Origin of the sequence: Plasticicumulans acidivorans (assembly GCF_003182095.1) — a bacterium.
In the GTDB taxonomy this organism is placed as follows: Bacteria; Pseudomonadota; Gammaproteobacteria; order Competibacterales; family Competibacteraceae; genus Plasticicumulans; species Plasticicumulans acidivorans.
Genome location: NZ_QGTJ01000003.1, coordinates 115,344 through 171,634 on the forward strand (window position 1 = coordinate 115,344; position 56,291 = coordinate 171,634).

Genomic DNA, 56,291 nt, shown 5'->3' on the forward strand with positions numbered 1-56,291 from the left:
CGGCCGGCGCATCGACGGCGAGCGCCAGCAGGCCCGGCACCGGCGGCGTCGCCGCCAGCGGCACGCACAGCAGCTGCGGCTGCGCCAGCAGGCTGGCGAACTGCTCATCGAGCAGCGCATGCGTGGTGGCGCTGTCGATGACTTCGCCGCGCCGCGCCGCCGCGCTGAGCGCCGCGGCGCTTGCCAGCGGCACCGGCAACCCGGCGCAGTCCTCGGTGCGAAACGGCGGCCACGCCGCCACGCTCGCCAGCGTCTGTTCATCGCAGCGCAGCAGCAGCGCCGCCGCCGGCACGTCGAACAGGCGGCAGGCCGCCTGCACCAGTGCCGCCTGCAGCGCCGGCAGCTCCGCGGCCTCGGCCAGTTCCAGCCGGGCCTGGTCGAACAACGCCAGGCGACCGAGCTCGGCGCCGATGCGGGCGCTGAGCGCGGCATCGGCCTCCTCGCCGCGGCCGGCGGGGCGCAGCGTCTGCGCCAGCGCTGCGGCCTCGCGGATCGCCTGCCCCTGTACCTGCTGCAGCAGCTCACGCGCCAGCCCGAACAGCTGCTGGCCGGCGCCGGCGGCTTCATCGGCCGGGCCGCCGTCGGCGAGCAGATTGGCCAGGCGCAGAATGCCGCTCAGCGGCTGCGCGCCGACCAGCTCGGCGGGTGCGCGATAACGCTGCAGCGGCGCGGCGGCGGCCAGGGTCGGAAAACGCCATTCCTGCAGCAGGCGGGCGACGAGTTCGTGATGGGCGATGCCGAAGGCCGCCCGCTCGGCGGCGAGCAGGCCATCGAGGTCCTGGGTGTCCTGCTGCCACTGCGGATAAGCCGGGTCCTGCAGGGTCATCAGCAATCGGCCGAGATCCTGCAGCAGCGCGACGACGTAGGCTTCTTCCGTCTCCGGTTGGCCGATCAGCCGCGCCAGCTGGCGGGCGGCAAACGCCGCGCGCAGGCTGCGCAGCCAGCAGGCGCGCAGGAAGGCCGCCGCCGGCGCATCGGGGCGGCTTTCGAACACCGATTGCACGCTGGCGGTGACGGCGATGGCGCGGATCGCCCGCAAGCCGAGGTGGACGACGGTCTGCTCGACGCCGCGGTACTGGCGCGGCGGGCCGAAGCAGGAGGCGTTGGCGGCCGCCACCACGCGGGCGCTCAGGCCGATGTCGGCGTCGATCAGCGCCGCGACCTGGCGCGGCGAGACATGCTCATCATTGAAGGCGCACAGCAGGCGCAGCAGCACGGGCGGCAGCGAAGGCAGGCGGGAAAGATCGAAACGCTCGGGCAGCATCCAGGGCGCTCTCGGCTTTTGGGGGGAATGCCGGTTCCTGTTCTTGTTGTCGCGCTTAGGCGGGCTGCTCCCTTGCCTACACCGAATCTACCATGCCGTGCACGATCTTGTGATTGTCATCACAGTCGTTGACACTGCCCGCGGCGCCGCTTCAGTGCCAGCGCTGTGGCCATTCGACCAATACACGCCCGGCGTTACGCAGCTGTTTCCATAACAGCTCGCGCTGTTCCCCCTGCCGGGCCGTATCCAGGCAGCGCAGCGTGCGCACGCGATCGGCCGCCGACTGGCGTTCGAGGATCGCCGCCCACAGCGCGTCGTCGACGTTGTAGCGCCGCCCCTCGGCCAGACACACCGGGATCACCTCGGCCGGCGCCAGCGCCAGATCCTCGGCCACGGCGGCAACGGCCTCGGCGATGTTGCGCGCCTTCGGCCGCGTCGTCTCGCGCAGGTCATACGGCGGCGCCCATTCCTCGCGCGGACGCAGGCGGTCGATGTGCGCCAGCACCAGCAGAATCGGCGGCGGATGGCGCTCGGGGTGCGCGGCGAACTCGGCGCGCAGCGCATCGAGCGCCTGGCGCTCGGCGGCGCGATCGGCGCGGTGCGCGGCGCAGACCCAGAGGATCAGATCGGCCGTGCGCGCCGCGGCAAGCCGCTCGGCGGGCGGAAAATCGTCGAGCCCCGGCGTGTCGCTGAGCAGCGCGGCGGTAAAGCCCTCGCGCTCCAGGCGGTAAGCCCGCAGTGCGCCGGTCGCCGGCAGCGCGTCGACCGCGGCCTGCAGGCCGCCGCACAGCGCGTTGACCAGGCTCGATTTGCCGGCGTTGGTCTGGCCGATGATGAGGATGCGCAGCGGCTCGGCCGGCGCCGGCTCGGCGGCCAGATCCTCGGCGCTCTGCTCACTCAGCTGCGCCAGCGGATCGTCGTCGCCGAAGCGCAGCCGGCCGCTGTAGACCTCGATCGCGTAGCGGCCGGTGCGGCGCACGTATTCGCGCAGCAGCCAGCGCTGCAGATCCTGCTGCACGGCGCCGAGCGCCTGCCCCTGCAGATGCTCGCTGGCCTCGCGCAGCAGCGCCTGCGCCGGATTGAACACCAGGCGGCCGGCGCGCCAGAGCTGAAAAACGCCCTGCAGGCGCTCGCGCCAGCGGTTGGCCGTCAGCAGATCGCCGATCGTCACCCGCTCACTGAACGGCACCTGCTCGCGCACTTCACGGCCGAGGTCGCGGGCGGCCAGTTCGATGATGCGCAGCAGGTGCGGCACGCTGATCTCCCACAGCGGATGCTCGGCCTCGGCGTGGTAGTGGCGGGCAACGCCGTCGATGGTCTGGCGGCCGAGCTGCAGCAGGCGCTCGCTGTCGCCGAGCGGCCAGTCGGCCGGATCGAGGCCGTCGGCCAGCGCCTCGACCTGCGTCCAGGCAGCCTGCTCGCTCGGCGGCCAGTGCGGCTGCGGACCGCTGGCGTTGAGCTTGAGGCGGGCACGGGCGCGCCGGTCGAGCCAGCGGTCGAGCACGAAACCCGCCGCCGCGCAGCCGGCCATGCCACCGAGCCAGGGCAGCATCTGCTGGTTCTGCCACAGCCACAGCAGGCCGAGCGCCGGCAGCAGCGCCAGCGGCAGCAGGCCGCAGCCAAGCGCCAGCAGGCGCAGCGCATCGAAGCGGTCGAGCAGGCGTTTCATCGCGGCGTCTCCGTATCGAGCGGGGCAGCAAGCGGCTTCGGCGCGCTGCTGAAGGCTTCACCGTAGGCCCGGCGCACCGCCTCGGCATCGACCTGACCGCCTCCGCGCAGCGCGGCGAAGTACGCGCAGGCGGCGCGGCCGAGGGCATAGGTGGTCGCGCCGCTGGTACTCGCGCCCCACACCGCGCCGACGCTCTGGCCGATGCCCGGCACCAGCTTGGCCAGCTCGCGCCCGGCGTAGCGCGCCAGATAACCAGCGCTGATGCCGAGCCCGAGCGCGGCGAGGAATTCGCCGCCGAGGCGGGCATCGAGCTCGAAGCCGTACAGCGCGGCCAGCGTGTGCAGCAGCTTGGCCTGCACCGCCGGCACGCCGAAAGCACCGGCCGCCGGCAGCGCGCCGAGTGCGGTCGCCGCCAGGGCGTAGCCGCGGATGTGCGTCTCGGCCGTGCGGCTGAACAGATCCTGCACCGCGGCATCGGCGCCGAGCAGCGCGCGCAGGCCGAGCGGCAGCGCGCTTTCGATGGCGTTCCACAGCGCATCGAGGCCGTAGTCGGTCGGCGGATAGCCGTCCTCGGCCAGCGTCAGGTCGATCGGCACACAGCGTGGCGGCTCGCCCGGCAGATCACGCAGGGCGATGCGCTGCGCCGCCAGCGCCCGGCGCAACTCGACCGGTACGCTGTCGGGCAGCAGCGGCTCGGCATACGGATACGGCATGCCGTGCGCCATGCCCGGCGCGTAGCCCTCGTGCAGACAGGTCTGCGCCACCACCAGCGCCCATTCCGGGTGACGCGCGCGCACCGCGCGCAGCGCCTCGAACGCAGCGCCCTGCGGCGGATCGAGCGCACGCATCACCGCCAGCAGCAGGTGTGCCTGGCCCTCGCAGAAGGCGATGTCCTCGGCCGGATCGTAGGCCACCTCGCCGAGGCCGCGGGTATCGAGAAACCGCACCAGTGGCATGCCCGCCGGATAGTCGTAGAGCCGGGCGCTGCGCGTGCACGGGCGAAAGCCGTTGCCGATGTCGGCGTCGGCGCTGCCGGTGAGCGCGCGCACGATCGAGGTCTTGCCCGACTGCGCCTTGCCGAACAGCCAGATCACCGGCACCGGCTGCTGTGTGCGGGCCTGGCGCAGCAGGGCATCGAGTTCGGCCGGATCGACGCGCGGCTTGAGCAGCGCCTCGCGCAGCGCGCTCCAGCCGTCGGTCAGCGATGTAAGGTAGGCGTTCCAGTCAGGCATGGCGGGCTCCCTGTGCCGCGGGCATGGTGATGTTTTGCGATATGGTGGCAGCGAAACGATATCCGAGAGGATCGTTTCATCTGCCTTCACCGCTGCGGGCTTCCCCCCGGGCTACGCGTCGGTGCCTTGACAACCCGACTCCGTGCCGCGGTTTGCCGCTGACGCCTCCCGACAGCCGCCCCGCGACCGGGCACCGCCGTGCTCCGTCCGGCACACGGCGGTCGCACCGCTCCGCTACGCCGGACGCTGCTGGCAGACAGGGGATCGAGATGGAAACCATACAGATCGCGAACACCGGCCTGACCACCTCCCGCATCGCACTCGGCACCTGGGCGATCGGCGGCTGGATGTGGGGCGGTAGCGACGAACGCGAAGCGATCGCCACATTGCAGAATGCCATCGAGGAAGGCATTACGCTGATCGATACCGCGCCGGTCTACGGCTTCGGACGCGCCGAGGAAATCGTCGGCAAGGCCCTGAGCGGCGGCCGCCGTGCCAAGGTGCTGATCGCCACCAAGGCCGGTCTGGAATGGAGCAACGACGGCAAGGTCGTGCGCAATGCCTCGGCCCGACGCCTGCGCCGCGAACTGGAAGACTCACTGCAGCGGCTGCGCACCGACCGCATCGACCTCTACCAGATCCACTGGCCCGACCCGCAGACGCCGATCGAGGAAACCGCCGCGGTGATGGCCGAATTCCTGCGCGAAGGCCACATCCGCGCCATCGGCGTCAGCAACTTCAATCCCGAGCAGATGGCCGCCTTCGCCGCCGTCGCCCCGCTGCACACCGTGCAGCCGCCGTACAACCTGTTCGAACGCGGCATCGAGGCCGACGTGCTGCCCTACGCCCGCAGCCACGGCCTGACCGTGCTTGCCTATGGCGCGCTGTGCCGCGGCCTGCTCAGCGGCGCGGTGACGCGCTCGCGGCGCTTCAGCGGCGACGACCTGCGCCAGTTCGACCCGAAGTTCAACGAACCGCGCCGCAGCCAGTACCTCGCCGTGGTCGACGAGCTGGAACGGCTGGCGCAGCAGCGCTTCGGCAAGAACGTGCTGGCGCTGGCGCTGCGCTGGCTGCTCGATCAGGGACCGGTGATCGCGCTGTGGGGCGCGCGGCGGCCCGGCCAGCTGGCTCCGCTCGCCGATGCGCTGGGCTGGCGGCTCGATGCCGAAACCATGACCGAAATCGACCAGATCATCGCCCGCCACGTCACCGACCCGATCGGTGCGGAATTCATGGCCCCGCCGGCGCGCGAGCTGGCAAACTCCTGACCCGCCCCGGCGCCGCAGCTCCATGGCGGCGCCGCTTCCTGCAGCTTCCGAGGTCATCGCCCCGATGAGCACATCCCCCGCACTGCTCGCCTACGAGGTCTACGCCCAGACCGGCGAGCAGGGCTGCTTCGTCTTTGCCGCCTCGCACGAGGCGGCCATCACCCAGGGTGCCGCCGAACTCGACATCGCCGTCGACACCATCGAGTGCGCCCTGCGCATGCCCGAATTCGACCGCTACGCCCCCGGCCCCGTCCCCCTCGCCGCACTGCTCGAACAGGGCTGCGAATTCGTCTGCCCGACCTGCGGCCAGACCATCAGCAGCGGCGCCCGCGACAAGAAAGGCCAGCCGCTGCAGCCGGTGATCAGCGGCGACGAGGTGTACTGCTGCGCCGCACACGCGCCCGCGGCGCAGGCTTGAGCACACCGGCGTCGACGCCGGTTTTCAGGCAGCGCACGGCCAGCGCATGTCTGACGATCACGGCGTCAGGCGCGCGGCCTGCGCGGCGATGTGACCAGCCAGGCTGCTGACAAACGTCCGCAGACTGCTCATCGCCGACAACTCGGCGAAATCGCCGGTATCCACCGCGCGGCGCGGCGTGGCGATCAGCGCCGCCGTGGTGTAGAGCTGCTCCTGCACCAGACGCTGACACAGCAGCTCATAGCGTTCGAGGTACGACGCGCCCTTGAATGCCGCGGCCACCGGAAAGTGCGGCGATGTATCCCGCACCGCGCTGCGCGACGCCGGCGCATCCTCGACCAGCATCAGCCAGCCGACGAAGGGACGCGGCTGCTGACCGAAGGCCCCTTCCCGGTAGGCCGTCCACAGGTCATGCGCCGTGCCGATGGCTTCCTCGGCGCGGTTGTTGAAGTTGTTTCCGAACGATGGACCCACCTGACTTTTCAGCTCGATGGCAGCAATCAGCTGGCCCTGGTGGATCACCAGCAGATCCCACAACTTCGTCGGGCGGAAGTAACCGGGCAGGCTCAGCATCGCCCGCTGCTGGTGAATCTTGGCATCGGCCAGCCCATTGGCCCTGATGATGTCGAGCATCAGAGCCAGAAAACCGTCCATGTTTTTACCCGCGGTCACGCCGGCGCGCTCACCCTGATCGGCTTTACCCGACTCGATCTGCTTTTGCCTCGCCGCGTCGCGATGGCCCCAGAACGTCTGCACGGCGGCGCGGGCTTTGCGTTCGTAGTCGACGAGATCGAGTGGCATTCATGCTCCATTGCCGCCGAGGGCGGCGCGTTCTTCGCGGTTCAGGCCATAGAGCTCGAATACCGCCCGGTTGCAGGCGGGCACGTCTCGTTCGATGGCCGCCGCGACCAGGGCGCTGCGCAGCGGTGCAGGCACATCGACCCAGCACGGAATACGGATGCGGCGCAGGTACTGCGCCTGGAAACGCAAAAATCCACCACGCATTTTCGTTGAATACGTTGCCACGAACAGGCGCGCGACCGCGGACAGCAGCACCGCCTGCAATGCCCGCAGATCCCAGTCGCTGGACGTGACGTAGTAAAGATTGTGGTGGGGATACAGCGCACCGCCTTCAAAGACGACATGCGCCTCACCCTTGATGTCCGGGATCAGCAACTTCGGCCGCGCGGCCAGTGCCGGCGTGATGCGGTCGATCGTGCGATACCAGCTGGCCGGAGCCTTGCGCGCGCAGTGGCGCCCGGCGATCACTTGCCGCCGCGCCTCCAGGTAGCGGCGCAGGCGCGGATAGGCGTCGAGATCGACCAGCCCGCCCGCTTCGGCAAACGGATTGATGACGCCCTGACCGCGCCACCTCACCTCACCGGACAGAATGTCCCGCGTCGTCACCAGCGGCAGCTTGCGCCCGGCTTCGACATCGAGCGTCTCGAAGTCGCCGATGAAGGCCTCGTCCGCCCCGGTAGCGACACCGATCCCGACCTTGCAGCCCGCGGCCTCCAGCACGGGCAGGCGCGCTTCCAGCCGGCGCATCAGCCTCATCTGTACGGAGGACTCCAGCAGCCACGGCTCCGCGCCCTGAGTGACACGTTCGAGCACGCCCACCGGGCTGCCGGTCTTCGGCAGCGCCGGTGCGCGCAGCAGGCCAGCCAGTGTGCTCAGCGCTGTCCGTTCGATGGCCGGACGCTGCGCGATGCGGGTTTCCCCCGCGGCTTCGCGGCTGATGATGGTAATCGCCGGGTAAGCCACCACAGCCGCATGAAAAGCCGGCGTATCCACCATGTCGACATAGATCTTCAGGTGAAAACGCTCGGCCACGAGCCGGCGCAGAGGTCCGCCATAGCGGTTCTTCATCCAGCGATCGGCACAGATGAAGCCCAGACTCCCACCCTCCGACAGCAGTGACAGCGAACGCTCGATGAAGGGCACATAAAGATCGGCCCGGTCGTACATCGTCTGGTAGCGGCGGCGGTACTCGGCCAGCAGCGGCGCCGGAATCAGTTCCTGACGGACATAGGGCGGATTACCGACGACGAAGTCGAAGGTGCCCTGCAGCGGCGTCAGCAGGAAATCCCCCTGCGCCAGCCAGCGCCGGGCCAGGAGCGTAGCGACGGGCGCCGTCATGCCCTCGTGCATGAGCCGCGCGACGACGGCGGCATGAGTGCCGAGAAACGTGTCGTGGTGCAGCTCGACCGCCCGGATCGCATCACCCAGTGCATCGAGGGTATCGGCCGCGGAAGCATCCGGCCTCGCGGCCCGCCAGGCGCGCAGCAGCCGGTCGATGCTCGGCAGCAGGAAATCCCCGCCACCGCAGGACGGCTCCAGAAGCCGCTGTTCATGCAGTGCCCGATCCGCCGTGTAGCCGGCCAGATCGAGGATGAAATCCACCACTTCGGGGCGCGTGAAAACAGCCCCGCGGGCTTCCAGCCCGCCGCCGGTCGCCAGCCCTTCGGTGGCCGCCTTGAGCGGGCATGCCGCGGCAGCAGCGGGCTCATGGGCAACGCCCGGTAGCAATGCCATACGTGTCTCACTGAATCGCGGTGGATACGCCGTGATACGCCCGCGGCGCGGGTCATGCGCATCCGCAGTTTACGGCCAACGGGGGGTGGATCAGGATCTTGGCGGCGCAGCGGTTTTACCGCGGGCGCCGCGGCGCAGGCATCCGTCAGCCGCACGACCCGGTGCGAGGATATTGGCAACCCAGTCGCAGGTCGAGCCTGAGCCTGAGCACAGCGCCGCCGACACATAAGCCTGAACCGGCTGACGGCGCACCGTACAGCCTGGCCGTGGGCCTGGCAGCAGTGCGGGCTTTGCTGATATGGCGGCAAGCGCGAGAGCCATGAGCCGGTGGTCTTCATCACCGGCATGTCGACCACCTGCAGGCAGCGACGCCAGCGCGCGGCGATCGAGGATCACCGCCGCGGGCACTGCCGGTGCTGCGCACCGTCTTCGCCCGCCGCGGCTGAGCGGCCCGGCGGGCGCAGCCGGCGTCAGCCGCCGGCCCGGGCCTGCCGCACGCTCAGCAGCGCCACAAACAGCGCGCCGGCCAGGCCGGCGGACACCATCAGCCCGGGCGCGCCGAGCCGGGCGACCAGCGTTCCGGTCACGATCGGCCCGAGCACGCTGCCCAGCGTGTAGGCCATGGCGATCGCCGCCATCGCCGTCGACACCTGCCGCTCCTCGACGCGCGCGCCGGCTTCGATCACCGCCAGCGTGTTCATGCCGCCGATGGCGCCGCCCCACAGGAACACCAGGCCACTCATCAGCCACGGCAACGGCTGGCTGAGCGGGATCAGCCAGGCACCGAGGCAGAGGATCGTGCCGCACAGCAGCTGGCTGCTCGTGTAGGAGCTTTTGTCGGCCAGCCAGCCGATCGGCAGCTGCAGCACGGTGCCGCCGACGCCGAACACCGACACCAGCACGGTCGCCGCTGCCAGCAGATACCCGGCCGACAGGCTGTAACTGGCGAGGAAGGAAATCGACGAGGTTTCCGCGAAGCCCGCGACGAAGGCGCCGCACAGGGCGATCGGAATCACGCCGAACAACTGGCTGCGATGCTTCTCGACGGGGGTCAGCGGGCGGGCGTCGTATTTGCCCAGCGTCAGCGTGATGCCGGCGGACAGGCAGACCAGCGCTGCGCAGGCGTAATACGGCAGGGCGCTGTCGACGCCGGACACCAGCAGCAGCAGGGGGCCGACCGCGATGCCCAGCCCCATCAGTGTTTCGTGCACGCCGATGGCGCGCCCGCGGCTGCTCCGGGGCGCGACGGCAACGATCCAGGTATCACAGGCGATCCAGCGCAGGATCAGGCCGGCGCCGAGCAGGAAGTTGAACGCGAACAGGCTGCGCAGGTCGCGGCTCTGACTCATGCCGAACAGGGCGGCGATGCTCAGCGCGGCCCCCAGCAGGTTGGCGCTGAGCAGCCCGCTGCGGGCCAGCAGGCGCGGCACCAGCGTGTGCAGCAGCAGGATGGCGATCCACGAGGCGCTGACGACGCCGCCGATCGCCGTCGAGGCCACGCCCTGACGTTCCAATGACAGCGACAGCAGCGGAGTCACGGTGCCGATCTGCACGATCTGCGACAGCCCCGAGAGTGTGTTGATACGGGCCAGCACCGACCAGCGCTGCCGGTCGGAATGAGCCAAAGCCAAACGATCCATGTCTTGCCTTCCATTGGCTGGCGCGCGCATCCCTGTCGCGCGAATGACCGGGGGCAACCTCACGCCGCGCGGCCGGTCACCTCGTGCACGAAATCAGCGATCAGGCCCAGAACCTGCTCCGGCTGCTCGCGCACCGGGTTGTGCGCGCAGTTCTCCAGCAGGCGGGCGTCGACCGGGCCGCCGGTCTGCGCGGCGATGGCCTCGACCTGGCGCGGCGTGCCGTACTCGTCGTCGATGCCCTGCATCACCAGCAGCGGCACGTGGATCGCCGGCAGGTAGTGTTCGAGGTTCCAGTCGGCGAAATCGGCACGCAGCCAGGTGTCGTTCCAGCCGAAGAAGGCGCAGTCGACGTTGTCACCGTGGTATTTGGCCAAGCGCTCGCGCAGACCGCGCTGCTCCCAGGCAACCCGCGCGGCGCGGATGCCGGCAAGGGTGACGTCCTCGACGAAGACATGGGCGGCCATCGTCACCGCACCGCGCACGCGCGGGTCGTAGACGCCACCGGCATGAATCAGCGCGATCGAACCGCCGTCGCTGTGGCCGATCAGCACCGCCGTCTCGATGCCGACGGCGTCGAGCACCTGCGGCAGCACGCCGAGCGCCTCGCGGTGCACGTAGTCTTTCGGCCGCGGCAGCGTCACCGGGCTGGAACCGCCGTAGCCGGCGCGGGTGTAGGCGAACACGCCGCAGCCGGTGGCCGCGACCAGGCGCTCGGGGAAATCGCGCCACTGCGCCAGGCAGCCGAGCCCTTCGTGCAGCAGCACCAGCGTTGGCGCCTGCGTCGGCCCCGGTCCGCTCCAGCCGTATTCGAGACGCGCCTCATCGATCTGCAGATAGCCCTGCTGCTCCATCCTCTCCTCCGCTGGCCGCCTGCTGGCGGCACTGCTGTACGTTGCCCGCATCGTAGCGTGACAGTGCCCGCCGTCCGCTAGCCGAGCGCGACAGATCGGGTATACGTGAGGAGATGGCTTTATCCGCGGGCGAAACGCGCGGCAGCGGCAACCTGCTCCGCGCCGGGGCGCACCCCGGTATAGAGCACGAACTGTTCGAGCGCCTGCAGCACGATGACTTCGGCGCCGCTGATCACCGGCTTGCCGAGCGCGCGCGCCAGGCGCAGCAGCGGCGTGTGCTCGGGCAGCGCGACGACGTCGAACACGCTGTGCGCGACAGCAACCGCCGAGGGCGGAAAGGCCAGCGCCTCGGCCTCGGCAGCACCACTCATGCCGATCGGCGTGGTGTTGATCAGCAGCGCCCCGTCCACCTCGCCGAGCTGCGGCTGCCAGGCACAGCCGCAGCGCGCGGCGAGCGCTCGACCGCTCGCTGCATTGCGGGCGACGATGGTGCCGTCAGCAAAGCCGGCATCGCGCAGCGCGCTGGCGACAGCTTTGGCCATGCCGCCGCTGCCGAGCAGCACGAACGGCGTCGACGGCGGCACGCGCTGTTCGAGCAGCTCGCGCACGGCGCGGTAATCGGTGTTGTAGCCCCGCAGCAAGCCATCGTCGTTGACGATGGTGTTGACGGCGTCGATCGCCGCGGCCGAAGCATCGAGCGCGTCGAGCAGCGGTATGCAGGCTTCCTTGAACGGCATTGAGATCGCGCAGCCGCGAATGCCAAGCGCGCGGATGCCGCCGATCGCCGCCGGCAGATCGGTGGTGGTGAACGCCTTGTAGACGTAATCGAGACCGAGCGCAGCGTACAGGTGGTTGTGAAAGCGCGTGCCGAAGTTGCCCGGCCGAGCTGACAGCGACATGCACAGCCGGGTGTCCCGACTGATGGTATTCATCGTTCAGCCTCCTGTGGCACGGCGCCGGTTACTGCGGTTTCGAGCACCGCGGTCGAGCCGCGCACGATGCAGCGCCCGCTCAGCACCACCCGCCGCAGCGGCCGCTGCGGCTCCTGCAGCCGTTCGAACAGCAGACCCATCGCGCTGCGGCCGATGTCGTCGACCGGCTGCTCGATGACGGTGATGCCGGGCTCGACCAGCTCGGTCCAGTTGTCGTTATCGAAGCCGGCCAGCGCCAGATCAGCCGGCATGCACAGCCCGGCGGCGCGCGCCGCCTTGAGCACGCCGACCAGCAGCAGGCTGTTGCTGACCACCAGTGCCTGCGGCCGCGTCGCCTCGGCGAACCAGGCGGCGGCCTCGGCGTATGCCGCTTCGGCGGTCGGCGCAACCAGGCGGTACGCCGACTCCAGACCGTGCCGCTGCATCGCACCGACATAGCCGTCGCGCCGCTCGGCACCGGTGATGCTGGTCTTGCCGAACAGGCCGCCGATGCGCCGGTAGCCGCGCGCCACCAGATGATTGACCAGCTGCGCCGCCGCCGCACGGTTGTCGAGCACCACCGCATCAAAGGGCACGCCAGTGGCAGCGCGGTCGACCAGCACCACCGGGAACTCGAAGCTCGACTGATCGAGCGTGCTCATGCTGGCGCGGGTCGGCGCAAAGATCAGCCCGCTGACCCGCTCCTCCTGCATCAGCCGCAGGTACAGCGCCTCGCGCTGCGGGTCCTCGTCGGTATTGCACAGGATCACGCGCATGCCGGCCTGATAGGCACTGTCCTCGACGGCGCGGCTGAGCCCGGTGAAGAACGGGTTGCGAATATCGGCGACCACCAGACCGACCGTGCCGCTGTGCTGCGAACGCAGCCGCCGCGCGGCGAGATTCGGCCGGTAGCCGCTGGCGCGCACCGCCGCCTCGACCTGCGCCCGCAGCGCCTCACTGACCGGCCCGCCGCTGAGCGCCCGCGACACCGTCGCCGGCGACACGCCGGCCAGCCGCGCAACGTCTTTGATACCGACCCCTGTCACTGAAATCGTTTTCTGCTTCTTTTCCATCGCTGCCATCAGCGTAGCGCGCGCCGTTGAGCGCGCTGACACGATGCCGCATCGCTCAGTGTGCTGTCCAGATCAGTAAAATATCTGCAGCGGGAATGTAAACGTTTTCAACCTTACTCCACCATTCAAGGGGAATAGGCGCCCAGCGGCATAATCCCCATGATCAGGCAGCAAAGCCGACGCATGCTCGCCGCCAGCGCCATCACCGGGATGAATGCGGAAGCCGATCGCCAGCGCCGCGCTGGCTTTTTCGTCGTGGAATTGCCTGGAGTTTGTCATGCAGCAAGAAGCCGCACCTTTACAAATCAAGTCGTTACAGATCAACGAACTCCATCCCGATATCGTACCAAGGGCATTGTGGTTACTGGCCGATCCCTCACCGGAGAAAATCGCCGCCTATCTCCCCCTTTCGACATGCTTCGCCGCCTTTATCGATGCCACCGTCGTCGGCGCTTGCGCGGTACAAGCCCGCTCGGCATGCATTTACGAACTGATGAACATCGCGGTCATGCCCGGCCATCAAAAGCTTGGCGTCGGTACCCAATTGCTGCAGCACGTCATCACTGCGCTCAGAAGTCACGGTGCCGAGCACATCGAGGTCGGCACTGGAAGTTTCGGTTATCAGCTGTCTTTTTATCAGCGACAAGGCTTCAGAGTTACGAGCATCGACAAAGATTTTTTCGTCAGAAATTATGCCGACCCGATTATCGAAGACGGCATCCAACTGCTGGACAGGTTGCGATTGACAATATCGTTCACGCCAGAGCAACACGCCCTTACATGAAAAAGGCCTGCAACCAAGCAGCCGAATACACCTAGCGAGGGCGCCAGATAAGTCATGTCAACCACTTTCTACGCGACAACAGCATTGATTGACGATTCTTTTGAGCTGCACGCGGAGCAGTTGCGCAAGCAAGAACTCCCCAACCCCCGGGTCAACCTGGAGGTTTACAGATCATTGCCCGCGCATCAGCAGGAGTCGATCAGCTCAACGGTCCGCATGAAAAGTCGGGGCGCCTGGGCAATGGATATGCTTTATCGGCTGTGCAGGATGGCGAATCAGGATGAACTGCTGTTCCTCAGCGGAGACACCACATCATCCTTGACCAAGGCAATCGCGATTCTTGCCGAAGATGAGGATGATGGCGCTACCTACATCTCCGAGCACGGTTTTATTCTGAATGAACCAGCCATGCACAAGACCGTGGAAAACATTGCCAGTTTCTTCGAGTGGTCTGTATCAAACATTGACATACTGGCATCCGATGAACTCATGGGATATTTCGCTTATAAAGATGACATTGCCGCAGCGATCAACAATCCCATTATTTTTCAAATAACTAAGCCATTCATCCTCCGGCGCTGTGGAAATCGTATCCAACATTGACCAAATAAACGGCTTCGAGGACGGGGACGGCCCCTGGTATTTTTATTCCTGGCTGCACTCGGTTCAGCAGGTGATCGTATCAGCACTTATTTTGCGCCAGAAAGTTTTACATACTGTCGATTATTTTGAATAGACAGCCAATATAAACCTCTCGTGCCCAAGAAACGACCTGCTCCAGCAAAAGCAAAACCCGCAGCAACGGAGCCCTTATCCTCGACCCGTAAAAACAGACAACGCCCGCACACAGGAGCGAGAGTAGTTAACTCATTGACGACCACGAAACTCTTCGCCAGCCGAGTAGTTAGATTCATCACTGACTGACCTCCCCAGCAATGCCCCGTCACATTCAATGAGGAAATTTCCCCGCTGATTACTTTCTTCTTGATTTTAAAAACAAGAGCATCTTCATGCCCTCGGTAAAACGAGAAGCATGTCTGAACGCACTGCTGCCAGAAGACATCACACTCGCCCCATTACTCCAGACGACCCGAAAGTTTTTGCGAAACTGTCGTTTTTATCTGCACCACCTTCAATAAAATACTCAAAACCCATTTCATTATTTCCATAATCGAATCCTTCGAAGACCTACCGGAAAGAGAGGGTAACTTTAAGCACGGCAGATACTATATGGTTATCTGATGCCATTAAGTTAGGTGTTATTAAGTTAAGCCGCTTTGTACCCACAATTTTGTACACACAAGAGAAATCTGCGATGCGCACGCCCTTACGCTGCAGGGCACTGCGATCTGGACACCTGCGCTCGATCAGGCGGTCGACGACGGTGGCCAGATCGAGCGCGGGTAGGAGGCGGGGCCGATAGTGACGCAAGCTCTTCGAGGAGCGCGCGCGATTGAGCCACACCCGCCAGCCCGCGGCATCGAGCCCGGCGGCGTCCGCCGGGCACCGTCGCACACGGCCCGTCGGCGTGAGCGATACGCGGCAGGCGTGAGCGTTCGCCTCGATCACGGCGTTTACCGCGAGAGCGACCATCACCCATCCGCGCAGCAACCGACGCCGCACTCGTTACCAGCCGCGTGCGGCGCCCGCGCCTGAAGCCCCTGCACTGCCCCGCCATCCTTTGCCGCTCTTGGCGCGGAACATGAAATCGTTTTCTCTTTTTCGCTTGCACTTGGATGCAGCAGTTGCGGCAACAAGCGTCCGGCAACCCCTCTCTTCCTCTGCTATGCCTGTCTTCAATACAGATTGCTGTTGACGCCGTAACTGAAAACGTTTTCATTACGCACCCAGAAAACGACGCGTACAGCGCGAACACTGAGGAGGAATCATCCATGTCCAGCGAATCCCCGGCAGCCCTGCTGTCCAGCGGGCTGGTGCGGCTGGCGGCGGCGCCGGCCGATAAGGCGGCGGCGATCCGTGAAGCGGCGCAACTGCTGATCGCGGCCGGCTGTGTCGACGCCGCCTATGCCGAGAGCATGCAGCGCCGCGAAGCAGTGGCGAACACCTTCCTCGGTCACGGCGTGGCGATCCCGCACGGCCTTGGCGAGGATCGCCATCGGGTGCGCAGCAACGGCATCGCGGTGCTGCAGGTGCCGGGCGGCGTCGAGTGGAACCCCGGCCAGCGCGCGCAACTGGTGGTGGCGATCGCCGCGCAGTCCGATGCACACATCGCGATCCTGCGCCGGCTGACGCGGCTGATGCAGGACGAGGCGCGGCTGGCCGCACTGGCGACGACGACGCAGGCGCAGGACATCATCGAGGCGCTGGCGCAGGACAGCGCGCCGGAGCCCGCCGCCGCGGTTGCCGATCTCGCCGAATGCGCCGAGTGGACCGTCGCCTACCCCGCCGGTCTGCACGCACGCCCGGCGACGCGCTGGGCGGAGACCGCCCGCGGCTGTGCCGCGCGGCTGCAGGTGCGCAGCGGCGATCAGGTGGCCGATGCCCGCAATATGGTCGCGCTGCTGCAGCTCGGCCTGCATGCCGGCGAGCGCGTGGTGGTCTCCGCCGAAGGGCCGCAGGCGGCGGCGGCGCTGGCGCGCTTCATCAGCGTCATCGATGGCCTGAGCGCGCAAGAGCACGCCGATGCCGAACAGGCCGCCCGCCGCGCCGCGACGCCGGTGCAGGGCTGGACGCCGCCGCAGGCACAGGCGGCGATCATCGGCATCGGCGCCAGTCCGGGGCTGGCGATCGGCGTCATTCACCGCCTCGCCAGTGCCGACGCGCCGGTGCCGGACCAGCCGCAGGCGCTGGCCGATGGCGGTGCGCGGCTGCACGCGGCACTGACGGCGACGCGGCTGCAGCTCAAGGCTGTCGCCGACGACACCGCGCGCCGGCTCGGCGAGGCCGATGCGGCGATCTTCAAGGCGCAGGCCGAGCTGCTCAACGATACCGACCTGATCACGCTGGCCTGCCAGCTGATGGTCGAGGGCCACGGCGTCGCCTGGGCCTGGCAGCAGGCGGTCGAGCGCATGGCGGCCAAACTCTCGGCGCTCGGCAACACCGTGCTCGCCGCGCGCGCCGCCGATCTGCGCGACGTCGGCCGCCGCGTGCTGGCGCAGATCGACCCGGCGCTGGCCGGCGGCTCGCTGGCAGACCTGCCCGAGCAGGCGTGCATCCTGCTCGCCAGCGATCTGTCGCCGTCGGACACCGCCAACCTCGACCCGGCGCGGGTGGTCGGCCTGGCCACCGCGCAGGGCGGGCCGACCTCGCACACCGCGATCCTCGCGCGCACCCTCGGCCTGCCGGCGCTGGTCGCCGGTGGCGCGGCGCTGCTCGAACTGGCCGAAGGCAGCACCGCCATCGTCGACGGCGCCAGTGGCCGCCTGTATCTCGACCCCTCCGCTGCCGACCTCGCCGCGGCGCGCGACTACCTCGTCGCGCAGCAGCGCATCCGCCAGCGCGAGGCCGAGCAGCGCAGCCAGCCGGCGCGCACCCGTGACGGCCACACGCTCGACATCGGCGCCAACGTCAATCTGCCCGAGCAGGTGGCGCTGGCGCTCAGTCAAGGGGCTGAGGGCGTCGGCCTGATGCGCACCGAATTCCTGTTCCTCGAACGCGGCAGCACACCAAGCGAGGACGAGCAGTACGCGATCTACCGGGCGATGGCGCAGGCGCTCGGCGGCCGGCCGCTGGTAGTGCGCGCGCTCGACATCGGCGGCGACAAGCAGGTCGCCCACCTCGAACTGCCGCGCGAGGACAATCCCTTCCTCGGCGTGCGCGGCGCGCGCCTGCTGCTGCGCCGCGCCGATCTGCTCGAACCGCAGCTGCGCGCGCTCTACCGCGCCGCCCGCGACGGCGCGCGGCTGTCGATCATGTTTCCGATGATCACCTCGGTGCCGGAGATCCTGCGCCTGCGCGACATCTGCGAGCGCATCCGCAGCGAGCTGGCGGCGCCGCAGATCGAGCTCGGCATCATGATCGAAGTGCCGGCGGCGGCGGTGCAGGCCGACGTGCTGGCGCGCCATGCCGACTTCTTCTCGATCGGCACCAACGACCTGACGCAGTACACGCTGGCGATCGACCGCCAGAACCCGGAACTGGCCGCCGAGGCCGACAGCCTGCACCCGGCGGTGCTGCGCCTGATCCGCGCCACCGTCGACGGCGCCCGCCGTCACGGCCGCTGGGTCGGCGTCTGCGGCGGCCTGGCCGGCGAAGCCTTCGGCGCGACGCTGCTCGCCGGGCTCGGCGTCGATGAGCTGTCGATGACGCCACGCGATATCCCAGCGGTGAAGGCGCGGCTGCGCGCCAGCGACTACGCCACGCTGCAGCAGCTCGCCGCGCGCGCGCTCGACTGCGAAACCGCCGCCGAAGTGCGTGCCCTCGACCTCCCCGAAGCCCTGCTCGAAGGAGCCGCGGCATGAACCCGCGCGTCATCACCGTCACCCTCAATCCGGCGATCGACGAAACCGTCGAGCTCGAACACTTGATCCCCGGTGCGGTGCACCGCGCGCTCGGCGTGCGCTTCGATGCCGGCGGCAAGGGCATCAACGTCGCCGCCTGCCTCGCCGACTGGGGGGTGCCGACGGCGGTCGCCGGCGTGCTCGGGCGCGGCAACGCCGAGCTGTTCGAAGCGCTGTTCAACGCCAAGCACCTGCAGGACCACTGCCTGCGCGTGCCCGGCAGCACCCGCACCAACATCAAGCTGCTGGCCGACGACCGCGGCGACACCACAGACATCAACCTGCCCGGCCTGACACTCGCGCCGGACACGCTCGATGCCGTCAGTGCCACCGTGCAGGCGCTGTTCGCGCCGCAACCGCTGCTGGTGCTCTGCGGCAGCCTGCCACGCGGGCTGGCGGACAACAGCTGGGCACGGCTGCTGACGCTCGCCGCCGCTCACGGCGTGCGCTGCGTGCTCGACACCAGCGAGGCGCCGCTCGCAGCGGCGCTGGCACTGCCGGCGCCGCAGCTGCCGTATGCCGTCAAACCCAACCGCCACGAGCTGGAAACCTGGGCCGGGCGGCCGCTCGGCGAGCGCGGCGCGCTGCTCGACGCCGCCTGTGCCCTGCAGGCGCGCGGCATCGCCCGCGTCGTCGTCTCGCTCGGCGCCGATGGCGCACTGTTCGTCGACGCCGCGCGGGCGCTGCTGGCACGGCCGCCACACCTCAGCGTCGGCAGCTCGGTCGGCGCCGGCGACGCGATGGTCGCCGGCCTCTGCGCCGCGCTGCTCGAAGAAGCCGATCTGGAAACCAGCGCCCGCCTCGCCACCGGCTTCGCCGCCGCCAAGCTCAGCCGGCCCGGCGCGCAGCTGCCAGCGGCCGCGGAAGTCCGCCGGCTGGCCGCCACCACCGTCATCGAAGCCTGGCGCTGAGCGCCGACGCAGTCCCGACCGGGATTGGGGAGAGTCATCCATGAACCACATCATCGCCGTGGTCGCGGCCGCCGAGCGCAACACTGAAGCCGTGCTCGCCGCCGCGGCACTGCGCCGCGCCGCACAGGCCGCGAACTGTGCAATCGACGTCGAAGTGCGCACCGCGCAGGGCACGATCAGCCCGCTCGGCGCCTTCACGCTCGACGCCGGCAGCCACGTGCTGCTGATCGACAGCGGTGAGGCCGCTGCCGATCTCGACGCCACCCGCTTCGCCGTCACCCGGCCGACGCACGCCAGCCTCGACGACGTGCTGGCCGATGCCGCCGCCGTGCTCGGCCGCGCCGCGGCCAACGACGCGGCGGATACGCAGGCCGCTGCCGCCGCACCGGCAGCGGCCGCCGCCGCGCCGCGCATCGTCGCCATCACCTCCTGCCCGACCGGCATCGCGCACACCTTCATGGCTGCCGAAGGCTTGCAGCAGGCGGCGCAGGCACTCGGCTGTGCGCTGCGCGTGGAGACGCAGGGCTCGGTCGGCGCGCAGGACGCGCTCAGCGCCGAGGAAATCGCCGCCGCCGATCTGGTGCTGATCGCCGCCGACCGCGAGGTCGACCTGTCGCGCTTCGCCGGCAAGCTCCTGTATCGCTCGGCGACCAAGCCGGCGATCAACGACGGCCAGGCCCTGATCCGCCGCGCGCTGGCCGAAGCCAGCGTCCACGCACCAGCCAATACGCCCGCGGCCCAGCCCGCGCAGAGCAAAGGCAAGGGCAAGGGCAAGGGCAGTGGCGCCTACAAACACCTGATGACCGGCGTGTCCTTCATGCTGCCGTTCGTCACCGCCGGCGGCCTGCTGATCGCGCTCGCTTTCGCCCTCGGCGGCATCTACGCCTACGACGATGCGCACAAGGGTTCGCTGGCCTGGGCGCTGTTCCAGATCGGCGCCAAGGGCGGCTTCACGCTGATGGTGCCGGCGCTGGCCGGCTATATCGCCTACTCGATCGCCGACCGCCCCGGCATCGCGCCGGGCATGATCGGCGGCCTGGTCGCCGCCAACCTCGGTGCCGGCTTCCTCGGCGGCATCGTTGCCGGTTTCATCGCCGGCTACGGCGTCGACTGGCTCAACCGCGCGATCCGCCTGCCGCGCAATCTCGAAGGCCTCAAGCCGGTGCTGATCCTGCCGGTGCTGGGCACGCTGCTGGTCGGTCTGGCGCTGATTTTCGTCGTCGGCGGACCGGTCGCCGAGCTGCTCGCAGCGCTGACCGGCTGGCTGCGCGGCATGCAGGGTTCGAGTTCGATCCTGCTCGGCCTGCTGATCGGCGCGATGATGGCCTTCGACATGGGCGGCCCTGTCAACAAGGCGGCCTATGCCTTCTCCACCGGCCTGCTCGCCAGCGCGGTCTACACGCCGATGGCCGCGGCGATGGTCGCCGGCATGACCGCGCCGCTCGGTGTAGCGCTGGCCACCAAGCTGTTCCGCGACCGCTTCACCGTCGAGGAGCGCGAGGCCGGCAATGCCGCCGCCGTGCTCGGCCTGGCCTTCGTCACCGAAGGGGCGATTCCGTTCGCCGCACGCGACCCGCTGCGGGTGATCCCGGCGCTGATGCTCGGCTCGGCGCTCGCCGGTGCAATCTCGATGGCGATCGGCGCCGAGCTGAAAGTGCCGCACGGCGGCGTGTTCGTGCTGCCGATCCCCAATGCCGTCACCCACCTCGGCGGCTACGTCGTCGCGCTGGTCGCCGGCACCGTGCTCACCGCCATCGCCCTGCGTCTGTTGAAAAAACCGGCCGCCTGAAGCGGCTCTGCCACCACCGCCCGGCCCGGGCGCTCCTCACGGAGCGTCCGGGCTTTTTCATGGGCGTCGTCGCTGAGCCGCCCAGTCTGCAGGAGGCCGGCGGATGAGCCGGGCAAAGCGCTGATCTTTACATTCGTTAATATGTATCTTCTCTTACGCGTTTGACATGCATTCTCATTTGAGAGCATTGTTCAGGCCATGGACGATCAACGCACACCGCAAACCCCGCACGCCCCCCCGTCGATCCGGCTCGCCGATACCGCCCTGCACAGCGCGCTGCTGCAGCTGCGCGGCCATCTGAGCATCGTTCACCACATCCACGGCCGCGTGCGCCTGCGCCTCGCCGCCAGCGCGCTCGGTCAGTCACAGGCACTGGCCACGGTGCGCGCACTCGGCACGCAGCTCGCCATGCCGGCGGCGATCCGTCAGATCAGCGTCAACGCCGCCGCGCGTTCGGTGCTCATCGAATACGACCCACAGCGGTTGCCCGACAGTTTCTGGCCGCAGCTGCTGCAGGCACCGGCTGACCAGGCGCTGGCACTGCTGCAGCAGCACCTGGCGCCTTGAACTTTTTTCCCCACTGAGCAGGAGCAACGGAAATGGATAAGCCCCTCTTCGAAACCGGTAATCCGCAGGCTGGCCAGGGCCAGATGGGCCAGGGACCGCAGCAGGGCAGCGGTCCGCTGCCACCGTGGGCCGAGCAGGCGGCGATGTACGGTCAGGGCCAGATGGGTGGTCAGGGCGGCTACGGTCCCGGTCAGGGCCAGGGTGCTCAGGGCTATGGCCAGGCTCAGGGCGGTCACCAGGGCGGCTACAGCCGTGGCGGTTATGGTGACGCGCAGGGCGGCTGCGGCGGCCATGCCGCGTATTACGGTCAGGCAGCTCAGGGGGGTTACGCCCCGGCCTACGCCGCGCAGCACGGCTCGCATCATCACCAGCATCCGGCCTACGCCCAGCAGCCGCCCTACCCCTTCCCGCAGGGCGGCTACGGCCCGGCCTACGGTTTCGACCCGGTCACCGGCGCACCGCTCTATGGCCCCGGCTACGCCCCCGGCATGGGCATGAACGCCGGGATGAACATGGGTGCCGGCGCGCCGCCGCAGGTTCCGGCGCAGTCCTTCTATGAATCGATGCTGTCGATGCAGGGCATCAGCCTGCAGAACCCGGTGTTCGTCAAAGGTCTGCTGCTCGGCGCCGGGGCGACGCTGCTGTTCACCAACGACAGCGTGCAGCGCAGCCTGATCGGCTCGCTGGTGCGCGTGTGGTCAACGCTGCAGGGTGGCGTCGAGGAGCTCAAGGAGCGCTTCCGCGACGCCGAGGCCGAAGCCGCAGCGCATGGCGACACCACCGAAGCCAAAGCCTGAGCGCGATCCACGATGTGGCAGATCGTCCACGAAACCCGCGGCCGCCTGCGCCTGCGCCTGCCCGCCGCCAGCACGGCGGCCGGCGCGCTGGCGCTGGAGACGCTGCCCGGCGTCAGCACGGTGCGCGTCAACGCCGCCTGCGGCGCACTGGTCGTCGAGTTCGACGGCCAGCCGGCGACGCGTGAGCGTCTGTTCGCCCGCCTGCAGGCAGCCGATGCGACGCACGGCACGACGCTGCCGGCAGTGCTGAGCGAAGCCCCGGACGATGCCAGCGGCCTGATCAGCGCCGGTGCCTGGCTGCTGCTGCGACCGCTGCTGCCGTGGCCGCTGCGCACGCTGCTCAGCTGGTTCAGCCTGTCCGGCACCATCAGCCGCGGCCTGCGCGCGCTCGCCGAGCGCGGCGTCTGCGTCGAGGCACTCGACGCCACCGCGCTGACCATCGCCGCCCTGCGCGGCGAGCACGGTTCGGCCGGCCTGACGCGCTTTTTGATCGAACTGTCGAACTATCTGGAAGCGCGCACCGTGCGCCGCGCCGATGATTCGCTGCGCCGTCTGCTGCACGTGCGTCCGCAGCGGGTGTGGATCGAACGCGACGGCGTCACCGTCGCCGTCGACTACGACACGCTGCAGGGCGGTGAGCTCGTCGTCGTCGGCACCGGCGAGTCGATCCCGGTCGACGGCAGCGTCGTCGCCGGCGAGGCGCTGGTCAATCAGGCCAGCGTCACCGGCGAGAGCCTGCCGCTGCCGCGCAATGCGGGCATGACGGTGCTCGCCGGCACCCACGTCGACAGCGGCCGGCTGGTGATCCGCGCCGAGCGCGTCGGCGATGCGACGACCACGGCGCGCATCTCGCGCTACCTGCTCGACGCCCTCGACCGCCCGGCCGAAGTGCAGACCGTCGCCAACGCCCTCGCCGACCGGCGGGTGTCGATCACGCTCGGCGCGGCGGCGCTGGTGTTCCTTACCACGCGCAATCTGCGCCGGGTGGAATCGGTGTTCCTCGTCGACTTCGCCTGCGCGGTCAAGCTCGGCACGCCGCTGGCGCTGAAGGCGGCGATGCTGCAGGCGGCGCGCGAAGGCTGCCTGATCCGCGGCGGCGAAATGCTCGAACGCCTGGCCGGCGTCGACACCGTGGTCTTCGACAAGACCGGCACGCTGACCCACGCCACGCTCGAAGTCACCGACGTGCTGCCGCTCGGCGCCTTCGATGAAGACCAGCTGCTGGCGCTGACCGCTTCGATCGCCGAACACAGCACGCACCCGGTGGCGGAAGCCGTGGTGGCGCTGGCGCAGCATCGCGGCGTGCCGCACATCGACCACGAGGCGGTGGATTTCATCGTCGGCCACGGCCTGCACGCCGACGTCGACTGCGCGCCGGTGCGCATCGGCAGCCGGCACTATCTGGAAACCGATGAGGGCATTTCGCTGGCGCCGCTGCGCGAGCAGGTGCAGCGCTTCGCCGCCGAAGGCAAATCGCTGCTCTACGTCAGCCGCGGCGAGGAGCCGATCGGCGTGTTCGCGCTGCGCGACCGCGTGCGCCGCGAGGCGCGCACGGTGATCCGCCAGCTGCGCCGCCAGGGCGTGCGCGAGATCGTCATGCTCACCGGCGATCACGGCGAGCGGGCGCGGGCCATCGCCACCCAGCTGCGCCTCGATCGCGTGGTGCACGACTGCCAGCCCGAGGACAAGGCCGCGCTGATCAACGAGCTGCGCGCGCAGGGCCGGCGCGTCGCCTTCGTCGGCGACGGTGTCAACGACGGCCCGGCGCTGATGAGTGCCGACGTCGGCATCGCCATGCCGCGCGCCGCCGACATCGCCCGCGCCACCGCCGGCATCGTGCTGCTCGAAGACCGCCTCGACGGGCTGGCGCGGCTGCATGCCCGCTCGCGCGCGACGCTGGCGCTGATCGAGTCGAACTTCCGCATCGCCGTCGGCGCCAACGCGCTGATCCTGATTGCCGCCGCGTTCGGCCGCCTGTCACCGGTGGCCGCCTCGGCGCTGCACAACGGCACCACGATCGCGCTGCTGCTGCGCGCCCTCGCCGCCGCTGCTTATCCGTCCCGCCACCTGCCCCGGAGTCCGACCCACGATGGCCACGATCATCCATAGCATTCCCGGTCGTCTGCGCCTGCGCGCCCACGAAGTCACCGACCCGCAGCTGCTCGATCTGCTGCACGAGGCCGTCGCCGCCGCCGGTGCGCGCATCGAGCAGCTCAATCTGCGCGCGCGCAGCCTGGTGCTGCGCTACGACCCGGCGCAGCTGCGCAGTGAAACGCTGGTCGCGGCGCTGGCCGATGCCGGCCTGCTCGAACCGGCCCACCACGCGCCGGCACGTCGCAGCGGTGGCAGCGGCCTGGTGCACACGCTGGGCACGGCGATCGGTTCGGCGCTGGTCAAGGCGGTATGGAGCAAGGGCATCGAACGCGCCGCCGGCTCGGTCGTCGGCGGCCTGGTCGGCCGACGCTGAGGCCGGCACCCGGGCACGGCGTTGACGATCGTCATGTCCGGGCTGTGATTCACGGATCACACTTGTTCGCAGTCTCTAACGAGACGGATTCTCATCAAGGTGCTGCGCATGAATGAAGCAAACCACGAGCGCGCCCTGCCGCTGAGCCTGCTGGCGGAAGGAGAACGCGCACGCATTCTCCTGTTCCGCGGCGGCCGGCAGCTGGAAACGCGCCTGATCGCCCTCGGCCTGAACACCGGCAGCGTCATCGAGGTGCTCAACCGCACGGGCGGCGGCGTGGTGCTGCTGCGCGGTGAAACCCGCCTGGCCCTCGGTGCCGGGATGGCCCAGAAGATTCTGGTCATCCCGCTCTGAGCGGCATGCCGCGGAGGACGCGAGCATGAGTGAACGATTGAAAGACCTGAGCATCGGCGACCGCGGTCGCGTCACCGGCTTCGACAAGGGCGCCACGCCCTACCGCAAGAAGCTGCTGTCGATGGGCCTCACGCCCGGTGTCGAGTTCGAACTGACGCGCTATGCGCCGATGGGCGACCCGGTGGAAATCCGCGTGCGCGGCTTCGCGCTGACGCTGCGTCAGGAAGAAGCCCAGGGTCTGCAGGTGGAGAGGATCTGAGCGATGGACAGATACGTCATCGGCGTCGTCGGCAACCCCAATTGCGGCAAGACCACGCTGTTCAACGCCCTCACCGGCACCCGCCAGCGCGTCGGCAACTGGCCCGGCGTCACCGTCGAGCGCAAGGTCGGCGGCTTTCGTCACGCCGGCGTCGACTTCGAGCTGGTCGACCTGCCCGGCACCTATTCGCTCGACGTCAGCGACAGCGAAGTCTCGCTCGATGAAAAGATCGCCCGCGACTTCGTCGCCGGCGGCGAGGCCGACGTCATCCTCAACATCGTCGACGCCTCCAACCTCGAACGTAACCTCTACCTCAGTGCGCAACTGCTGGAGATGCGCGTGCCGACGGTGGTGGCGCTGAACATGGTCGACGTGGCGACCGAGCGCGGCATCAGCATCGATGTCGAGGCGCTGGCCCGCACGCTCGGCTGCCCGGTGCTGCCGCTGGTCGCGGCGCGCGGCGAAGGCCTCGCCGCGCTGCGCGACCGCCTGCTGGCGAGCGCCCGCGAACGGCCGCAGCCGGCGTTTCGCGTCGCCTACCCGGCGGCGATCGAACGGGCGGTCAGCGAATTGCAGCCGCAGCTCGGCAGCACGCGCCACGGCGACAGCCGCTGGCTGGCGCTGCACCTGCTCGAAACCGGCGACGCCGCCGCGCTCGCCAGCGTGCCGGCAGCGGAAACTCTGCAGCGCCTGCGCTCGCAGATCGAGGACGACGTCGGCGAGGAAGTCGACATCGCCCTCGCCGACGCCCGCTACGGCCAGATCAACGCCATCGCCGCCGCCACGCTCAAGCGCAGCGGCGAGGCACGGCGCAGCACCTCGGATGCCATCGACCGCATCGTGCTCAACCGCGCGCTCGGCATCCCGATCTTCCTGATCGTCATGTACCTGATGTTCACCTTCACGATGAACGTCGGCGGCGCCTTCATCGACTTCTTCGACCTGCTGTTCGGTGCGCTGCTGGTCGACGGCTTCGGTCACTGGCTGAGCAGCGTCGGCGCGCCGGACTGGATGACCATCGCCTTCGCCAGCGGCATCGGCGGCGGCATCCAGACGGTGGCGACCTTCATCCCGGTGATCGCCTGCCTGTTCCTGTTCCTGTCGTGGCTGGAGGATTCCGGCTACATGGCGCGCGCGGCCTTCGTCATGGACCGCTTCATGCGCTTCATCGGCCTGCCGGGCAAAGCCTTCGTGCCGATGCTGGTCGGCTTCGGCTGCAACGTGCCGGCGATCATGGCCACGCGCACGCTGGAAAACGAACGCGACCGCAAGCTGACGGTGCTGATGAACCCGTTCATGTCCTGCGGTGCGCGGTTGCCGGTGTACGTGCTGTTCGCCGCAGCCTTCTTCCCCGACAACGGCCAGAATCTGGTGTTCGGGCTTTATCTGCTCGGCGTGCTCGCTGCGGTCGCCACCGGCCTGGTGATGAAGCACACCATCATGCACGGGCAGAGCGCGCCCTTCGTCATGGAGCTGCCGCCCTATCACCTGCCGACCCTGCGCGGCGTGCTGCTGCGCACCTGGGAGCGGCTGAAGAACTTCGTCACCAAGGCCGGCATGGTCATCGTGCCGATGGTGCTGGTGCTGAACTTCCTCAATGCCATCGGCACCGACGGCAGCCTCGGCCATGAAGACAGCGAGGACTCGGTGCTGAGCTCGATCGGACGCACGCTGTCGCCGGTGTTCGCGCCGATGGGCATCCGCGAGGACAACTGGCCGGCGACCGTCGGCATCTTCACCGGCGTGCTCGCCAAGGAAGCGGTGGTCGGCACGCTCAACGCGCTCTACAGCGCACAGGCCGAGGACGGCAGTGCCACCGCCGATGACTTCGATCTCGGCAGCGCGCTCGGCGAGGCCTTCGCCAGCGTACCGGCCAACCTCGGTGAACTGCTGGCCAAACTCACCGACCCGCTCGGCTATGCCGACGCCACCGCCGACGCCAGCGAATCGGCCGGCGCCTTCGGCGCCATGCAGGCGCGCTTCGACGGCCAGGCCGGCGCCTTCGCCTACCTGCTCTACATCCTGCTGTATTTCCCCTGCGCGGCGGCGACGGCGGCGGTGTTCCGTGAAACCGGCCTGCGCTGGGCGGCCTTCGTCGCGCTGTGGACCACCGGGCTGGCCTATCTGGCGGCGACGGTGTTCTACCAGGCGGCGCGCTTCAGCGCCCATCCGCTGTCCTCGGCGGCGTGGATCGGCGGCATGGCAGCGAGTTTCGTCGCCGTCTGCCTGCTACTGCGCTACGCCGCGCGCCGGCGGGCGCCGGCACTCAGCCGCCTGAGCCCCGAACGCGCCTGAAATCCACGCCGGAGCGGCGGCACGCACGCCGCCCGAGGAGCGACCGATGATTCTTGCCGAGATGCGTGATTACCTGCAGCAGCGGCAGCGGGTCAGCCTGCTCGAACTCGCCCGCCACTTCGCCGTCGAGCTCGATGCCGCCCGCGGCATGCTCGGGCGCTGGATCGCCAAGGGCCGCGTGCGCCGGCTCGCCACCGCGCCGCGCTGCACGCACGGCTGCTGCCAGTGCGATCCGGCCAGCCTGGAACTGTACGAATGGTGCGAGCCCGGCTCGCGCAGCACCGATCCACCCACGGCCCAACGCCCGGAGACCTTGCCATGAGCCATCCGCTGATGAACTACGGCTGCCTGCAGCCGCAACCACTGCCCTACGACGAACACCGCCTGCTGTGGACGGCGCTGCGCGACGGCGCGCTGATCGGCGCCAGCGGCGCGACGGCGGTCGCGCTGCACGGCCTCAGCCAGGACACGCTGAGCCGCGAGGCGGCACTGCGCAGCGTGCTCGGCGCGGCGGCGGCGGCCGGCGTCGCCAACGTCGCCGCCACCTCGGTAGCGCAGATGTTCGGCGCCCGCCGGCGGCCACTGCTCGGCGCGCTGGCCGCCTTCACCACCGCCACCGCCGTCGCCTACATGCTGAGCGCGCCGAAAGCCTGCACCACCCGGGACTGAGCACCGCCACGCACAGGGAGACTGCCATGTTGCAGGCCATGCTCGATCGGGCCTTGAACGACGAGTACCGCGCGCGGGCGACGTATCGCAGCGTCATCGAACGCTTCGGCGCCGTGCGCCCCTTCACCTCGATCCTGCGTTCCGAGCAGAACCACATCGACGCCCTGCTCGGGCTCTACGCCCGCTATCGCCTGCCGGTACCGGCCGACCGCTGGGCCGGCCGGCTCAGCGCGCCGCCGAGTCTGGCGGCGGCCTGCGCCGGCGGCGTCGCCGGTGAGATCGCCAACTACCGGATGTACGACGCGATGCTGGCGCAGACCGCGCAGGCCGACGTGCGCGCGGTGTTCGCGGCGCTGCGCAGCGCCTCGCACGATCGCCACCTGCCGGCTTTTCGCGCCTGCGCGGCGGCCTACGCAAGCGCCCCCTCCAACGATCACAGGAGCACGATCATGGGCTTTCCGCTGATTCCCTTCATCGCCGGCGCCAGCCTCGGTGCCTTCGTCACCTGGCTGTGCAAAGACCCGCCGACGCAGGCGGCACTGAAGCGCGGTGTCGATCAGGCCGGCGACAAGGTCGCCGCCGGCGTGCGCAGCGTGCGCGAGGGTGTGGCCGCCCGCCGCAAACCCAAAGCGGCAGAAACCGCGCAAACCGCCACCGCCGAGCCGAGCGAGCCGGTGGTCGAATCCGCCGCTGCGAAAAAGGCGCCGCCCGCAGACAGCGCCGATTGAGGGCCGCTGCCGGCCGATACCCGGCAGCGCACCCGGGGCCGCCCCGCCACAGCCGGCGAGGCGGCTTTTTTGTTCACCTACTTCAGCAGGCGCTCGGAATAGCCGGCCATGTGCATGCCGGCAAACAGCAGGAAGCCGGCGCCGGTGAGTACGTGCAGCTTCTTGTAGCCGCTGACGGCAAAGGCCAGCGACGGCACCAGCGTGGCGAGCATGCCGATCTTGCTCGCCTGGGCGACGCGCGCGCGCAGCGAACGCGGCCCGGCATACGGCGCCAGACACAGCGCCTCGACGCGTTCTTCCATTTCCTCCTCGGCCGTCACCGCCGTGTCGTAATGCACGACCAGGCTGCCGGCCGCAGGATTGCTGCGCACCGCGCTGACCCCGGCCAGCGCCTGCGCCGCCTCCGCCACCTGCTGCGCGAAGCCGGCCTGTTTCAGCCGTCCGTCCCGCACCCGGATACGCCCGGGAATCGCACTGGCAATCATCGTGATACCTCGCTGCTCGCGCCGCCGGAAGGGGGCGGCGTTTCCGCCGCACAGGGTAACGCCATATGGCCTAGGTAATTTGGTCTAGGCGCCTCGACTTTCAGGCCGATACCGCCGCTGCCACCGACGGCGCAGGCTGTGCGGCATCGGGAATGCCCCCTTTCCGGAGAGCCGAGATGCTGCAAAACCGCCGGGATTTCCTGCGCGGACTGGTGTCGATCAGCGCCGGGGCCATCGCCCTGGCCTTCGATACACCGGCGCAGGCCGATACACAGGCCGCGCGCACGGCACCGTCCACGCATCGCTGGGGCATGGTCGTCGATGTCGCCAAATGCATCGGCTGCCAGGCCTGCACCGTCGCCTGCATCCATGAGAACGCCGTGCCGGAAGACAACTTCCGCACCATCGTCTCCACCTACGAGGTGCACGAGGGCGAGCGCACCGATGCCTACATGCTGGCGCGGCTGTGCAATCACTGTGAAAAACCCGCCTGCATCCCGGTCTGCCCGGTGGGCGCGACCTTCCAGCGCGCCGACGGCGTGGTGCTGGTCGATGGTGAGCGCTGCGTCGGCTGCGCCTACTGCGTGCAGGCCTGTCCCTACGATGCGCGCTTCATCAACCCGGTGACCAACAAGGCCGATAAATGCACCTTCTGCGCACACCGGCTGGATGCCGGCCTGCTGCCGGCCTGTGTCGAGACCTGCGTCGGCGGCGCACGCATCTTCGGTGACCTGCGCGATCCGCAGAGCAGCGTGCGCCGCCTGCTCGCCGAGCATCAGGGCGAGATCAAGGTGCTCAAGCCCGAACAGGGCACCGTGCCGCAGGTGTTCTACCTCGGCCTCGACCCGCGCTTCGCTGGCAAGGTCGACGGCGAAGCCGCGCTCTGGCGGCCCAGTCATCAGGAGGCGTGAGCCATGGACACGCACATCGTCGAGCTGGTCAACGTCACCCGCGACACCGCCTGGCTGCCGTGGGCGGTGCAGTACTTCTTCCTGATCGGGCTGTCGGTCGGCAGCTTCCTGCTCAGCCTGCGCCACTACGTGTTCGCCCGCGGTGATGTCCGCCTGGCGCGGCTGGCGCTGCTCGGTGCCCTGGTCTGCGGGCTGCCGGCGCCGGTGGCGCTGCTCTCCGACCTGCACCAGCCGGGGCGCTTCTATCACTTCTATCTGTTCTTCACGCCGAACTCATGGATGAGCTGGGGGGCGTTCTTCATCCCGGCGTATGTCACCGGCCTGCTGGTCTACGCCTGGCTGGCGCTGCGCCCGGACTTCGCCGCGCGCGCCGCCGCCGGCGGACGGCTGGCGGCGCTGTGGCGGCTGCTGGCCTACGGCGGTTTCGAGAGCCTGGGGGCACGGCGGCTGGCGGCTGGCATCACCACCGTCGCCGCGCTGCTGGTCGCGCTCTACACCGGCATGGAGGTCGAGGTGGTGCGGGCGCGGGCGCTGTGGCACACGCCGTTCCTGCCGCCGCAGTTCCTGCTGACCGCGCTGGCCGGCGCCGTCGGCCTGGCGCTGGTGTTCAACCGCAGCTTCACCGGCTACTCGGTCGAAACCGAAGCACGCCTGAACCGGCTGCTGCTGTGGCTGCAGTGCGCGGTGATCGCGCTCGGTCTGGGCTGGTTCGCGCTGGCCAGTTCCGGGCTCAACGCCACCCACGCCCGCGCGCTGGCCGAGGTCGCCGACAGTCCGCGCTGGCAGCTGACCGCGGTGTGGGCGGCGCTGGCGGCGGTGGCGCCGGTGGCGCTGATCGTCTGGCGCCCGGTCGGCAGCGGCTGGATCACCGGCCTGATCGCGCTGCACAGCGCCTGGATGATCCGCTGGACCGTGTTCATCGGCGGCCAGGACATCCCCAAGACCGGCGCCGGTTTCTACGACTATCACCTGCCGCTCGGTCACGACGGCCTGCTCGGCCTGCTCGGCACCGCCGGCCTGTGGCTGTTCCTGCTGATCGTGATCGCGAGCTTCGTCGTGCCGCCGCGTCACGACCGTGCCGCCCACTGAATTCCCGGAGTACGCCGTCATGACCGACAACACCCGCCGCCAGATCCTCAAGGTCGCCGCCGCCGGTGGCGGCCTGGCCGCCTTCGGCGCCGGTTTCAGCCACACCGCCGAGCGCATCGCCGACCACGTCCTCGGTCGCGAGCCGGCGCAGGACGCGCTCAGCGGCCGCTCGCTGCAGCCGGAATTCCACGTCGATCCGCAAAGCGGTGAGCTGCACGTCAACCCCGAGCAGCAAATCAGCTACACCGCCTGCATCGGCTGCACCACGCTGTGCGGCGTGCGCGTGCGCATCGACAAGGCCAGCGGCCGCGTGCTGCGCGTCGCCGGCAACCCGTACAGCCCGCTGTCGGCGCAGGCGCCGCTGCCGATGAAGACCTCGGTGCGCGACAGCTACGTGTCGCTGTCGCGCGCCGGCGAGCGCGGGCTGGCCGGCCGCTCGACCGCCTGCGGCCGCGGCAATGCCGTCATCGAGCAGATGTACTCGCCGTACCGCGTGCTCACGCCGATGAAGCGCGTCGGCCCGCGCCATTCCGGCCAGTGGCAGCCGATCTCGATCGAGCAGCTGATCCGTGAAGTCTGCGAGGGTGGCGACCTGTTCGGCGAAGGCCACGTCGACGGCCTCGCCGCGCTGCGCGACCTGAAGACACCGATCGATGCCGAGCGCCCGGAGCTTGGTGCGCGCGTCAATCAGGTCGGCCTGTTCTTCAGCGTGCAGGACGGGCGCGAGTCGCTGGCGCGGCGCTTCATCCAGCAGGCCTACGGTTCGATCAACATCGTCAACCACGGTGCCTACTGCGGCGGCGCCTACCGCTCCGGCTCCGGCGCCGTGTTCGGCGATCTGAAGAAGATGCCGCACGCCAAGCCCGACTACACGCACGCCGAGTTCATCCTGTTCATCGGCACCGCGCCGGGCAACGCCGGCAACCCGTTCAAGCAGCAGGGCACGCAGATCGCCCGCGCGCGCACCGACGGCGGGCTCAATTACGTCGTCGTCGACCCGGTGCTGACCCACGCCGACAATCTGGCGGCACGCGACCGCGGCCGCTGGGTGCCGATCAAGCCCGGCACCGACGGCGCGCTGGCGATGGCGCTGATGCGCTGGCTGTTCGATCACCAGCGCTTCGACCGTCACTTCCTCGAACAGCCGAACCAGAACGTCGCCGAGGCCAGCGGCGAGGCCGCCTGGTGCAACGCCACGCATCTGATCGTCACCGAGCCGAAGCATCCGCGCCAGGGCCGCTTCCTGCGCGCGTCCGACCTCGGCCTGGCCCTGCCCGACGGCGCCGAGCGCTATGGCGAGCAGGATGCCTTCGTCGTTGCCGCCGCCGACGGCACGCTGCTCGCGCATGACGCGGCGAGCGAGGCCGCGCAGCTGTTCGTCGACGCCAGCTTCGAGGTCAACGGCCAGCCGCTCAAGCTCGCCAGCAGCCTGCAACTGCTGCGCGAGGCGGCCTTCGAGCAGAGCATCGAGCAGTACTCGGCGATCTGCGGCATTCCGGTCGAGACCCTCGCCGGCCTGGCCCACGAGCTGAGCAACCACGGCAAGCACGCGGCGGTCAGCGCGCAGGGCGGCATGATGGCCGGCAACGGCTTCTACAACGCCTGGTCGGTGCTGACGCTCAACACCCTGCTCGGCAACCTCAACGTCAAGGGCGGCACCTTCGTCAACGGCGGCGCCTTCCGCTATGACGGTCCCGGCCCGCGCTATGACCTGGAAAGCTTCGACGGCGCGCTCAAGCCCAAGGGCATTCCGCTGGCGCGCAACGTCCCCTACGAAAAGAGCAGCGAGTTCCGCAGCAAGCAGGCGGCCGGCCAGCCCTACCCGGCGCAGGCCCCGTGGTACCCGAACGCGCCCGGCCTCGGCAGCGAATGGCTGCCGGCGATGTTCAACGGCTATCCGTATCCGCTGAAGGCGCTGATCCTGTGGAGCGCCAACCCGCTCTACGGCGTGCCCGGCCTTGCCGGCCAAGTGCACGCGGCGATCGCCGATCCCAAGCGCCTGCCGCTGCTGATCGCCATCGACCCGTTCATCAACGAGACTTCGGCCTACGCCGACTACATCGTGCCCGACGCACTGCTCTACGAGAGCTGGGGCTGGGCCGCGCCCTGGGGCGGCGTGCCGACCAAGGCCACCACCGCCCGCTGGCCGGTGGTCGAACCGCGTGCCGACAAGATGGCCGACGGCCAGCCGATCGGCATGGAAAGCTTCCTGATCACGCTGGCGAAAACCCTCGGCCTGCCCGGCTTCGGAGCCGCGGCGTTGCGCGATACCGACGGCAACCCCTACCCGCTCGACCGCGCCGAGGACTGGTACCTGCGCGCCGGCGCCAACGTCGCCTTCGCCGGCAAGCAGGCCGCGCCCGATGCCAGCGACGATGACCTGCAGCTGAGCGGTGTCGAACGCCTGCGCCCGCAGCTCGAAGCCACGCTCAAGCCCGACGAATGGCGCAAGGTCGCCTGCATCTACAGTCGCGGCGGCCGCTACCAGCCGCAGTCCGAAGCCTACAGCGGCGAGTGGAACAGCAATCGCTTCACCCGCCCGCTGCAGGTCTACAACGAGACCATCGGCTGCGCCCGCGACTCGATGACCGGCCAGCGCCTGCGCGGCGTGCCGTGCTGGAGCGCGCCGCACTTCGCCGACGGCACGCCGCTGCGCGCCCGCTACACCGAACAGGACTGGCCGCTGCAGCTGATCAGCTACAAGTCGCCGCTGCTCAACTCCTACGCCATCGGCGCCAGCCGCCTGCGCGGCCTGCACCCGGAAAACCCGGTGGCAATGCACCCGGACGACGCCGCCCGCCTCGGCATCGCCCACGGCGACTTCATCGAGATCGAGACCCCGGACGGCCACGCCCGCAGCCGCGTCGCCGTGCGCTACGGCGTGCAGCGCGGCGTGCTGGCGATCGAACACGGCTACGGCCACCGCGAACTCGGCGCCCGCGCCCACCGCATCGGTGAGCACAGCCAGCCCGAGGACGCTCGCCTCGCCGCCGGCATCAACCTCAACGACCTCGGCCTGCGCGACCCGACCCGCGCCGGCTACTCGGTATGGATGGACCCGATCGCCGGCACCGCCGTGCGCCAGGGCATCCCGGCACGGGCGCGCAAGGCAGCGGCGTAAGGTCGACAACGGTGTGCATGGCTGGCGGGCCGGCACCCGCCGTCATGCACCCGGACTACACCGGCGCGGCGGCGCCGCCGGCGATGAATTCCAGCATCTTTTCGTTGCCGTCGAGGATGTCGGTGCAGATCGCCTGGCGGGCTGCGCTGCTGTCGTGGGCCTGCAGGGCGCGCAGCACTTCCCAGTGATGTTCGATGGCCATGCGCTCGTTGAATTCGCCGTAGGCGCGGGCGATCAGCGGACCGGTGCGCATCCACAGCGTATCGAGGAAGCTGCGCAGCAGCGGCATCCCGGCGATGTCGGCGAGGGCGAAGTGGAAGCTCTGGTTGAGGCTCAGCGCCGTGGCCAGATCGTTGCCGTGGATGGCGTCGAGGTTGGCGTGGATGTTCGCTTCGAGCTGCTGGAGCTGGGCGGTGCTGACGCGGCTGGCGGCGGTTTCGGCGGCCAGACCTTCCAGCGCCAGGCGGATGCTGCGGATTTCCAGATACTGCGCGCGGTCGAGCACCGGCACGCGGATGTCACGCGCGGTGCGCAGCTCCAGCGCCTGTTCCTTCGCCAGCTGCAGGATGGCGTCGCGTACCGGCGTGACGCTGGTGCCGAGCTGCTGCGCCAGCTCGCGGATGCGCAGACGGTCGTTGGGCCTGAAGCGGCCGGTGATCAGCGACTCGCGCAGCAGCGCGTAGACGCTGCTGCCGAGGCCGGCGTGCTGCAGAGCAGCAATCGGGTAGTTCATGCAGAGGGGTTCCGGCAGAGACAGGCGCGGCTAGACGTGCTGGCCGCCGTTGACGTGGATCTCGGCACCGTTGACGTAAGACGCGCCTCTGGTGCAGAGGAAATGGATCAGTGCCGCGACTTCTTCCGGCTGGCCCAGCCGGTGCAGCGGGATGTCGCGCTCGACGATCTGTTCGGTGCCGGACGACAGGATCGAGGTGTCGATCTCGCCCGGTGAGATGGCGTTGGCGCGCACGCCGAACCGGCCGAAGTCATGCGCCATCTCGCGGGTCAGCGCCAGCAGCGCCGCCTTCGACGCGGCATAGGCCACGCCGGCGAACGGGTGCACGCGCGAACCGGCGATCGAGGTGACGTTGATGACGCTGCCGCCCGCCGCCTGCAGCTCGGGGAACAGGCCGCGGGCCAGCAGCGCGGTGGCGAACAAGTTGACGTTGAACACCTGCAGCCAGGTGGCGTAGTCGCTTTCCAGCACGCCGAGGCGCTGCCCCTGCGGACCTTTCGGCGAAATGCCGGCGTTGTTGACCAGCGCATCCAGCCGGCCGCCGAGCTTGGCGCGGATCAGCGGCAGGCTGCGCTCGACACCGTCGATGTCGCCGAGATCGAGGTGGATGTGGTTGAACTGGCCCTCGGCCCACGGGCATTCGCTCGCCCAGTCATGGCGCGAGGCGGTGAAGATCCGCCAGCCGGCGGCGTGAAAGTGCTTGACCGTGGCGTGGCCGATGCCGCGGCTGGCGCCCGTCAGTAACAGAGTCTTCTGTTCGCTCATCGATGCCGTCCACACAGTGCGCAAGTAAAGCGTTGCAGTGATGATGATGCATGACAAAACATGATGCATCATATTTTATCGCATGCTTAAATGGCCGCCACGAACCGCGCAACCTGAGCGCAGCTCGCCGGCCCCCACGCCCGGCAACTCGCCGACGCCCGCCGGCTCCCCGCAGATCCTCTTGGAGCCCACGCAGTGCCCAGCACCCCGCCCCCGATCCACGATCCTCTGCTGCAGACCGCCCCGGCGCAGGTATCAGTGCAACAGGCCGCCGCCATCGCCCGCGAATACTTCGGCCTCGACGGCTCGCTGCAGCGCCTGGCCGGCGAGCGCGACCTGAATTTCCGCATCGATGCGCCCGCTGGCAGCCGCCTGCTCAAGCTCTCCCACCCGCTCGAAGACCCGCAGGTGGTGGACTTCCAGAACGGCGCCCTGCTGCAGCTGCAGCGGCTCGACCCCGAGCTGCCGGTGCAGCGCGTCTACCCCGCCGCCGACGGCGCCTGCCGCGTCTGGGTCGAGGTCGACGGCCAGCGCATGCTGGCGCGGCTGCTGTCCTTCGTCGACGGCCTGCCGCTGCATCGCGTGGAGCGGCGCACGCCGGCACTGCAGCGCGCGCTCGGCACAGCGCTGGCGCGGCTCGACCGCGCGCTGCACGACTACGAGCATCCGGCCGCCCGCCGCGAACTGCTGTGGGATCTGCAGCTGGCGCCGCGCCTGCGGCCATTGCTGGCGCACATCACCGAGCGCGGGCAGCGGGCGCTGGTCGAGCGCGCCCTCGATGCCTTCGAGCTGCACGCGCAGCCGCGCCTAGCGCAGCTGCGCGCGCAGGTCATCCACAACGACCTCAATCCGCACAACGTCATCGTCGCCGCCGAACCGCCCGAGCAGCTGCGCAACATCATCGACTTCGGCGACATGGTGCACGCGCCGCTGATCAACGACGTCGCCGTGGCCGCCGCCTACCAGCTCGACACGGACGGCGACGTGCTCGCGCCGGCGCTGACCTTCATCGCCGCCTATCACCGCGGCAATCCGCTGCAGGCCGCCGAGCTGGAGATCCTCGCCGAGCTGATCGCCACCCGTCTGCTGCTGACGCTGAGCATCACCGCCTGGCGCGCCAGCCTGTACCCGGAAAACCGCGACTACATCCTGCGCAACGCCGGTCAGGCCCGCGCCAGCCTGCAGGGGCTGGCTGCGCTGCCGCGCGCCGAAGTGCAGGCGCGCATCCTCTGCGCCTGCCACGAGGAATCGCCCGCATGACCATGATCAACGGCTTCAGCCCGGCCGATGCCGCGCGCCTGGACGCGCGCGAGCGCCAGCTGATCGAGCGCCGCGAGCGCCTGCTCGGCCCGGCCTACCGGCTGTTCTACGAACACCCGCTGCACACCGTGCGCGGCGAAGGCGTGTGGCTCTACGACGCCGCGGGCCGCCGCTACCTCGACGCCTACAACAACGTCGCCTCGGTCGGCCACTGCCATCCGCGCGTGGTCGAAGCCATCGCCCGCCAGGCGGCGGTGCTGAACACCCACACCCGCTATCTGCAGGACGGCATCCTCGACTACGCCGAAGACCTGCTGAGCACCTTCCCCGCCGAGCTCGGTCAGGTGATGTTCACCTGCACCGGCAGCGAGGCCAACGACCTGGCACTGCGCATCGCCCGCCACTACACCGGCGGCAGCGGCGTGATCGTCACCCGCTTCGCCTACCACGGCGTCACCGGCGACATCGCCGAGCTTTCGCCGGCGCTCGGCAGCGGCATCACGCTGCCGGCGCATGCGCGCACCGTGCGCGCGCCGGACGCCTACCGCCTCGGCGCCGCACAGGTCGCCGCCACGCTGGCCGCCGACGTGCGCACCGCCATCGCCGATCTGCGCGCCCACGGCATCCAGCCCGCCGCGCTGCTGCTCGACGGCATCTTCGCCAGCGACGGCGTGTTCCCCGAGCCGGCCGGTTTCCTGGCCGAGGCCGTGGCCGCGGCCCGTGCCGAGGGCCTGCTCTACATCGCCGACGAGGTGCAAAGCGGCTTCGCCCGCACCGGCGAGCGGATGTGGGGCTTCCAGCGTCACGGCGTGCAGCCGGATCTGGTGACGCTGGGCAAGCCGATGGGCAACGGCCAGCCGCTCGCCGGCGTGGTGGCGCGCGCCGAGGTGCTCGCCCGCTTTGGCCACAGCGTGCGCTACTTCAACACCTTCGGCGGCAACCCGGTGAGCTGCGCCGCCGGCCAGGCGGTGCTCGACGTGATCCGCGACGAGGGCCTGCAGCAGCGCTCGGCGCAGACCGGCGCCTATCTGCTGGCGGGCTTGCGCGCGCTGGCCGCGCGCCATGCGCTGATTGGCGACGTGCGCGGCGCCGGACTGTTTCTCGGCGTCGAGCTGGTCGGCGAGCGCACCGGCAAGACGCCGGCAGCGCTGCAGACGCGCCGGGTGGTCAACGCCATGCGCGAGCGCGGCGTGCTGATCAGCGCCGCCGGCCCGCAGGAGAACATCCTCAAGATCCGGCCGCTGCTGGTCTTCGAGCAGGAGCACGCGGACCTGCTGCTCGACACCCTCGACGCGGCGCTGAGCGCGCTGGACTGAGCCAGCCGCGGCGCTTCACCGGCCTCAGCTTTCAGCCCGGCGCGTCGTCGGCCGGCAGCGCGGCGAGCAGTTCCTGCAGGATGCCGCAGTCAGCGGCGCGCTGGCCGCTGGCGCAGTGGCTGCGCAGCTCGCTGAGCTGGCGTTCGAGCGCCTGCAGGCCGGCGATGCGGGTGCGCACGCGCGCCAGGTGCTGGTCGATCAGGTCATTGATGTGCTGGCAGCTGCGCTCCGGCGCGGCGAGAAAATCGAGCAGCTCGCGGATTTCGGCGAGCGGCATGTCGAACGCGCGGCAGTGACGGATGAAGGCCAGGCGCTGCAGCTGCGCCGGACCGTAGCGGCGATAGCCGCTGGCGTCGCGCGGCGGCGGCGGCAGCAGGCCCTCACGCTCGTAGTAGCGCACGGTCTCGACCTCCGTGCCGGCGTGGCGCGCCAGTTCGCCGATGCGCATCACATCCTCCCGCGGGCTTGACCCCGTAGCGACTCCAGACTGCAGCATGCACCCATCGACCCGATGAGGACCACGCCATGTCCGCCTGTTGCTGCAACACTCCGAGCCCGAACGCGCAGGGCCCGTCGCCACGCTACCGCCGCGTGCTGTGGATCGCGCTGTTCGCCAATGCCGCGATGTTCGTCGTCGAGCTGATCGCCGGCGCCCGCGCCGGCTCGACCTCTCTGCTCGCCGATGCGCTCGATTTCTTCGGCGATGCCGCCAATTACGGCGTCAGCCTGTGGGTGCTCGGCGCCAGTCTGCTCTGGCGCGCGCGGGCCTCGATCGCCAAGGCGCTGACGATGGGGGCCTTCGGCCTCGGCGTGCTCGGCTCAACGCTGTGGCATCTGCTCGCCGGCGGCGTGCCGCAGGCCGAGACCATGGGCGTGGTCGGCCTGCTCGCGCTCGCCACCAACGTCGGCGTCGCCGCGCTGCTCTACGCCTGGCGCGAGGGCGACAGCAATATGCGCAGCGTCTGGCTGTGCTCACGCAACGACGCCTTCGGCAACCTCGCGGTCATCGCCGCCGCCGCCGGCGTGTTCGGTACCGGCAGCGCCTGGCCGGACCTGCTGGTGGCGACGATCATCGCCTCGCTGGCGCTGTCGGCCTGCATTCAGGTGCTGCGCCATGCCCGTCAGGAACTCGCCACACCGGCCACGGTGAGCGCCTGCGGCGACTGAAGCCGCTGCGCGGGCGGCGCTATCATGCCGCCCCCGTCATTGCCGGCCGTCGTCATGTCCACCGCCTCCGCTCCCGCCCCCGCCGTTGCCCTGAGCCCGCTGCTGATCGCCTGCCTGGCCGCGACCTGGATCATCTGGGGCTCGACCTATCTGGCGATCCGTTTCGCGCTGGAGAGCTTTCCGCCGTTCTTCGGCATGGGCACGCGCTTTCTGCTCGCCGGCGCACTGCTGCTCGGCTGGGCGCGCTGGCGCGGCGCGGCCTGGCCCGAGCGCCGGCAGTGGTGGCATGCGCTGATCGTCGGCGCGCTGATGGTCGGCGGCGGCATGGGCGGCACCGCCTATGCCGAGCAGAGCGTCGGCTCCGGCCTGGTGGTAGCGTTCATCGCCATCATTCCGCTGATGATCACGCTGCTCAACCGGCTGTGGGGCGTGCGCCCGGCGCCGGGCGAGCTGGCCGGCATCGCCGTCGGCCTGTGCGGCGTGCTGCTGCTGACCCGCGGCGCCGGCTTTGCAGCCTCGCCGGTCGGGCTGCTGGCGATCGTCATCGCCTGCCTCACCTGGTCGCTCGGCAGCGTGCTCAGCCAGCGCCGGCTGCCCCTGGCGGCCGGGGCGATGGGCTTTGCCAGCGAGATGCTCGGCGGCGGCGCGGTGCTGCTGGTGCTGGCGGCGCTCAGCGGCGAGCAGCCGCAGTGGCCGACGCCGCTGGCCGCCGGCGCCTGGCTGTACCTGGTGGTGTTCGGCTCGCTGATCGCCTTCAACGCCTACATGATGCTGCTGGCGCTGGCACCGGCCGGACTGGCGTCGAGCTATACCTTCGTCAATCCGCTGATCGCGATGCTGCTCGGCGTCGCCCTCGGCGGCGAGACGATCACGCACTATGAATGGTTCGCCGCCGGCATCATCCTCACCGGCGTCGTGCTGCTGCTGTATGGTCGGCGCGACCACTGAGGCGCGAATCTTCTACGCGAGGAAGCCCCACCGATGAGCGATCGGCGCAGCACAGGCATCAGCCTGACCTTCTACGTCCCCGAAAGCCGCCGCCTGCACGGCCGCCTGGCCTACGAATGGCTGCTCGAACAGGCCCTCAAGGCCGGCTTGCACGGCGGCTCGGCGTTTCACGCGCTGGCCGGCTTCGGCCGCGCCCACCGCCTGCACGAAGCAGCCTTCTTCGAACTCGCCGGCGATACGCCGGTGGCGGTGAACTTCGTCGTCAACGCGGACGAGGAAACCCGGCTGTGGGCGCTGCTCGAAGCCGAGGGCGTGTCGCTGTTTTATGTGCGCGAGCCGGTCGAATACGGCGTGCTCAACGGCAGCGTGGACTGAACGCAGAAAAGGCGGCTCGCGGCCGCCTTTTGCGTGGATCGGGCCGGCTCGCCGGCTCAGCTGAAGTCCGGCTGCACCGGCTTGGCCACCGGCTTGCCGGCGGCGGCCCAGGCATCGAAGCCGCCGGTGATCGAGCAGACATCGAGATAGCCCATCGCCTTCAGCGACAGTGCCGCCAGCGCCGCACGACCGCTGGTCTTGCAGTAGATCACCAGCTTGAGGTTGCGCGGCTCCAGCGCCGGGTTGCTGGAGAGCTGGAATTCCAGCACGCCGCGCGGAATGTTGATCGCGCCGGGCACGTGGCCGGCGGCGTATTCCTCCGGCTCGCGCACGTCGATCAGCACGTCGGCCTCGCGCACGGCGCCATCGGCGTGCGCCACGTCCACTTCGTCGATTTGCGCCTTGGCAGCGGCAACCAGATCGAGCGCTGTTTTCATCGGCTGTCCTCCTAACGATGTCGCGGGAGCGGCGATGGTAACGGAACGATCCAGCATTTTCTAATCTTCGCAGATACGAAAATTCAGTCGCCCGCCCTCAGCGCACGGCGAACTGGCCGCCGAGACTGGTCGTCAGCTGGCGCCAGTCCTCGCGCTCCGGCAACCCCGGCTTGCGTGCACCGAAGAACAGCGCGACGTTTTCGCCGGCGGCATCGAACAGCTCGATCGAGGTGATGTCGCCGTCATAGCTCGGCTTGCGCACGCACCAGGCGCTGGCGACCAAGTCGGTGCGCAGGTGCAGGCTGAAGTTCTCATCGAGTACGTTGAGCCACGGCCCGCGCATCTCGACGTGCTGCACCAGCCCGGTGTGCACCTGCACGATGCCGGGGTTCATCGCCAGCACCATGATCGGCTGGCCACTCTGCGCGGCGGCCTGCAGCAGCCGCTGCGGCGCATCCAGCGGCAGCGGCACGGCGTAGTGCGGACCGGCCAGGCGCAGCGCCTGCTGACGGCCGAGCACGTGGTGCGCGAGCATCGGGGCGAAGGCGTGCACGTCGTGCAGCCCGTCCCAGTGACGGCGCAGGGTTTCGACGTCGACGTCGGCATCCGGGCGCTCCGGTGCCGGCGCTTCCGGCGGCTCCACCGTCTGTTCCGGCGACTGGTCCTCAGCCGCCCAGTCACAGGCGAAGTCTTCCCAGGCGCTGAGGCCGGCCGGCTCGGTGACATAGACCTTGTGCAGCGCGCGGCCATCGGCGGCGAAGAACTGCAGGCTGTGACGGTCGCCCTCGGCGACGGCGAAGCCATGCGCCCACTGCGACATGAACAGGCGCAGGTCGATGTCCTCACCGCGGGCGATGCCCATCTGGTCACCGATGTCGAGGCGCTCGTAGCAGCCGGTCTTTTCGTGGACGACGACTTCGTTGCGGCTCAGCACCATCACCCGCCCCAGGCGCGGCAGTTCGCGCAGGCGCCGATGCCACGGCCCGCTCAGGCGGGTGACACCGTCGCCACAGCGGGTGGCGAGCAGCTGCATTTCGGTGCTGCCGAGGCGCGCGGCCGCGTCCCGGATGCGCAGGCCCGGCGTGGCGGCGCGCAGAGCGTCCCAGGCTTCGCGCAAAACGGTGGCGCCGGCTCCGGCGTCGATCAGGTCGGCGGATGAATGCGACGTCATACGGTGATCCTCATCAAGTCGTGTCGACCCCGGCGCTGGCGGTTCCTGCTGAGCAGGGCGCCGGAGTTTACTGCCCGCGCGTGTCGATCGCTGCATCAAACGGTGGCGGAGTGTGTCCACCCGCGTTCTTGCGACCGGCTGTGACAACCGCCGTCGGCAAAGTGCCGCGGCCGCGCCGCGCAGGCTCTAAAAAAAGCTGCATCCAGCAACGATTTGTGCTGTGCGTCAAGCCCAAATCGACAGATGGTGTTGACACCCACACGCATGCAGCTTGTTATTACAAATGCAAAATGTTCTTATTTAAGACATCACTGTATTTGACCAGCTCATCTGCCCGGAGGTTTCGCGTGTCTGTCGCCCGTCCCCTGCTGCTCGCCGTCGCTCTGGCGACCTCGCCACTCGCCCTGCACGCCGCTGCGCCGGTCAGCGAGCAAGCCGTCGTCGCCCATTACGCCGAGCTGGTCTACGCCAACTACAGCGATGCCCTGAACGCGGCGCGTGAACTGCAGCAGGCGGTGCAGTCCTTCGTCACCGCGCCGAGCGAGGCCGGGCTGATCGCCGCGCGCAAGAGCTGGCTGGCGGCGCGCGAGATCTACGGCCAGACCGAGGCGTTCCGCTTCTACGCCGGCCCGATCGACGACGAAAACGGCCCCGAGGGCCGCATCAATGCCTGGCCGCTCGATGAGTCCTACATCGATGCGGTCAAGGGCCAGCCGCAGTCCGGCATCATCAACGACCCGCAGGTGACGATCAGCGCCGAGTCGCTGTCGGCGCTCAACGAAAAGGACGGCGAGGAAAACATCGCCACCGGCTGGCATGCGATCGAGTTCCTGCTGTGGGGGCAGGACTTCGACCCGAACGGTCCCGGCTCGCGCAGCTACAAGGATTTCGTCGACGCGCCGAACGCCGAGCGCCGCCGCCAGTACCTGAGCACCGTCACCGATCTGCTGGTGCGCGATCTGGCCACCGTCACCGAAGCCTGGGCGCCGCACGCCAAGAACTACCGCGCCGCCTTCGTCGCCGAGCCGCCGCGCGATGCGCTGAAGAAAATCCTCGTCGGCCTCGGTTCGCTGTCGCGCGCCGAGCTGGCCGGCGAGCGCATGGAGGTCGCGCTCGACAACCGCGATCAGGAAGACGAGCACTCCTGCTTCAGCGACAACACCCACCGCGACATCGTCAGCAACGCGCTCGGCATCCGTAACGTCTACTTCGGCCGCTACGTGCGCGCCGACGGCCAGGTGATCGAGGGGCCGTCGGTCAATGCACTGCTGGCCGCCAAAGACGCCAAGCTCGCCACCAGACTCGGCAAGGCGCTCGATCATTCCGTCGGCCGCGCCGCGGCGATCCATGCACCGTTCGACCGCGAGATCGTCGACGATGCCGGCCGCGCCCGCGTCAAGGCGACGGTCGATGCGCTCAAGGCGCAGACCACCGACATCGTCCAGGCGGCGAAGAAGCTCGGCATCAGCAGCCTCAACGTCAACGGCTGAGCGACCATGCACAAGCCTTTCCTGCTCCCGCTGCTGCTGGCAGCGGGCCCGCTCGCGCAGGCCACGCCCGACCCGCAGACGCTGTCCGGCGGTGACACCACGGTGTTCGAAGACGGCCGCGATGCCTTCTCGCTGTCCTCGCGCAATCTCGACGAGGACCGGCGCAGCGATTTCTTCGTCGGCAATTCCTTCTTCAAGAAGAACTGGGTCGCCGCCCCGGCCTCGACCACCGCGCGCGACGGCCTCGGCCCGCAGTTCATCGGCCGCTCCTGCTCGGCCTGCCACGTGCTCGACGGCCGCGGCCAGCCGCCGCAAAGCCCTGCAGAACAGCCGGTGTCGCTGCTGATCCGCCTGTCGATCCCCGGCGAGGCCAGCCCGCAGCTCGGCGTGGTGCCGGAACCGACCTACGGCGACCAGTTCAACAACGACGCCATTCCCGGCGTGCGCGCCGAGGGCAAGGTGCGCATCCGCTACGAAGAACACCCCGGCCAGTTCGCCGACGGCGAGCCCTACTCGCTGCGCCAGCCGCACTATGAGCTGAGCGATCTCGGCTACGGCCCGCTGCATCCGCAGACACTGCTGTCACCGCGCATCGCGCCGCAGCTGATCGGCCTCGGCCTGATCGAAGCGATTCCGGCCGAAGTGATCCTCGCCCGCGCCGACCCGGACGACCGTGACGGCGACGGCATCTCCGGGCGGGCGAATTACGTCTGGAACGCCGCCAGCCAGCGCACCGAGCTGGGCCGCTTCGACTGGAAGGCCAATTCGGCGTCGGTCGCCCATCAGGTCGCCGCCGCCTTCAACGGCGACATCGGCATCACCTCGGCACTGTTCCCGCAGCAGGCCTGCACGCCGGCGCAGCACGACTGCGCGGCGGCGCCGAACGGCGGCGAACCGGAGATCGACGCCGAGCTGCTGCGCAAGGTGGTGTTCTACACCATGCAGCTGGCGCCGCCGGCCTTCCGCCGCTGGGATGATCCGGCGGTGCAGCGCGGCCGGGTGCAGTTCAGCGCGCTCGGCTGCGCCAGCTGCCACGTGCCGGAATACCGCACCGGCACGCTCGCCGGCTTCCCCGAGCTGTCGCAGCAGACCATCCGTCCGTACAGCGACTTTCTGCTGCACGACATGGGCCCGGCGCTGGCCGACGGTCGCCCGGACTTCGCCGCCGGCGGCGGCGAGTGGCGCACACCGCCGCTGTGGGGCATCGGCCTGTTCCCGGCCGTCAACCGCCATTCGAACTATCTGCATGACGGTCGCGCCCGCAGCCTGCTCGAAGCCGTGCTCTGGCACGGTGGCGAGGCCGAAGCCGCCAAGCAGCGCGTGCTGACGCTCGACAAGACCGCACGCGCAGACCTGATCGCCTTTCTCAAAGCGCTATGAGCATGCCCCTACCGCCCACATCGCCCGCCACCCGCCACGCCGCCTGGCTGCTGGCCGGCCTCGCCCTGCTCAGCTCCGCGGCGCAGGCGGCGACGCCGGCGCAGCGCTTTCTGCAGGCGCTGGCCGAGCACGAATTCCTGCCGGCCTACCAGGGCTTCGCTGCCGACAGCGCCGCCCTCGCCAAAACCAGCGCAGCGCTGTGTACCCGGGCGGACGCGGAAAAACTGCAGCTGGCACGCGCGCAATGGCGCGCGGTCTACCTGCGCTGGCGCGGTCTCGATGCCATCCAGTTCGGCCCGGCGCTCGATCTGCGCGTCGGCCGCGCGCTCGACGCCTGGCCGCTGCGCGAATCGCTGTTCCAGCGCCAGCTCGCCAAAGTCGATGCGCACACCGATTTTCGTGAAGTCGGCGCGCAGGCCAAGGGTCTGCCGGCGATCGAGCATCTGCTGTGGCCGTCGACGCCGGCGGCAGACACCACCCTCGGCGAACTCACCGGTGCCCGCTGTAGCTATCTGCAGGGCGCCACGCGCGAACTGGCGCGCGAGGCGCAGATGCTGGCGCTGCGCTGGTCGCCACAGGGCGGCCGCTACGTGCGCGAACTGGCGCTCGCCGGCCATTCGCCGCAGGACGGCCGGCATCACCCCTTCCCCACCGAGCGCGCTGCCCTCGGCGAGCTGGTCAACCGCATCGTCGCCGGGCTCGAAGTCAGCCTGCAGCAGCGTCTGGCGCGTCCGGCCGGCCTCGGGGCCAACGGCGCGCCGCAGCCGGAACGCTTCGAGGCGGTACGCAGCGCCAGCAGCCGTGACGGCCTGCTGGCGCAGCTGGCCGCGCTGCGCCGCGTGCTGCTCGGTGAAAACGGCTTGGCGCCGGGTGTCGATGGCGTGCTGCGCGCCAGCGGCGACGCCGGCATCGAAGCCGCCGACACCGTGCGCGGCCTGCTCGATCACGCCGAACGCAGCCTGCAGGCCCTGCCGGCAGCGCTCGATCAGGGCGTCGGCACGCAGCGTCCGCAGTTCGAAGCCGCGCATCTGGCGCTGCGCTCGCTGCTCAAGGCGATACAGACCGAGCTGGCCCCGAGCCTCGGCATCACGCTGGATTTCAACGAGAACGACGGTGACTGAACGACACATCCCGGACCCCGGCCGCCGCCACCTGCTCGGCGCCCTCGCCGCCGCCGGCCTGCTGGGTGCTTTGCCGGGCACGGCACGACGCGCGCAGGCCGCAGGCACGGCAACCGCCGACTGGCTGCTGTCGGCCTGGGGCGACAGCAGCGGCCGTCACTGGGCCGGCGGTCAGCGCGGCGCCGACGACACGCTGCGCGGCGTCGAGCTGCCGTATCGCGGTCACGGTCTGGCCTTTCACCCGCGCCATCCCGGCCAGCTGATCGCCTGCGCGCGCCGCCCCGGTCAGCGTCTGGCGCGCATCGACCTGGTGGCCGGCCGCGTCGCCTGCTTCATCGACACCGAAGACGGTCGCCACGGCGGCGGCCACGCTGCGTTTTCAGCAGCCGGCGACCTGCTCTACAGCGGCGAGACCGACGCTGATCGCGGCCGCGGCGTCATCGTCGTCCGCGATCCGCTGACGCTGGCGCCGCGCGCCGAATGGGATGCCCACGGCGTCGAACCGCATGAGCTGTGCGTACTCGCCGACGGCAGCCTGATCGTCGCCAACGGCGGCCTGCAGCTCGACCCGGCGACCGGCCGCCGCGTGCTCAACCGCGGTGCCACCGACTCCAGCCTGGTCCGGCTCGACGGCCGCGACGGCCGCCTGCTCGACCGCTGGCAGCTGGCCGACCGCGAACAGAGCCTGCGCCATCTCACCGTCGGCGCCGATGGCACGCTGTGGATCGGCCTGCAGCATCAGAGCGCCGACAATGATGTCGCCGTCCTCGCCCGCCTTGAGCGCAGCGGCCGGCTCAGCGAATGCGCGACGCCCGCGGCGGTACAGAGCACGCTCGCCGCCTATTGCGCCAGCCTCGCCGCCGATCCGCGCAGCGGCCAGCTGGCGATCAGCTGCACACGCGGCGACCGCGTGCTGCTGTTCGCCGCCGACGGCCGCTGGCTCAGCGCCCATGCACTCGCCAGCGCCTCCGGCGTCTGCTTCAGCGCTGGCCACTTCATCGCCAGCGGCGAACGCGGCGACCTGCTGCTGCTCGACCCGCAGCGGCCCGACGCCGCCAGCCGCATCGCCACCGGCACACGCTGGGACAACCACCTCTACGCCGCACCGCTCACCTGACGCGGCGACCGCAGTTTATCCACAGAAGCTGTGGGCAACTCTGGGGACGAGTGCGGAAAAACCACCGACGACAGCACTGCGCGACAACGGGCGGAGTTTTGCGCAGGGCGAGTACCGCAGCGACGGCCGCGCCCCTCGGCGGCTCGGCGGCTCGGCGGCAAGCATCGAACAGACGGTGCCGCGAGCGCCCAAGGAATGAGCAGGCCGAAATCAGGCCGGACCGCAAAGCTTCATCTGCTTGAATAAACGATCAGCCGGTCATCTTGCGAAATCCGCCGCTGCAAACACCTTGGGCGGAAGCGGCCGTCATCGGGACAGGCGTTTACAAGGACAGCGCTGTCCGTTATCAGCCGTGCACCCGTTTGCTTGCGAGGAGACTTCGCATGGAGCAATTCACTGGCGGTTGCCTGTGCGGCAGTGTCCGATTCGTGGCCTCGGGTCGACCCTATCGGGTCGGCATTTGCCATTGCCTCGACTGCCGCAAACATCACGGGGCGCTATTTCACGCTTCCGCGATATTCCCTGAGGACGCGGTGACGATCGAAGGCGAAACACGCGACTACGCCGGACGGTTTTTCTGTCCCCGCTGCGGCTCATCCGTTTTTTCACGCAGCGAGGACGAAATCGAAGTGCACCTGGGATCGCTGGACGCCCCTGACCAACTGGTCCCCAGCTACGAGCTGTGGACCATTCGCCGTGAATCCTGGTTGCCGCCCTTTCCGCTCACGCGGCGATACGAACGCGATCGGAATGCCACGAGCCGATTCGAGGAATGAGGCCGGAATCAGCCGGGAGCCGATATAACAGGATTTAAACTCACATTTGCCTGACGATATCGACCGAAATCTCCACCGCCGGAATCGCGCCCCTGTTTTCAAGCCAGTGCACGGTATTCCTGTCTTCGGGCCAACCCACTCCCGGCCCGTAGTCCGTAGCAACGCCATTTCGATGATCGGTAATCGTGCCTTGCAGTATGTAGACGGTGCCCGGCCGATCTTTATGATCGTGAACCGGGCCAAAGACACCGCCAAGCTCAATCGTCACCATGCGCATGCGCAGCTGACGCCCGGCCATACCCTCGATTTCCGGGCCAAGATCAAGCGTTGAAAGCAATTCCACGGTCACGCCTTTCGTCTCAGGGGCCACCTCTTCATTGCTCATCGTGCTGTCTCCTCTTGTACATCCAAGGACCAAGACATGAGTTAAAGCGCGCTGCGAAACAGCATCAACTCGGATGAATGTTTAGACAACAGCTGCAACGCTCGCCAAGGCATTGATATCCCCGGAGACGACCAATTCGAGATGCTGCGTGATCGTCTCGATTGGCCAATTCCACCATGCCAGCGACTCCAGACGGGCAATGGTGTCAGGATCAAAACGCTGCCTGACTGGTTTGGCAGGGTTGCCACCGACGATGGTGTAGGCAGGGACATCTGCGACCACCACCGAGCGGGAAGATACGATAGCGCCATTGCCAATACTCACACCGGGCATGATGAGTACGTCGTAGCCTATCCAGACGTCATTGCCAATGACGGTGTCACCTTTATAAGACAGCTCACCCGGCTTGGGCATGACCTTTTCCCAACCGTTACCAAAGATCTGAAACGGATAAGTCGAGATACCGGAAAGTTTATGGTTGGCGCCATTCATTATGAATTTGACACCACGTGCAATTGCACAGAACTTACCGATAATCAGCTTGTCGCCGATGAAGGGGAAGTGGTAAAGCACATTACGTTCGAAGCCCTCGGAGTCATCGGGATCGTCGTAATAGGTGTAGTCCCCGACAATGATGTTCGGATTACGTACAGTATTCTTGATAAAGCAAACCTGCGGAAAACCTTCCATTGGATGCTTATTATGTGGATCAGGGCCTGACAATTTTTTCTCCTTGTTTCCAATCTTCTGCGAAGATCTTCCATACCTGAGCAGATAATTTTAACGCTCATATACCGTCTGCCAGTGACTTAAGCCACCTGTTCCGATTCGCGCCGGCTCAGTTCAGCTGGATTGCAAAAATCCACGACGATATGAATGCCAGCGTTCAGGATATCGGATGCCACAGCCAAAGAAGACTGATTGGCGGCTCAGCGATTGGGCGTTACCGAAGAATCGGCCGTAAGCCAGTAAGGCTCGAAGGTATCCGGGTCGGGGGCGAGCAGGTAGCAGACTGGAGACGCCAGAGTGCTGCCGCCGTTACGCGGGTGTTCATCCGGGCCCAGAGGGCGCCATGCCGGGTCTCGCCTGAAGCCGTGTATCTCCTTAAGGGAAACGGGATAGTCCGCCAGCACATCCCGCTGGGCCTGACGGAGAGAAAGCCCCGCATTCAGACCGATGGCGAAGTCGGGTTGCGCCAGCTGCAAAAGATCGTCGACCCAGTGACATACCGGGCATGTATCCGCGGAGCCATAAGCGCGAGTGAAAACGATGAAACCACATGCCGGGCAGGTCAATGCGTATGCGGAGGCAGCAGGCATAGAGAACTCCTCGCCTAATGAGTAAGGACTCGCCCCGCCGAGGAGATCGGCAACCGCACAACGGCATCGCCTGCAGACGTCAGTCAGGTATTCCGCGCTGATGCAAGGGCATGCTCAAGGTTCTGCCGGGCCTGCGCTTCGTACTGGCGGTAAAAATGCTCGGTGCCATAAATGGACTGGCGGGCCATGAATTCCTGAAGGATAGCCTTGCGTTTACGCCAAAACAGCCAATCCGGCACCCATGCGTACTCCTGACGCACCTGCCGTCCATACTCGGCAAACCTTTCCGCAGTGGCGCCAAGAATGGACAGGTCAATATCCACGAGCAAACGCTCATCTGCCGTTTGCGGCAGGGCCGAATGCCGTGTGGCCATGATGAGCGAGTAGACACGCGCCAAACCTTCCGCCGAATAGCCGGCTGACGCCAGCGCCCTTTTGGCCCAGAGCGCACTTTGCTGCTCGTTGTCCTGGCGCTTGACGGCGTAGATCGCGTCGTGAAACCACAACGCCACTTCCACTTCACCAGGATGCTCGGCTCGCCCGAGAACCGGTTCCAGCTTTTCAAGGCATTCACTCAAATGCTGGAGCGTGTGATACCGGCGATGCGCCTCTCTGTAACAGGCGACCAGTTGCTTGAACAAACCATGTGCCGGCTCCGTATGCAGCGCCGACCATGCCCTTCGCCATGAGTGTTCAAGTAACTGCATTGGCTTCCTCTGCGATTGGGTAGACAGCCATGGTGGGCTCTATTCCAACGCTGCCGCGCAACAGCAAATCGAAGGATGGGTATTCCACCCAAGCAGCAAACCGCTCTCCAGACCTCCAACCGCTGCACCGATTGTAAGTTCAGCGCATTGAGCTCAGCTGCCGCCACAAGCGGTCAGCAACGGCTATTAGCCAGACCAGCGACCAGCCAGCTGCGAGCGAATGACACTGAGCGCTTGTACCAGCTTCCCGCGCTTACGCGGCGACTTGAGCTCGGCAGGCAGGCGACTGAGCCAATGGCCATTGGGCCCAACCGGCAGGCCGCGACGGGATGACAGCTGCCGTGAAGTGGGAAGTGGCTTACGTGACAAGACCTCGATGAAATGATCCAGCTGGGCCAAGGCACTGAACTGAAGCTCATGCGATTCGAACTCCACGCGGAGGAAGGCATAACCGAGATGCGGAATAGCGACGGGAGCTGGCGGATCGCATAAGCCCGTTGTCCCCGGGACAGACACGTGCACCCAAAACGCCATCGGCGCAGTTCGCCAGTCCTTCTCGTACGTAAAACGGAACGCAAGCTTCATTTAGGCCCGACGTTCAGCTCAATGGAGATTCCACCGGCAAGCTTTTCCAGCTGACGGAATGTCCAAACCGAAAGCCACCGGCGGCAAAAGCAAAGCGACAAAGGAGCGACGCTTTCTCCGTCTGAGGAAATGCGCCTCATTAGACTATTTTTCACTTAGCGGTTCACCAAGCAGATCACCCCAGCCGAAAACCATTAGAGCATAATTAAGCACTGGTATCGCCTGAGCTTTGTCACCGGGCGCGGCCTCGAACTCGGATCGAAGTACTTCAGCAAGCCATCGCCCCAGTACCGTGTCATCAGGAAGCTCTGCCTCAAAAGCGAGGACATATAATGAATCAGACCAGAGATCGAACATAATTGGAGCCAGCGCTGCAGCGATCTGCACAGACTCAGTGGCTGCGGCTCGTCCTGCACGCCCCCAGGAAATTCGATGTATCTCGAAGCCCGCGGTTTGCGCCTCGAATGTCAGGGGTGACGGGTCTGGTACGAAGACAAATGTTCGCTTGGCAGAAACATCAGCAGCGTTGTTGATGGCACCCAGCTTTTTTTCAAGCTGGGTGAATAGACCGGACACACGACAATCGCGTTCTTCAGCGCTCATGCCATTCGAGCCAGAATGGTGTGCTTTTCTCCCTCACCCCGACCTCAAAATTTCCTTGGCGTTTGCCTCGTGACACAATACATGCTGGACGCCGACAATTCGGCCATTAACCCATAAACAGATTTTTAAATTATAAGAGTAATCATACCTTCCATCTCATAAGAGAACATATTTCCTCAAAAAACAATTACCCTAACGTCAAGCGCTATTTAGTTATCAGAAATCACATACCAACCAGGCACCGCTGAAGCCCACGGCTTTTACCCGCAACCGTTGTCTGCTGCCAGCACGGCGGGTCACTTTCCAGTTCACAGTACGCGCGCCCGGCAAAAGCGCGCTCCGTCAAGACAGGTCCGGCACCAGACATGCGCCTTGCCGAATTTCATCCAACGTACCAGGTGACTTAACCAAACGGCATTACCCTTCACTCCTCACACAAACGCCGCCGCGCCGCTGCGTACTCGCCGGCCAGCTGCTCGATCAGTTCGGCGCAGGGCAGGACCGTGTCGATGCTGCCGACGCCCTGGCCGGCGCCCCAGATGTCGCGCCAGGCTTTGGCGGCGCTGCTGTCGAAGTTCATGGTGCTTTTGTCGCGTGCGGGCAGTGCGGCCGGGTCGAGGCCGGCGGCGCGGATGCTGGCGGCGAGGTAGTTGCCGAGCACGCCGGTGAAGTAGTCGGTGTAGACCACCTCGCTCGCCGTGGCGTCGACCAGCGCCTGTTTGTAGGCGGCGCTGGCGTTGGCTTCGGCGGTGGCGATGAAGCGGGTGCCGATGTAGGCGAGATCGGCGCCCAGTGCCTGGGCGGCGAGGATGTGTTCGCCGCGGCTGATGGCGCCGGACAGGGCGATCGGCCCGTCCCAGAAGCGGCGCACCTCGGCGACCAGCGCGAACGGGCTGAGCGTGCCGGCATGGCCGCCGGCACCGGCGCAGACCAGGATCAGGCCGTCGACGCCGGCGGCAAGCGCGCGCTCGGCGTGGCGCACGCTGATGACGTCGTGGAACACCAGCCCGCCGTAGGCGTGCACCGCCGGCACGATCTCGTCGGGCGCGCGCAGGCTGGTGATGATCAGCGGCACGCGGGCGCGGATGCAGACGTCGAGGTCGTGATCGAGCCGGGTGTTGCTGGCGTGGATGATCTGATTGACGGCGAACGGCGCGATCGGCCGTGCCGGGTCGGCGGCGCGGGCGGCGGCCAGCGCCCGCTGGATGGTCTCGATCCAGGCTTCCAACTGTTCCTGCGGCCGTGCGTTCAGCGCCGGAAAGGCACCGACCAGGCCGCCGAGGCATTGCGCGATCACCAGCTGCGGGTTGGAGACGATGAACATCGGCGCGCAGATCGCCGGCAGGCGCAGGTTCTCGCGCAGCACGGACGGCAGGCGTCCGGCGGGTGTGCGGGGGGCGGGCATGCTTCAGCGTTCCTCCTTCAGGGCGCGGCGCAGGATCTTGCCGACGTTGCTGCGCGGCAGCGCGTCGCGGAACTCGATATGCCGCGGCACCTTGTAGGCGGTCAGCCGCTCGCGGCAGTGCTGCAGCAGGGCCTCGGCGCTGAGCTGCGGATCGCGGCGCACGACGAAGATCTTCACCGCCTCGCCGCAGCGCTCATCGGCGACGCCGACCGCGGCGACCTCGGCCACCCCGGGATGCGACATCACCACCTCCTCGACCTCGTTCGGGTAGACGTTGAAGCCGGACACCAGGATCAGGTCCTTCTTGCGGTCGACCAGATAGAGGAAGCCCTCGGCATCGACATAGCCGACGTCGCCGGTGCGCAGAAAACCATCGGCGTACATCACCTGCGCGGTCTCCGTCAGCCGCTGCCAGTAGCCGGCCATCACCTGCGGACCACGCACGCACAGCTCACCGGCGGCGCCGACGCCGAGTTCGTCGCCCTGCTCGTCACGGATCGAGATCTCGGTCGACGGCAGCGGCAGGCCGATCGACGCGGCGCGCGGCGCCTGCGGCAGGTTGATCGCCACCGCCGGCGAAGCCTCGGTCAGCCCGTAGGCCTGCGTCAGCGCACAGCCGGTGAGCTGCTGCCAGCGCTCGGCGACCGGCCCCTGCACCGCCATGCCGCCGCCGAGCGTCAGCCGCAGCGTGGAAAAATCGAGCTGCGCAAAACCCGGGTGGTTCAGCAGCGCGTTGAACAGCGTGTTGACGCCGCTGATCGCCGTGAAGCGCTCGCGCGCCAGCGCCCGCACCAGACCGTCGAGGTCGCGCGGATTGGCGATCAGCAGGTTCTGCGCGCCCAGGTGCAGGAACAGCAGGCAGTTCGCCATCAGCGCGAACACGTGATAAAGCGGCAGCGCGGTGACGACCCGCTCGCCGCCCGGCTGCAGCTGCGAGCCGACCCAGGCCTGCGCCTGCAGCACGTTGGCGATCATATTGCGGTGCGTCAGCATCGCCCCCTTGGCGATGCCGGTGGTGCCGCCGGTGTACTGCAGAAAGGCCAGATGCTGCGGCGCCACCGCTACCGGCGTAAAGCGCGGCCCGCGCGCCGCCAGCAGCGTCGACAGGCGCTGCGCCTGCGGCAGCGACCAGGCCGGCACCTGCTTTTGCAGGTAGCGGGTGGCGACGTTGGTCAGCGTGCCCCGCAGCGGGCCGAGCAGATCACCGAGCGCGCTGACGACCACCCACCGCGGCCGCGCGGCGGCGGCCACCTGCTGCAGCGTGTGTGCGCAGTGCTCGACGAGGACGATGACCTCGGCACCGGCATCGCTGAGCTGATGTTCCAGCTCGCGCGGCGTGTACAGCGGATTGCAGTTGACCACGCAGCAGCCGGCGCGCAGCGCACCGAACAGGCACACCGGATACTGCAGCAGGTTCGGCAGCATCAGCGCCACCCGCGCACCGCGCGCCACGCCCTGAGCCTGCAGCCAGGCGGCGAAGCGCGCCGACAACACGTCGAGTTCGCGATAACTCAGCCGCGCGCCGAAGCTCCGGTAGGCGGTCTGTTCGGCGTAGCGGCGCACGGCCGCCTCGAACAACGCCACCAGCGTCGGCGGCTCGCTCAGGTCGACCGTCGCCGGTACGCCGGCGGGATAACGCTGCAACCAGATCGGTTCCATCCTCACTCTCCTTTGCCACCGAGCAGCGCGCGTTTGAGCGCGCTGTCGACCGGGTGTGCGCCGAGCCAGATCGACAGCAGCGCGCGGGCGAAGGCGGCGTCGTCGAGACGGCCCTGGCGCTGTTCGTTGACGCTGATGGTCACGCCGCGGGCATCGACATCGAGCGTGATGCGATCGCCGCTGGCGGCTTTGCCGACGCGGCGGAAGATCTCGTCGAGCTCGGCGATGCGCGGCGCGAATCCGGCCAGCTCGGCGGCCGTCAGATTGGCGCGCAGCCCGCTTTCCAGCGCCGCAAACAACGTGTCGGCATCGAGTTCGCGCAGCATGCGCAACTCGATGCGCCGCGGCTCGCGGCTGTCGAGCACGCGCACGGCCTCGTCGCTCGGCTGCGACAGGTAGAGGCCGGCGACGTAGACCTTGAACAGAAAGCGCGTGCGTATGCCGGCGCCGTTGAGGATCAGCGTGCGGCCGTCGAGCGACACGGTCGGCGCCAGCGTCACTCCGGCCAGCTCGGCGGGCAGGGCCGAGGGCAGCGCGACGGCCAGCAGCGCGCCCAGCAGCAGACTGCGCAGCCTGCACGGACGCATGGCGCTCACAGCCGCTCGAACAGGCCGGCGGCGCCCATGCCGGTGCCGACGCACATGCTGACCAGACCGTAACGACCCTGCGTGCGCTGCAGGCCGTGCAGCAGCGTCGCCGTGCGGATGGCGCCGGTGGCACCGAGCGGGTGGCCGAGGGCGATGGCGCCGCCGTGCGGATTGACGCGCGCCGGATCGAGGCCGAGCTCGCGGATCACCGCCAGCGCCTGCGCGGCGAAGGCTTCGTTGAGCTCGATCCAGTCGATGTCATCGAGGCGCACGCCGCTGCGGCCGAGCAGCGGCGGAATCGCCACCAGCGGGCCGATGCCCATCACCTCCGGCGCCACACCGGCGACCGTGTAATCGACGAAGCGCGCCAGCGGCGTCAGGTTTTCCGCGCGCAGCACGCGCTCGCTGACCAGCAGCACCGCGGCGGCGCCGTCGGAC

Annotated in this window: 54 protein-coding genes (2 of these 54 cut by a window edge); 30 read left to right on the forward strand and 24 right to left on the reverse strand. The window is 68.5% G+C overall.

What is annotated here, in order from left to right; all coding sequences use genetic code 11:
- The 3 genes from C7443_RS05960 to C7443_RS05970 form a co-directional block, all read right to left on the reverse strand.
- Positions 1-1,264: the 5' portion of an HDOD domain-containing protein gene (locus C7443_RS05960; protein ID WP_110017685.1), read on the reverse strand. It extends 806 nt beyond the left edge of the window; the window shows 1,264 of its 2,070 coding nt (coding positions 1-1,264); its start codon is at positions 1,262-1,264; its stop codon lies beyond the left edge, outside the window.
- Between the two features lie 151 nt (positions 1,265-1,415).
- A complete protein-coding gene (locus C7443_RS05965; RefSeq protein ID WP_110017686.1) occupies positions 1,416-2,933 on the reverse strand; it encodes a GTPase family protein in 1,518 nt (505 codons plus the stop codon).
- Positions 2,930-4,165 (reverse strand): GTPase family protein, encoded by a 1,236-nt coding sequence (locus C7443_RS05970; RefSeq protein WP_110017687.1) that lies wholly within the window; start codon positions 4,163-4,165, stop codon positions 2,930-2,932. The genes C7443_RS05965 and C7443_RS05970 overlap by 4 nt, the downstream gene beginning before the upstream one ends.
- A gap of 269 nt (positions 4,166-4,434) precedes the next feature.
- Between C7443_RS05970 and C7443_RS05975 the strand changes: the two genes are divergently transcribed.
- Positions 4,435-5,433, forward strand: a complete 999-nt coding sequence (locus C7443_RS05975) for an aldo/keto reductase (protein ID WP_110017688.1) — start codon at positions 4,435-4,437, stop codon at positions 5,431-5,433.
- 64 nt (positions 5,434-5,497) lie between these two features.
- On the forward strand, positions 5,498-5,851 hold the full coding sequence (locus C7443_RS05980; RefSeq protein ID WP_110017689.1) for a hypothetical protein: 354 nt from the start codon (positions 5,498-5,500) through the stop codon (positions 5,849-5,851).
- Between the two features lie 57 nt (positions 5,852-5,908).
- On the opposite strand, the gene C7443_RS05985 is transcribed toward C7443_RS05980, so the two are convergent.
- The 6 genes from C7443_RS05985 to C7443_RS06010 form a co-directional block, all read right to left on the reverse strand.
- Positions 5,909-6,652: a PaeR7I family type II restriction endonuclease gene (locus C7443_RS05985; RefSeq protein WP_110017690.1), complete on the reverse strand. Its 744-nt coding sequence runs from the start codon at positions 6,650-6,652 to the stop codon at positions 5,909-5,911.
- Entirely contained in the window at positions 6,653-8,386 is a 1,734-nt protein-coding gene (locus C7443_RS05990) for an Eco57I restriction-modification methylase domain-containing protein (protein WP_110017691.1), read from the reverse strand.
- A gap of 470 nt (positions 8,387-8,856) precedes the next feature.
- Entirely contained in the window at positions 8,857-10,026 is a 1,170-nt protein-coding gene (locus tag C7443_RS05995; protein WP_110017692.1) for an MFS transporter, read from the reverse strand.
- Between the two features lie 59 nt (positions 10,027-10,085).
- Positions 10,086-10,877: an alpha/beta fold hydrolase gene (locus C7443_RS06000; protein ID WP_110017693.1), complete on the reverse strand. Its 792-nt coding sequence runs from the start codon at positions 10,875-10,877 to the stop codon at positions 10,086-10,088.
- Between the two features lie 119 nt (positions 10,878-10,996).
- Positions 10,997-11,809, reverse strand: coding sequence for a shikimate 5-dehydrogenase (locus C7443_RS06005; protein WP_110017694.1), 813 nt, complete (start codon positions 11,807-11,809; stop codon positions 10,997-10,999).
- Positions 11,806-12,861: a LacI family DNA-binding transcriptional regulator gene (locus tag C7443_RS06010; protein WP_110017695.1), complete on the reverse strand. Its 1,056-nt coding sequence runs from the start codon at positions 12,859-12,861 to the stop codon at positions 11,806-11,808. Before C7443_RS06010 ends, C7443_RS06005 begins: the two co-directional genes overlap by 4 nt.
- Before the next feature lie 277 nt (positions 12,862-13,138).
- Here C7443_RS06010 and C7443_RS06015 point away from each other — a divergent pair, with 277 nt between their 5' ends.
- The 15 genes from C7443_RS06015 (at position 13,139) to C7443_RS20255 (ending at position 28,941) form a co-directional block, all read left to right on the forward strand.
- Complete coding sequence (locus C7443_RS06015) at positions 13,139-13,645, forward strand: GNAT family N-acetyltransferase (protein WP_110017696.1); 507 nt, start codon at positions 13,139-13,141, stop codon at positions 13,643-13,645.
- Between the two features lie 54 nt (positions 13,646-13,699).
- Positions 13,700-14,248: a hypothetical protein gene (locus C7443_RS06020; RefSeq protein ID WP_110017697.1), complete on the forward strand. Its 549-nt coding sequence runs from the start codon at positions 13,700-13,702 to the stop codon at positions 14,246-14,248.
- Positions 14,249-15,537: 1,289 nt separating this feature from the next.
- Complete coding sequence (gene ptsP, locus C7443_RS06025; RefSeq protein WP_110017698.1) at positions 15,538-18,066, forward strand: phosphoenolpyruvate--protein phosphotransferase; 2,529 nt, start codon at positions 15,538-15,540, stop codon at positions 18,064-18,066.
- On the forward strand, positions 18,063-19,016 hold the full coding sequence (gene pfkB, locus C7443_RS06030; RefSeq protein ID WP_110017699.1) for a 1-phosphofructokinase: 954 nt from the start codon (positions 18,063-18,065) through the stop codon (positions 19,014-19,016). Before ptsP ends, pfkB begins: the two co-directional genes overlap by 4 nt.
- Before the next feature lie 40 nt (positions 19,017-19,056).
- A complete protein-coding gene (locus C7443_RS06035) occupies positions 19,057-20,805 on the forward strand; it encodes a PTS fructose transporter subunit IIC (RefSeq protein WP_110017700.1) in 1,749 nt (582 codons plus the stop codon).
- A 198-nt stretch (positions 20,806-21,003) separates the two neighbouring features.
- Complete coding sequence (locus C7443_RS06040) at positions 21,004-21,372, forward strand: HMA2 domain-containing protein (RefSeq protein WP_110017701.1); 369 nt, start codon at positions 21,004-21,006, stop codon at positions 21,370-21,372.
- A gap of 32 nt (positions 21,373-21,404) precedes the next feature.
- On the forward strand, positions 21,405-22,169 hold the full coding sequence (locus C7443_RS20250; protein WP_110017702.1) for a hypothetical protein: 765 nt from the start codon (positions 21,405-21,407) through the stop codon (positions 22,167-22,169).
- Between the two features lie 12 nt (positions 22,170-22,181).
- A complete protein-coding gene (locus C7443_RS06050; protein ID WP_110017703.1) occupies positions 22,182-24,278 on the forward strand; it encodes a heavy metal translocating P-type ATPase in 2,097 nt (698 codons plus the stop codon).
- Positions 24,259-24,636: a hypothetical protein gene (locus C7443_RS06055; RefSeq protein WP_110017704.1), complete on the forward strand. Its 378-nt coding sequence runs from the start codon at positions 24,259-24,261 to the stop codon at positions 24,634-24,636. The genes C7443_RS06050 and C7443_RS06055 overlap by 20 nt, the downstream gene beginning before the upstream one ends.
- 108 nt (positions 24,637-24,744) lie before the next feature.
- Positions 24,745-24,990 carry a FeoA family protein gene (locus C7443_RS06060; protein ID WP_110018026.1) on the forward strand — a complete coding sequence of 82 codons (246 nt, stop codon included), beginning with the start codon at positions 24,745-24,747 and terminating at the stop codon, positions 24,988-24,990.
- Positions 24,991-25,015: 25 nt separating this feature from the next.
- A complete protein-coding gene (locus tag C7443_RS06065) occupies positions 25,016-25,249 on the forward strand; it encodes a FeoA family protein (protein ID WP_110017705.1) in 234 nt (77 codons plus the stop codon).
- Between the two features lie 3 nt (positions 25,250-25,252).
- On the forward strand, positions 25,253-27,544 hold the full coding sequence (gene feoB, locus C7443_RS06070; RefSeq protein WP_110017706.1) for a Fe(2+) transporter permease subunit FeoB: 2,292 nt from the start codon (positions 25,253-25,255) through the stop codon (positions 27,542-27,544).
- Between the two features lie 46 nt (positions 27,545-27,590).
- Entirely contained in the window at positions 27,591-27,866 is a 276-nt protein-coding gene (locus C7443_RS06075; RefSeq protein ID WP_110017707.1) for a FeoC-like transcriptional regulator, read from the forward strand.
- Positions 27,863-28,213, forward strand: a complete 351-nt coding sequence (locus tag C7443_RS06080; RefSeq protein WP_110017708.1) for a magnetosome protein MamC family protein — start codon at positions 27,863-27,865, stop codon at positions 28,211-28,213. Before C7443_RS06075 ends, C7443_RS06080 begins: the two co-directional genes overlap by 4 nt.
- A gap of 26 nt (positions 28,214-28,239) precedes the next feature.
- Positions 28,240-28,941, forward strand: coding sequence for a ferritin-like domain-containing protein (locus C7443_RS20255; RefSeq protein ID WP_211346158.1), 702 nt, complete (start codon positions 28,240-28,242; stop codon positions 28,939-28,941).
- A 77-nt stretch (positions 28,942-29,018) separates the two neighbouring features.
- Here C7443_RS20255 and C7443_RS06090 read toward each other — a convergent pair whose 3' ends face one another.
- On the reverse strand, positions 29,019-29,426 hold the full coding sequence (locus C7443_RS06090) for an HMA2 domain-containing protein (RefSeq protein ID WP_110017709.1): 408 nt from the start codon (positions 29,424-29,426) through the stop codon (positions 29,019-29,021).
- A 176-nt stretch (positions 29,427-29,602) separates the two neighbouring features.
- Here C7443_RS06090 and dsrO point away from each other — a divergent pair, with 176 nt between their 5' ends.
- From dsrO to C7443_RS06105, 3 genes are read left to right on the forward strand one after another with little or no spacing between them, the layout of a single operon-like run.
- On the forward strand, positions 29,603-30,337 hold the full coding sequence (gene dsrO, locus C7443_RS06095) for a sulfate reduction electron transfer complex DsrMKJOP subunit DsrO (RefSeq protein ID WP_110017710.1): 735 nt from the start codon (positions 29,603-29,605) through the stop codon (positions 30,335-30,337).
- 3 nt (positions 30,338-30,340) lie between these two features.
- Positions 30,341-31,426: an NrfD/PsrC family molybdoenzyme membrane anchor subunit gene (gene nrfD / locus C7443_RS06100; protein ID WP_110017711.1), complete on the forward strand. Its 1,086-nt coding sequence runs from the start codon at positions 30,341-30,343 to the stop codon at positions 31,424-31,426.
- A 19-nt stretch (positions 31,427-31,445) separates the two neighbouring features.
- Positions 31,446-34,547 carry a molybdopterin dinucleotide binding domain-containing protein gene (locus C7443_RS06105; RefSeq protein ID WP_110017712.1) on the forward strand — a complete coding sequence of 1,034 codons (3,102 nt, stop codon included), beginning with the start codon at positions 31,446-31,448 and terminating at the stop codon, positions 34,545-34,547.
- A gap of 55 nt (positions 34,548-34,602) precedes the next feature.
- Here C7443_RS06105 and C7443_RS06110 read toward each other — a convergent pair whose 3' ends face one another.
- Positions 34,603-35,280 (reverse strand): GntR family transcriptional regulator, encoded by a 678-nt coding sequence (locus C7443_RS06110; protein ID WP_110017713.1) that lies wholly within the window; start codon positions 35,278-35,280, stop codon positions 34,603-34,605.
- Between the two features lie 30 nt (positions 35,281-35,310).
- Entirely contained in the window at positions 35,311-36,045 is a 735-nt protein-coding gene (locus C7443_RS06115) for an SDR family NAD(P)-dependent oxidoreductase (protein WP_110017714.1), read from the reverse strand.
- Between the two features lie 195 nt (positions 36,046-36,240).
- On the opposite strand from C7443_RS06115, the gene C7443_RS06120 reads away from it, so the two are divergent.
- Positions 36,241-37,305: a phosphotransferase gene (locus C7443_RS06120; protein ID WP_110017715.1), complete on the forward strand. Its 1,065-nt coding sequence runs from the start codon at positions 36,241-36,243 to the stop codon at positions 37,303-37,305.
- Positions 37,302-38,621, forward strand: a complete 1,320-nt coding sequence (locus C7443_RS06125; RefSeq protein ID WP_110017716.1) for an aspartate aminotransferase family protein — start codon at positions 37,302-37,304, stop codon at positions 38,619-38,621. The genes C7443_RS06120 and C7443_RS06125 overlap by 4 nt, the downstream gene beginning before the upstream one ends.
- 31 nt (positions 38,622-38,652) lie before the next feature.
- Here C7443_RS06125 and cadR read toward each other — a convergent pair whose 3' ends face one another.
- On the reverse strand, positions 38,653-39,069 hold the full coding sequence (cadR, locus tag C7443_RS06130) for a Cd(II)/Pb(II)-responsive transcriptional regulator (protein WP_110017717.1): 417 nt from the start codon (positions 39,067-39,069) through the stop codon (positions 38,653-38,655).
- A 77-nt stretch (positions 39,070-39,146) separates the two neighbouring features.
- Here cadR and C7443_RS06135 point away from each other — a divergent pair, with 77 nt between their 5' ends.
- From C7443_RS06135 to C7443_RS06145, 3 genes are read left to right on the forward strand one after another with little or no spacing between them, the layout of a single operon-like run.
- Positions 39,147-39,788, forward strand: coding sequence for a cation efflux transmembrane domain-containing protein (locus tag C7443_RS06135; protein ID WP_110017718.1), 642 nt, complete (start codon positions 39,147-39,149; stop codon positions 39,786-39,788).
- Positions 39,789-39,842: 54 nt separating this feature from the next.
- Positions 39,843-40,736: a drug/metabolite exporter YedA gene (yedA, locus tag C7443_RS06140; RefSeq protein WP_110017719.1), complete on the forward strand. Its 894-nt coding sequence runs from the start codon at positions 39,843-39,845 to the stop codon at positions 40,734-40,736.
- A 33-nt stretch (positions 40,737-40,769) separates the two neighbouring features.
- Positions 40,770-41,111 carry a DUF190 domain-containing protein gene (locus C7443_RS06145; RefSeq protein ID WP_110017720.1) on the forward strand — a complete coding sequence of 114 codons (342 nt, stop codon included), beginning with the start codon at positions 40,770-40,772 and terminating at the stop codon, positions 41,109-41,111.
- A 56-nt stretch (positions 41,112-41,167) separates the two neighbouring features.
- Here the strand turns inward: C7443_RS06145 and C7443_RS06150 are convergent, their stop codons facing one another.
- Together C7443_RS06150 and C7443_RS06155 are read right to left on the reverse strand one after the other, a co-directional pair.
- Positions 41,168-41,548, reverse strand: a complete 381-nt coding sequence (locus C7443_RS06150) for a rhodanese-like domain-containing protein (RefSeq protein ID WP_110017721.1) — start codon at positions 41,546-41,548, stop codon at positions 41,168-41,170.
- Between the two features lie 97 nt (positions 41,549-41,645).
- The gene (locus C7443_RS06155; RefSeq protein ID WP_170123509.1) at positions 41,646-42,719 is read right to left on the reverse strand and encodes a hemin-degrading factor; all 1,074 of its coding nucleotides are present in this window, start codon (positions 42,717-42,719) and stop codon (positions 41,646-41,648) included.
- Between the two features lie 347 nt (positions 42,720-43,066).
- On the opposite strand from C7443_RS06155, the gene C7443_RS06160 reads away from it, so the two are divergent.
- The 5 genes from C7443_RS06160 to C7443_RS06180 all read left to right on the forward strand — a co-directional run bounded on the left by C7443_RS06160 (position 43,067) and on the right by C7443_RS06180 (position 48,603).
- Positions 43,067-44,209 carry an imelysin family protein gene (locus tag C7443_RS06160; RefSeq protein ID WP_246004576.1) on the forward strand — a complete coding sequence of 381 codons (1,143 nt, stop codon included), beginning with the start codon at positions 43,067-43,069 and terminating at the stop codon, positions 44,207-44,209.
- Between the two features lie 6 nt (positions 44,210-44,215).
- Positions 44,216-45,589 carry a di-heme oxidoreductase family protein gene (locus tag C7443_RS06165; RefSeq protein WP_110017724.1) on the forward strand — a complete coding sequence of 458 codons (1,374 nt, stop codon included), beginning with the start codon at positions 44,216-44,218 and terminating at the stop codon, positions 45,587-45,589.
- Between the two features lie 2 nt (positions 45,590-45,591).
- Positions 45,592-46,710 carry an imelysin family protein gene (locus C7443_RS06170; RefSeq protein WP_170123510.1) on the forward strand — a complete coding sequence of 373 codons (1,119 nt, stop codon included), beginning with the start codon at positions 45,592-45,594 and terminating at the stop codon, positions 46,708-46,710.
- Positions 46,703-47,827 (forward strand): DUF1513 domain-containing protein, encoded by a 1,125-nt coding sequence (locus tag C7443_RS06175; protein WP_170123511.1) that lies wholly within the window; start codon positions 46,703-46,705, stop codon positions 47,825-47,827. Before C7443_RS06170 ends, C7443_RS06175 begins: the two co-directional genes overlap by 8 nt.
- Positions 47,828-48,210: 383 nt before the next feature.
- Positions 48,211-48,603, forward strand: coding sequence for a GFA family protein (locus tag C7443_RS06180; RefSeq protein WP_110017727.1), 393 nt, complete (start codon positions 48,211-48,213; stop codon positions 48,601-48,603).
- 40 nt (positions 48,604-48,643) lie between these two features.
- Here C7443_RS06180 and C7443_RS06185 read toward each other — a convergent pair whose 3' ends face one another.
- The 9 genes from C7443_RS06185 to C7443_RS06220 form a co-directional block, all read right to left on the reverse strand.
- The gene (locus tag C7443_RS06185; protein WP_110017728.1) at positions 48,644-48,988 is read right to left on the reverse strand and encodes a cupin domain-containing protein; all 345 of its coding nucleotides are present in this window, start codon (positions 48,986-48,988) and stop codon (positions 48,644-48,646) included.
- An 81-nt stretch (positions 48,989-49,069) separates the two neighbouring features.
- Complete coding sequence (locus C7443_RS06190; RefSeq protein ID WP_110017729.1) at positions 49,070-49,711, reverse strand: Vat family streptogramin A O-acetyltransferase; 642 nt, start codon at positions 49,709-49,711, stop codon at positions 49,070-49,072.
- Between the two features lie 206 nt (positions 49,712-49,917).
- Positions 49,918-50,307, reverse strand: coding sequence for a CPCC family cysteine-rich protein (locus tag C7443_RS06195; RefSeq protein WP_110017730.1), 390 nt, complete (start codon positions 50,305-50,307; stop codon positions 49,918-49,920).
- Between the two features lie 83 nt (positions 50,308-50,390).
- A complete protein-coding gene (locus C7443_RS06200) occupies positions 50,391-51,014 on the reverse strand; it encodes an HD domain-containing protein (RefSeq protein WP_110017731.1) in 624 nt (207 codons plus the stop codon).
- A gap of 729 nt (positions 51,015-51,743) precedes the next feature.
- Positions 51,744-52,202 (reverse strand): hypothetical protein, encoded by a 459-nt coding sequence (locus C7443_RS19825; RefSeq protein ID WP_146213241.1) that lies wholly within the window; start codon positions 52,200-52,202, stop codon positions 51,744-51,746.
- Between the two features lie 424 nt (positions 52,203-52,626).
- Entirely contained in the window at positions 52,627-53,607 is a 981-nt protein-coding gene (locus tag C7443_RS06205; protein WP_110017732.1) for an NAD(P)H-dependent flavin oxidoreductase, read from the reverse strand.
- 3 nt (positions 53,608-53,610) lie between these two features.
- Positions 53,611-55,266 carry an AMP-binding protein gene (locus C7443_RS06210; protein ID WP_110017733.1) on the reverse strand — a complete coding sequence of 552 codons (1,656 nt, stop codon included), beginning with the start codon at positions 55,264-55,266 and terminating at the stop codon, positions 53,611-53,613.
- 2 nt (positions 55,267-55,268) lie between these two features.
- Positions 55,269-55,853 (reverse strand): chalcone isomerase family protein, encoded by a 585-nt coding sequence (locus tag C7443_RS06215; RefSeq protein WP_146213242.1) that lies wholly within the window; start codon positions 55,851-55,853, stop codon positions 55,269-55,271.
- 5 nt (positions 55,854-55,858) lie between these two features.
- A protein-coding gene (locus tag C7443_RS06220) for an acetyl-CoA C-acyltransferase (protein ID WP_110017735.1) crosses the window boundary here: on the reverse strand, positions 55,859-56,291 show its 3' portion. The gene runs 764 nt beyond the window's last position; only the last 433 of its 1,197 coding nucleotides appear in the window; its start codon lies off the right edge, out of view; the stop codon is at positions 55,859-55,861.

Coding starts and splice junctions, on each gene's coding strand:
- C7443_RS05975 (WP_110017688.1), top strand. CDS start 4,435: ATGGAAACCATACAGATCGCGAACACCGGCCTGACCACCTCCCGCATC.
- C7443_RS06155 (WP_170123509.1), bottom strand. CDS start 42,719: ATGACGTCGCATTCATCCGCCGACCTGATCGACGCCGGAGCCGGCGCC.
- C7443_RS05995 (WP_110017692.1), bottom strand. CDS start 10,026: ATGGATCGTTTGGCTTTGGCTCATTCCGACCGGCAGCGCTGGTCGGTG.
- C7443_RS06125 (WP_110017716.1), top strand. CDS start 37,302: ATGACCATGATCAACGGCTTCAGCCCGGCCGATGCCGCGCGCCTGGAC.
- ptsP (WP_110017698.1), top strand. CDS start 15,538: ATGTCCAGCGAATCCCCGGCAGCCCTGCTGTCCAGCGGGCTGGTGCGG.
- C7443_RS06110 (WP_110017713.1), bottom strand. CDS start 35,280: ATGAACTACCCGATTGCTGCTCTGCAGCACGCCGGCCTCGGCAGCAGC.
- C7443_RS06055 (WP_110017704.1), top strand. CDS start 24,259: ATGGCCACGATCATCCATAGCATTCCCGGTCGTCTGCGCCTGCGCGCC.
- C7443_RS20250 (WP_110017702.1), top strand. CDS start 21,405: ATGGATAAGCCCCTCTTCGAAACCGGTAATCCGCAGGCTGGCCAGGGC.
- C7443_RS05965 (WP_110017686.1), bottom strand. CDS start 2,933: ATGAAACGCCTGCTCGACCGCTTCGATGCGCTGCGCCTGCTGGCGCTT.
- C7443_RS06185 (WP_110017728.1), bottom strand. CDS start 48,988: ATGAGCAATGAAGAGGTGGCCCCTGAGACGAAAGGCGTGACCGTGGAA.
- C7443_RS06145 (WP_110017720.1), top strand. CDS start 40,770: ATGAGCGATCGGCGCAGCACAGGCATCAGCCTGACCTTCTACGTCCCC.
- C7443_RS06205 (WP_110017732.1), bottom strand. CDS start 53,607: ATGCCCGCCCCCCGCACACCCGCCGGACGCCTGCCGTCCGTGCTGCGC.
- dsrO (WP_110017710.1), top strand. CDS start 29,603: ATGCTGCAAAACCGCCGGGATTTCCTGCGCGGACTGGTGTCGATCAGC.
- C7443_RS20255 (WP_211346158.1), top strand. CDS start 28,240: ATGTTGCAGGCCATGCTCGATCGGGCCTTGAACGACGAGTACCGCGCG.
- C7443_RS06200 (WP_110017731.1), bottom strand. CDS start 51,014: ATGCAGTTACTTGAACACTCATGGCGAAGGGCATGGTCGGCGCTGCAT.
- C7443_RS06105 (WP_110017712.1), top strand. CDS start 31,446: ATGACCGACAACACCCGCCGCCAGATCCTCAAGGTCGCCGCCGCCGGT.
- cadR (WP_110017717.1), bottom strand. CDS start 39,069: ATGCGCATCGGCGAACTGGCGCGCCACGCCGGCACGGAGGTCGAGACC.
- C7443_RS06215 (WP_146213242.1), bottom strand. CDS start 55,853: ATGCGTCCGTGCAGGCTGCGCAGTCTGCTGCTGGGCGCGCTGCTGGCC.
- C7443_RS06210 (WP_110017733.1), bottom strand. CDS start 55,266: ATGGAACCGATCTGGTTGCAGCGTTATCCCGCCGGCGTACCGGCGACG.
- C7443_RS06150 (WP_110017721.1), bottom strand. CDS start 41,548: ATGAAAACAGCGCTCGATCTGGTTGCCGCTGCCAAGGCGCAAATCGAC.
- C7443_RS06000 (WP_110017693.1), bottom strand. CDS start 10,877: ATGGAGCAGCAGGGCTATCTGCAGATCGATGAGGCGCGTCTCGAATAC.
- C7443_RS06040 (WP_110017701.1), top strand. CDS start 21,004: ATGGACGATCAACGCACACCGCAAACCCCGCACGCCCCCCCGTCGATC.
- C7443_RS06075 (WP_110017707.1), top strand. CDS start 27,591: ATGATTCTTGCCGAGATGCGTGATTACCTGCAGCAGCGGCAGCGGGTC.
- C7443_RS19825 (WP_146213241.1), bottom strand. CDS start 52,202: ATGAGCGCTGAAGAACGCGATTGTCGTGTGTCCGGTCTATTCACCCAG.
- C7443_RS05980 (WP_110017689.1), top strand. CDS start 5,498: ATGAGCACATCCCCCGCACTGCTCGCCTACGAGGTCTACGCCCAGACC.
- pfkB (WP_110017699.1), top strand. CDS start 18,063: ATGAACCCGCGCGTCATCACCGTCACCCTCAATCCGGCGATCGACGAA.
- C7443_RS06165 (WP_110017724.1), top strand. CDS start 44,216: ATGCACAAGCCTTTCCTGCTCCCGCTGCTGCTGGCAGCGGGCCCGCTC.
- C7443_RS06065 (WP_110017705.1), top strand. CDS start 25,016: ATGAGTGAACGATTGAAAGACCTGAGCATCGGCGACCGCGGTCGCGTC.
- C7443_RS06195 (WP_110017730.1), bottom strand. CDS start 50,307: ATGCCTGCTGCCTCCGCATACGCATTGACCTGCCCGGCATGTGGTTTC.
- C7443_RS06035 (WP_110017700.1), top strand. CDS start 19,057: ATGAACCACATCATCGCCGTGGTCGCGGCCGCCGAGCGCAACACTGAA.
- C7443_RS06090 (WP_110017709.1), bottom strand. CDS start 29,426: ATGATTGCCAGTGCGATTCCCGGGCGTATCCGGGTGCGGGACGGACGG.
- C7443_RS05990 (WP_110017691.1), bottom strand. CDS start 8,386: ATGGCATTGCTACCGGGCGTTGCCCATGAGCCCGCTGCTGCCGCGGCA.
- C7443_RS06135 (WP_110017718.1), top strand. CDS start 39,147: ATGTCCGCCTGTTGCTGCAACACTCCGAGCCCGAACGCGCAGGGCCCG.
- C7443_RS06005 (WP_110017694.1), bottom strand. CDS start 11,809: ATGAATACCATCAGTCGGGACACCCGGCTGTGCATGTCGCTGTCAGCT.
- C7443_RS06170 (WP_170123510.1), top strand. CDS start 45,592: ATGCCCCTACCGCCCACATCGCCCGCCACCCGCCACGCCGCCTGGCTG.
- C7443_RS06080 (WP_110017708.1), top strand. CDS start 27,863: ATGAGCCATCCGCTGATGAACTACGGCTGCCTGCAGCCGCAACCACTG.
- C7443_RS05985 (WP_110017690.1), bottom strand. CDS start 6,652: ATGCCACTCGATCTCGTCGACTACGAACGCAAAGCCCGCGCCGCCGTG.
- feoB (WP_110017706.1), top strand. CDS start 25,253: ATGGACAGATACGTCATCGGCGTCGTCGGCAACCCCAATTGCGGCAAG.
- C7443_RS06020 (WP_110017697.1), top strand. CDS start 13,700: ATGTCAACCACTTTCTACGCGACAACAGCATTGATTGACGATTCTTTT.
- C7443_RS06015 (WP_110017696.1), top strand. CDS start 13,139: ATGCAGCAAGAAGCCGCACCTTTACAAATCAAGTCGTTACAGATCAAC.
- yedA (WP_110017719.1), top strand. CDS start 39,843: ATGTCCACCGCCTCCGCTCCCGCCCCCGCCGTTGCCCTGAGCCCGCTG.
- nrfD (WP_110017711.1), top strand. CDS start 30,341: ATGGACACGCACATCGTCGAGCTGGTCAACGTCACCCGCGACACCGCC.
- C7443_RS05970 (WP_110017687.1), bottom strand. CDS start 4,165: ATGCCTGACTGGAACGCCTACCTTACATCGCTGACCGACGGCTGGAGC.
- C7443_RS06115 (WP_110017714.1), bottom strand. CDS start 36,045: ATGAGCGAACAGAAGACTCTGTTACTGACGGGCGCCAGCCGCGGCATC.
- C7443_RS06050 (WP_110017703.1), top strand. CDS start 22,182: ATGTGGCAGATCGTCCACGAAACCCGCGGCCGCCTGCGCCTGCGCCTG.
- C7443_RS06010 (WP_110017695.1), bottom strand. CDS start 12,861: ATGGAAAAGAAGCAGAAAACGATTTCAGTGACAGGGGTCGGTATCAAA.
- C7443_RS06060 (WP_110018026.1), top strand. CDS start 24,745: ATGAATGAAGCAAACCACGAGCGCGCCCTGCCGCTGAGCCTGCTGGCG.
- C7443_RS06180 (WP_110017727.1), top strand. CDS start 48,211: ATGGAGCAATTCACTGGCGGTTGCCTGTGCGGCAGTGTCCGATTCGTG.